Here is a 57,106-nt window from a genome sequence, read left to right as displayed (position 1 = left end):
AGCTTTAGCGTGCCCCGCAGGCTGAGGCACGCACAGCCTTGAATGCCGGCGGCACGGGCGGAGGAGCGTTGGCTGAAAACGGAAAAGGGGCGCCCGCCCCCTCCGCCCTACCTCAGGTACTTCATCGTGGCGACACCCGTCGCCACCAGCAACTCCTGGTCAAGCCACACCTCCGCGCGCGAGAAGAAGATCGAGCGCCCGCGCCGGTCGACAATGCCCTTCGCCGTCAGCACGCTGCCCGTGCCATTGCTCAGGAAGTTGGAGGTCAGCGACAGCGTCACCGCATGGCGCGCCACCTCGCCCGGTGGCGAGAACAGGCCGGCATAGCCGGTGGCGGCGTCCAGCAGCGTGCAGATCGTGCCGCCATGGATCACGCGGCTGCGGTTCAGCATGCTGGAAGTGACCGGCAGTTCCAGTTCCACGTAATCGGGGCGCCACTGCGTGATGCGGACACCGATGCTTTCCAGGGCGGGGTTGTCCAGGGAGAAGCCGCCACCGGCGCCCCCCTCCGTCATCGTTTCCGTTGATTGGATTTTCATTTCACTGCTCACCACGGCTCGAATTGTCCAGGCGGTATTTCCTCGCGAATCGCGATACCAAACAATTCCGATTTGACGAACAGCCACTTTTGCGTGCGTGAAGCGCGCGGGCCAGCGCGGACAATATGAGACAAGCGCCCCGCACCGAGGGGCGCTTGCGTTACTGCAGTACCGGTTTGCCGATGGCCCCGGAGATCAGTCCGGCCGCGGCAATGACCTTGTCCAGATCAACCCCCGTTTGCATCCCCAGGCTCGCCAGGCGCTGCAGCAATGCCTCGGTCGCCACGTTCCCTGTCGCGCCCTTCGCATACGGGCAACCGCCAAGCCCGGCGACGGAAGCATGGAAGATGCGGATGCCGGCTTCCAGGCTCGCCTCGACATTGGCCAGCGCATGCCCATACGTGTCGTGGAAATGCCCGGATAACTGCGCCAGCGGGAATTCCGTGGCCGCGGCAAGCATCACGGCCTTCACCTTGTCGGGCGTGCCGACGCCGATGGTGTCGGCGATATCGATCTCGTCGCAGCCCAGTTCGCGCATGCGCCGCACCACGTCGACCACGGCATCGATCGGGACTTCGCCCTGGTAAGGACAGCCCAGTGCGCACGACACGCTGGCGCGCAGCCGCACGCCCTTCGCCTTGGCCGCCGCGGCAACGGGCTCGAAGCGCGCCATCGACTCGGCAATCGAGCAGTTGATGTTCTTCTGCGAGAACGCCTCGCTGGCCGCGCCGAAGATCACGACCTCGTCGGCGCCCGCCGCAAGCGCGCCTTCCAGGCCTTTCATGTTCGGCGTCAGCGCCGAGTAGATGGTGCCGGGGCGCCGCCTGATCGCAGCCATGACCTGCGCGCCGTCTGCCATCTGGGGCACCCACTTCGGCGAGACGAACGATGCCACTTCGATATTGGGAAAGCCCGCGTCGGTGAGCTGGTCGATCAACGCCACCTTGGTCTCGGTGGGGATCAGGCTCTTCTCGTTCTGCAGGCCGTCGCGCGGGCCGACTTCAACCACCTTGACCTTGTCTGCATGCATGGGTCGTCTCCGGTCAGTATTTCAGGTACCGAAGGCGAGCAGCTGGGCGCCTTCGGTCACCTGCTCGCCAACGCCATACAGCACTTCGCTGACCACGCCGTCGGCCGGCGCGCTGATGGTGTGCTCCATCTTCATCGCCTCCATCACCAGCAGCGGCGTGCCGCGCGTGACCGTGCTGCCGGCCTCGACCATCACCGCGATGACCTTGCCCGGCATCGGCGCGGTCAGCTTGCCGCCCTCGCCTTCGGCTTCGCCGGCATGCGCCAGCGGGTCGAGCCAGCTCAACAGCACGTGGCGCGCCGCAGCGAAAACGTGGAAGTCGTCCGCCTCCGCATGCACGTGCCCGTGCACGCGGCGCGTGCCGAGGTCGATGCGGATATCGTCGGCCTTGCATTCCGCGGAGAACGGCACGGACTGGCCGGCGTAGGCCAGCGTGCTGCCGCGCGCGTTGACCTGCAGCGTCACGTCGAGCACCTGGTCGCCGTAGCCGAAGCGCAGTTGCCGCGACGCGCCGCTGTTCAGCCGCCAGGCGCCGCCGTGGGTCCACGGCGAATGCTGGTCGGCGGCGTCGATGCGGCGCTCGCGCGTCTCGCGGTCGAGCAGCGCGGCCACGGCAAGCGCGACGGTGTCGATGCCGACGGGCTCGGGCTGCGGGAACAGTTCGCTCTCGTTGCGCTCGATCAGCCCGGTGTCGAGGTCGGCGGTGCGGAACGCTTCCGACTTCACCAGCCGCTGCAGGAACGCCACGTTGGTCGACAGGCCCACCACGTGATACGCGGCCAGCGCCTGGCGCATGCGCGCCAGCGCCTCGTCACGGTCCTTGCCCCAGACGATCAGCTTGGCGATCATCGGATCGTAGTACGGGCTGATGGTGTCGCCCTCGCGCACGCCGGCATCGATACGGATGCCGGCCGGGCCGTGGGCGTCATCGCCGCGCATGAACTGCACCGCGGGCGGCGTGCGCAGGAAGCGCAGCGTGCCGGTGGACGGCAGGAACTGCTTGTCGGGGTTCTCGGCGTAGATGCGCGCCTCCAGCGCGTGTCCGTCGATGCGCAACTGGTCCTGCGTCAGCGGCAGCGGCTCGCCGGCGGCGACGCGCAGCTGCCATTCGACCAGGTCCTGCCCGGTGATCATCTCGGTGACCGGATGCTCCACCTGCAGGCGCGTGTTCATCTCCATGAAATAGAAGGAACCATCCTGGTTGGCGATGAACTCGACGGTGCCGGCACCGACATAGCCAACCGCCTTGGCCGCAGCCACAGCGGCCTCGCCCATGGCGCGGCGGCGCTCTTCGGTCATGCCCGGCGCCGGCGCCTCTTCCAGCACCTTCTGGTGCCGGCGCTGCACCGAGCAGTCGCGCTCGAACAGGTAGACGCAGTTGCCGTGCGTATCGGCAAACACCTGGATCTCGATATGGCGGGGCCGGGTCAGGTACTTCTCGACCAGCACCTTGTCGTCGCCGAAGCTGGCGCTGGCCTCCCGCTTGACCGAGGCCAGCGCGGCCTCGAAGCCATCGCCCGACTCGACCACGCGCATGCCCTTGCCGCCGCCGCCCGCGCTGGCCTTGAGCAGCACCGGGTAGCCGATGCGGTCGGCCTCGCGGCGCAGCAGCGCCGGATCCTGGTCTTCACCGTGGTAGCCCGGCACCAGCGGTACCGCAGCGCGCTCCATCAGTTGCTTGGCCGCGCTCTTGCTGCCCATCGCGTGGATCGCGGAGGCCGGCGGGCCGATGAAGACCAGCCCCGCCGCGGCGCAAGCCTCGGCGAAGGCTTCGTTCTCGGACAGGAACCCGTAGCCCGGGTGGATCGCCTGGGCGCCGGTCTCCTTGGCCATCTCGATGATGTGGTCGGCGCGCAGGTAGCTGTCGCGCGCGGCGGCGCCGCCGATATGGACGGCTTCGTCGCAGAAGGCGACGTGGCGGGCATCGGCATCGGCGTCCGAGTACACCGCGACGGTGCGGATGCCGAGCCGGCGGCAGGTGGCGGCCACGCGGCAGGCGATCTCGCCGCGGTTTGCGATCAGGACTTTGGTGAACATGACTTCGCCTTTCGCTCCTCGCGGGGAGCGTTCTTGAATACGATTCTGGGATGCCTGGGGGGCAGGATTACATGCCGAATGACACGCCGAATTACATGCGGAACACGCCGAACTTCATGTCCTCGATCGGCGCGTTCAGGCTGGCCGACAGGCCCAGCCCCAGCACCGTGCGCGTCTGCGCGGGATCGATCACGCCGTCGTCCCACAAGCGCGCGCTGGCGTAGTACGGGTGGCCCTGGTGCTCGTACTGGTCGCGGATCGGCTGCTTGAACGCATCCTCTTCCTCCGCGCTCCACTTGCCGCCCCTCGCTTCGATCCCATCGCGGCGCACCGTCGCCAGCACGCTCGCCGCCTGTTCGCCGCCCATCACCGAGATGCGCGCGTTCGGCCACATCCACAGGAAGCGCGGCGAATACGCCCGCCCGCACATGCCGTAGTTGCCGGCCCCGAACGAGCCGCCGATGATCACCGTGAACTTGGGCACCTGCGCGGTCGCCACCGCCGTCACCATTTTGGCGCCGTTGCGGGCGATGCCCTCGTTCTCGTACTTGCGCCCCACCATGAAGCCGGTGATGTTCTGCAGGAACACCAGCGGAATCTTGCGCTGGCAGCACAGCTCGATAAAGTGCGCACCCTTGAGCGCCGACTCCGAGAACAGGATGCCGTTGTTGGCAACGATGCCGACCGGATAGCCCCAGATGCGCGCGAAGCCGCATACCAGCGTGGTGCCGTAGCGCGCCTTGAACTCGTCGAACTCGGAGCCGTCGACGATGCGCGCGATCACCTCGCGCACGTCGTAGGGCTTGCGCGTGTCGGTGGGGATCACGCCGTACAGCTCTTCCACCGGATACAGCGGCTCGACCGGCTCGTGCAGGCGGATCTGGTCCGGCTTGCGGCGGTTCAGGTGCTGCACGATATTGCGCGCCAGGCTCAGCGCATGGTGGTCGTTCTGCGCGAAGTAGTCGGCCACGCCCGACAGGCGCGTATGCACGTCGGCGCCGCCCAGGTCCTCGGCGCTGACTTCCTCGCCCGTGGCGGCCTTCACCAGCGGCGGGCCGCCCAGGAAGATGGTGCCCTGGTTCTTGACGATGATCGACTCGTCGCTCATCGCCGGCACATAGGCGCCGCCCGCGGTGCACGAGCCCATCACCACCGCGATCTGCGGGATGCCCTGCTTGGACAGGTTGGCCTGGTTGTAGAAGATGCGGCCGAAGTGGTCGCGGTCGGGGAACACGTCGTCCTGGTTGGGCAGGTTGGCGCCGCCGGAATCGACCAGGTAGATGCACGGCAGGTTGTTCTGCTCGGCGATCTCCTGCGCGCGCACGTGCTTCTTGACCGTCAACGGGTAATACGTGCCGCCCTTGACGGTGGCGTCGTTGCAGACGATCACGCATTCCTGCCCGGCCACGCGGCCGATGCCGGTGATGATGCCGGCGCCGGGCGCGGCATCGTCGTACATGTCGTACGCGGCCAGTTGCGACAGCTCCAGGAACGGCGTGCCCGGATCCAGCAGTTGCTGCACGCGGTCGCGCGGCAGCAGCTTGCCGCGCGACAGGTGCTTGTCGCGCGCGGCCTCGCCGCCGCCTTCCGCCAGCTTGGCGATCTTCGCTTCCAGGTCGGCAACCAGTGCCTGCATTGCCTGCGCGTTGGTCTTGAACGCTTCGGAACGCGCGTTCAGCTTTGTCTCAATTGCCGCCATATCAGCCTCGGCCAGTCAGTTCGTTGTAGGGTGCAGCCTGCGCATGACGCGCTTACATGAGCGCTTACATCGTTTCCGCGAACAGTTCGCGGCCGATCAGCATGCGGCGGATCTCCGAGGTGCCGGCGCCGATCTCGTACAGCTTGGCATCGCGCCACAGGCGCCCGGCCGGGTACTCGTTGATATAGCCATTGCCGCCCAGGATCTGCACGGTCTCGCCCGCCATCCAGGTGGCCTTCTCGGCCGTGTACAGGATCACCGCGGCGCAGTCCTTGCGCACCTGGCGCACGTGGTCGCTGCCGAGCGCGTCCAGGTTCTTGCCGACCGTGTACAGGTAGCTGCGCGCCGCCTGCAGCGTGGTGTACATGTCCGCCACCTTGCCCTGGATCAGCTGGAACTCGCCGATGCTCTGGCCGAACTGCTTGCGGTCGTGGATGTACGGCGTGACCACGTCCATGCACGCCTGCATGATGCCGACCGGGCCGCCCGACAGCACCGCGCGCTCGTAGTCCAGCCCGCTCATCAGCACCCTGGCGCCGCCGTTCTCGGCCCCGAGGATGTTCTCCACCGGCACTTCCACGTCCTCGAACACCAGCTCGCCGGTGTGCGAGCCGCGCATGCCCAGCTTGTCCAGCTTCTGCGCCACCGAGAAGCCCTTCATGCCCTTCTCGACGATAAAGGCGGTCATGCCGCGCGCGCCCAGCTCGGGCTCGGTCTTGGCGTACACCACCAGCACGTCGCAGTCCGGGCCGTTGGTGATCCACATCTTGGTGCCGTTGAGCACGTAGCGGTCGCCCTTCAGCTGAGCGCGCAGCTTCATGCTGACCACGTCGGAGCCGGCGTTGGGCTCGCTCATCGCCAGCGCGCCGATCCATTCGCCCGACACCAGCTTGGGCAGGTACTTCGCCTTCTGCGCCGGCGTGCCGTTGCGGTGGATCTGGTTCACGCACAGGTTCGAATGCGCGCCGTACGACAGGCCCACCGAGGCCGACGCGCGGCTGATCTCTTCCATTGCGATCATGTGCGCCAGGTAGCCCATGTTGGCGCCGCCGTATTCCTCCGCCACCGTGATGCCGAGCACGCCGAGGTTGCCCATCTTCTTCCAGGCGTCCATCGGGAACTGGTCGGTGCGGTCGATCTCGCCGGCGCGCGGGGCAAGTTCGGCCTGGGCCCAGGTACGCACGGAATCGCGCAGCATCTCGATGTCTTCGCCGAGGTCGAATTTCAGGCCGGGCAAGGTAGTCATGGCAGTGTTGTCTTGAAAATTCTGGTAATCGATGTCGGCGTGGGGATCAGGCCGTTTTGGATTCGCTGAGGTTCAGGTCGCGCACCATCTGGTCGCGCATCACGAACTTCTGCACCTTGCCGGTCACGGTCAGGGGCATCTCGTCCACGAAGCGGATGTAGCGCGGGATCTTGTAGTGGGCGATCTGGTTGCGGCAGAACTCGCGGATCTCTTCCTCGGTGGCGCTTTCGCCCGGCTTGAGCACGATCCACGCGCACACTTCCTCGCCGTACTTCTGGTCCGGCACGCCGAACACCTGCACGGCCTGGACCTTGGGATGGCGGAACAGGAATTCCTCGATCTCGCGCGGGTAGATGTTCTCGCCGCCGCGGATCAGCATGTCCTTCACGCGGCCGACGATATTGCAGTAGCCCTCTTCGTCGATGGTGGCGAGGTCGCCGGTGTGCATCCAGCCATCGCGGATGGTCTCGGCGGTGCGGGCCTCGTCGTCCCAGTAGCCCAGCATGACCGAGTAGCCGCGCGTGCACAGCTCGCCCTTCTCCCCCACCGGCACCGTGGCGCCGGTGGCGTCCACCAGCTTGACCTCCAGGTGCGGCTGGATGCGTCCCACCGTGGAGGTGCGCTTGTCGAGCGGATCGGTGGTGCTGCTCTGGAACGAGACCGGGCTGGTCTCGGTCATGCCGTAGGCGATCGTCACCTCGGACATATGCATCTGCGATACCACGCGCTTCATGGTCTCGATCGGGCATGGCGAGCCGGCCATGATGCCGGTGCGCAGCGACGAGAAGTCATAGTCGCCGAAGCGCGGGTGGTCGAGCTGCGCGATGAACATGGTCGGCACGCCGTGCAGCGCGGTGCAGCGTTCCTCGCTGACGGCCTTCATGGTCGCTTCCGGTTCGAAGGCTTCGCCCGGGAACACCATCGCCGCGCCGGTCGAGACGCAGGCCAGCACCGCCAGCACCATGCCGAAGCAATGGTAGAACGGCACCGGGATGCACAGCTTGTCCTGCTCGGTGAAGCGCATCGCCATGGCGATAAAGCGCGCGTTGTTGACGATATTCCGGTGCGTCAGCGTGGCGCCCTTGGGCGCGCCCGTGGTGCCGCTGGTGAACTGCACGTTGATCGGGTCGTTGCGGTCGAGCTGCACGGTGATGGCGTCGAGCGTTGCACGCGCCACGCCGGCGCCGCGCGCCACCACATCGTCATAGCGGATCATGCCCGGGGTCTCGCCCTCGCCCATGCGGATCACCCAGCGCAGCGACGGCAGCCGCGCGGCCTGCAGCGCGCCCGGCTCGCTGGTGGCGAGCTCCGGTGCCAGCGCCTGCAGCATCTCCAGGTAGCGCGAGCTCTTGAACGCCTCGGCCGCGACGATGGCCTTGACGCCGACCTTGTTCAGCGCGTACTCCAGCTCGGACAGCCGGTAGGCCGGGTTGATATTCACCAGCACCAGCCCGAGCCGCGCGGTGGCGAACTGCGTCACCACCCATTCGACGCGGTTGGGCGACCAGATGCCGACACGGTCGCCGCGGACCAGGCCGAGCGCGTGCAGCCCGGCTGCCAGCGCGTCGATGGCTTCGGCGAACTGCTGCCAGGTCCAGCGCACGCCCTGCTCGCGGAAGGCGACCGCGTCGCGCTGCGCAAAGCGGGCGACGGTCTGCGCCAGCAGCTCCGGCACCGTCTGCTCGGACAGCGGGATATTGGTTTCGCCCCGCACATGCGATAGCCCGCCCAGGGGCAGGATGGTGGGTTGGGACTCGCCCTGCGTCGTCATACTGGTCTCCAAAGCTCGGTGGCGTTCCGTGCGCCGGCATTTTGTGAGCATCACTCAATTTGTGAGTATCACTCAATTCACGCCGTGTTCATTGTCCTGGATGGGCTGGCGGAAGATTGCATCAGGGAAATCCCTTAAATTCACAGCGCCTGCTGCCGCCCGCCGGTGCAGCCTGTGGCGCCGACGAGTGAAAAGTACACGCTCGGCAGGCAGAACGCAATAATAATTTTGAGCTTTACTCAAGTTTTGACGAACGGCGCACTATAATCCTCGCCACGAGAGTCACGCCCACACCCCCGACAACATGGAAGACACCAGTTCCCGGCGCCGCGTTCCCGCCGGAGCCAAGGCCGAGCAGCGCATCCGCGACATCCTGCGCGTGAGCCGCGACGTGTTCGCCGAACTCGGCTACGAGCGCGCCACCACCACCGAGATCGCCCAGCGCCTGGGCGTGTCCGAGGGGACGGTCTTCACCTATTTCCACGGCAAGCGCGAGCTGTGCGTGCGCGTGATTGAGGACTGGTACGACGAGATCATCAGCACGCTGGAACAGGGCATGCCGCATGGCCAGCCCACCAAGGCTCAGCTTGAGTTCTACGTGAAGACGCACCTGCGCCTGTTCCTGATCCAGGGAACCGGGCTGTGCGCGCTGGTGCTGTCGGAAGGCCGGGCCAAGGGGCCGGGGCTGGGCGAGGTGTTCCTGCCGCTGCAGCGCCGCTACACGGCGCCGCTGATGGACCTGCTGGCGCGGGCGCGCAGCAACGGCGAGATCCGCGGCGACCTGCCGCTGAGCCTGCTGCGCTCGGCCATCCTGGGGCCGATGGAGCACATCCTGTGGGACGCGATCGCGCGGCAGCGCGAGGTCGATATCGAGAAGACCGCGCGCGACATGGTGGCGCTGCTGTGGCCGGCGCTGCAGCCGGTGGACCTGGAGCTGGAGAAGCTGCGGGGCTTCTACGGAGAGGTCAGCGCGGCGCTGCGCAAGGCGGCGGCAGACTGAGGCACGCCGGCGCGGGGGCCAACGCGCTAAGTCGGGTGCGGGCCGGCGGGTCCGGCCTCAGTTGAGCGCACCGTAGCCGCGCAAGCCGGCCTCCAGTGCCATGCCGGACACCGGCTGGTAGTCCGCCACCGCGCTGGGCACGACATCCTCCAGCCGCAGCCGAACGCGCAGCGCCGCATCGTCATGCAGGGCCTGGCGCATCGCTGCACGCACCCGATGCACCAGCGGCGCGTCCGCCCGCCGCGACGCGATGAAGGGCAGCCCCGCCACTGCCGGCGTGGCGCCGATCTGCCGCACGCCTGCCACCAGCTCCGGATGGTGCTCGGCGGCATATGCCAGCGTCACGCAATCGATCGCCGCCACGTCTGCCTCACCGGCGCTGACCGCCGCCAGCGAAGCCAGGTGCGAGCCGGTATGGATCACCTCGCCAAAGAAGCGTCCCGCGCGTGCCAGCGGCGCCACCGCATGGCGCAGCGCATTCATGCCGCTGTGCGAGTCGGGCGCATTGCAGGCAGCCCGCGCGCCACGGCAGGCAGCGAGCGTGTCAGGCCCCTCACCGGCCCGCACTACGATTGCGCTGCGATAGGTGTGCCACTGGCAGCCCGGCACCCGGAAGCGCGGCGTGCCGATCAGCCGCACATGCGGCGCCAGGCCCTGCACCAGCGGATAACCGCACGCCTGCGACAGCAGCATGTCTTCGCGCCGCCAGAATGCATGCAGCGCGGCGGCATCGTCGCCGGGGTCGACTGCGGTCAGCATGACCCCGGTGCGTTGCAGCGATTGCGCCACGCGCTCGATCAGCGTGACCCAGTCCGCGCGCAACGACGCCGACACGTTGTACATCGGCAGCGCCGCGACCCACTGCTCAGGCTTCGCCATAGGGCCTCGCCGCATAGTGTTGACCGTCGGACGGCCCGTGGAACAGGGGATGGGCCACCGGCGCAGCCGCGCGCAGCGCATACCGCACCAGCCATTCGCCATACCCGCGCACCAGGAAGCCGCCGTTGCGCGCCAGGTAGTCGCCGGCGCGGCGGCGATACACCCGGCCCAGCGCAAACCACGGCACCGACGGCAGGTCGTGGTGCACCAGGTGATAGTTGTTGTTCAGGAACAGCAGGCGCCACGCCAGCCCGGCGTCGTTGATCACGCTGCGCGCCGCCTGCGTAGCGGTGGCGCGATGCTCATGGAAGGAGCGGATCGCCGACAGCGACAGCGCGGGATACGCCACGCCGGCCAGCACCAGCCAGGCCGGCATGCCGCAGTACGCATGCAGCCAGGCCAGCAGCACGCCCAGCGCCAGCAGGTGCGCCAGCCACATCGGCGCATCGCGCCAGTCGCCGGCGCGCAGCTTGCCCCATGCATCGGCGCCGATGGCCAGGATCGAGAAAGCGGGCTGCAGCAGCACGCGGCCCGCCAGCGTGTTGCGCACGGCGTAGAGCCTGCGCGCGAGCGGGCCCGACGCATGCCAGTCCGCCGCGTACAGGAAATAGCTTTCGGGATCGCCGCCGGGATGCGTCAGTTCGGCTTCATGGTGCTGCAGGTGCCAGCGCCGGTACAGGCCATACGGCAGCCACACGCCCAGCGGTGCGGCGCCGAGCAGCGCGTTCAGCCACGGCAGCCGGGTTGGATGGCCGTGCATCAGTTCATGCTGCAGCGACAGGTACCAGGTGGTACACAGCGTCAGCAGCACGCATGCGAGCGGCAAGCCCAGCCGGCTCGCATGCGTGGCCACGCCGAACCAGGCGCCATACACCGCCACGATCAGCAGCCAGGTCGGCAGTTCGGTGCGCCACAGCCAGTGACGCGCGGCTTGCGCGAGTTCGCTGCGCTGTCGGTCGTCGAGATAGTTGGCCATGGCTCGCGGGGCATTTCGGGGAATCGAAGCCAGAGCATACGGGCCCGATCCGTTCGGCCGGAACGAACGATTGCCGATAACGATATGCCTGCCGGCGCGGGCGGCGCACTTGCGGTGCACCATCGCATTTGCTCACGCGCCGGGCGTGTTTAGCGTGACGAGAACGGCCCTGCGCCGCCGCGCCGGCCGCGTTTGACTAGGGATAGAGAACGACCTAGGCTAAGTAGGCTCGAAGTCCACTTCCGTGCGCGGGGACGCAGCCATGCCGGCCTGCGCGATCTCGCGGCATGTGGCCGGCGTAGAACAAGGAGGGCTAACCATGAACATGCGGCCGGATCCCACGTTTTACCCGTCGCCCCAGCTTGCGATGAGCGCGCCACCGGAGGAATTCGCCTACACCCTGCTGCTGAGCCCCGACGGCTCGCGCCCCGACGCGCTGGCCGTGATCGACGTCAAGCCCGGCTCGCCCACCTACAGCACGGTGGTGCATACCGTGCCGATGACCAACAAGGGCGACGAGCTGCACCACTTCGGCTGGAATGCCTGCTCCTCCGCGCTGTCGCCGCTGACCGGCCACGCGTTCCTGGAGCGGCGCTACCTGATCATTCCCGGCATGCGCTCGTCGCGCATCTATATCGTCGACACCAGGCCGCATCCCACGCAGGCGCGCATCCACAAGATCATCGAGCCGGACGAGATCATCGGCAAGACCGGCTACTCGCGGCCGCACACCGTGCATTGCGGCCCGGAGGGGATCTACGTCAGCACGCTCGGCGGCGCGGGGAAGGACGGCACCGACGGGCTGCCCGGCATCTTCATCATGGACTGCGAGACCTTCGAGGTGCTCGGCCGCTGGGAAATCGACCGCGGCGAGCAGGAGAAGCACTACGACTTCTGGTGGAACCTGCCGCGCGACTACATGGTGTCGAGCGAATGGGCCTTGCCGCCGCAGTTCGAGAACGGCCTGGTGGCCGAAGACCTGCTCTCCAACAAATACGGCCACAAGCTGCACTTCTGGGACCTGCGCGCGCGGCGCAACGTGCAGACCATCGACCTGGGCGCCAACCACCAGATGGCGCTGGAAGTCAGGCCCGCGCACGATCCGGTGCGGGAGTACGGCTTTGTCGGCGTGGTAGTCGACACCACCAACCTGGAAGGCTCGATCTGGACCTGGTGGCGCGAAGGCGGCAAGTTCCATGCGGAAAAGACTGCGACCATCCCGCCCGAGCCAGCCGCGGCCGACCTGCTGCCGCCGCTGTTGCAGGGCTTCGGTGCCGTGCCGCCGCTGATCACCGACATCGACCTGTCGCTCGACGACAAATTCCTCTACGTGTCGTGCTGGGGCACCGGCGAGATGCGCCAGTACGACGTCACCGACCCGCGCAAGCCACGCTTGTCGGGCTCGGTCCATCTCGGCGGCATTGCACGGCGCACGCCGCACCCGAACGGCAAGAGCTTCGCCGGCGGCCCGCAGATGGTCGAGATCAGCCGCGACGGCAAGCGCGTTTACTGGACCAACTCGCTCTACTCCACCTGGGACAACCAGTTCTATCCCGACGGCGTGCCCGGCGTGCAGGTGATGGGACGGGCCGAGCCGGAGGGCGGGCTGGCGCTGGCCGATGACTACTGGCTGGCATTCCCCGACGGCTACCGCGCGCACCAGGTGCGGCTGGAAGGCGGCGACTGCTCGACTGACTCGTTCTGCTATCCGTCGGTCCGGTCTTGACGGCGCTCTCCTGGGAGCAGGCCGGCCTGTGGTCGGCGGTCCTGGCAAGCGGCATCTATCACGGCCTGAATCCCGCGATGGGATGGCCGCTGGCCGTGTCCAACGGATTGCTGGCGCAGCAGGATCGCGCGGTGGTGTCGGCGCTCGGATGGCTCGCGCTGGGCCATCTGCTGGCGATGATCGCGGTCATGCTGCCGTTCGGCATGCTGGCCATGGTGGTCCGCTGGCAGGCGCCGCTGCAGTTTGCCGCGGGGCTGCTGGTGATCGGCTGGGGGCTGGCGCTGCTGGTCCGGCGCCGCCATCCGCGCACGCTGGCGCGCATTCCGCCCTCGCGCCTCGCGGTGTGGTCCTTCGCCGTGGCGATCGCGCATGGCGCGGGCCTGATGCTGGTGCCGATCTATCTCGGGCTGTGCCGCGCCGACGAGGATGCCGGCCACAAGGCCGCCGCCGCGCTGATGGGCGCCAATATCTCCATGGCGCTGCTCGTGTCCGTCGTGCATGCCGCCGCCATGATCGCGACCGGCGGCATGGTGGCGTGGCTGGTCTATCGCTATGTCGGGCTTAGATTCGTGTCGCGCAGCTGGTTCAACCTCGACGTGGCATGGGCGCTCAGCCTGGTGCTTGTCGGCGGGCTGGCGCTGGCATTCAGCGGCATCCGGCTTCCATTGCCGCGCTAGCGCTTTGCAATCCTCCGCAAGCCACCAGGACCCGACGGTGCAAAGCGGATCCCTAGCAACCACCATAATTCTTGCGCCCGCTTGCAGTGATCGTATACGTCCCACCGCGCGGACCGGTGTAGCACTTCGGCCCTGACGGCGCGCTGCGAGCCGAAGCAAGCGAATCTGCGGAGCGCACGGATGCCGCTTGGTAGGTTGGCGTTGGGGCGGTGCCCAGCATGGTTAGCGCGGAATCCTCGACTTGAGTTGGCGCAGTCATACTGGATATTCACCCAGTACATACTCCCACGATATCCACGGCAAATCTGAACTACGAGATATACCTCATGCTATGATATGTTTCCCCTCGGTAGTTCCCCTCTGCTGTGTCCGGCTGGGGTAGCCTGCGACGGCCTCGCCTTCCCGAAGTCTTCCGACACCCTTGCGACGCCAGTTGCCCGGTCGACGCGCGCCATTCTTTTTTTGTATCAAATCACTTCAGAGTGAATGGGAATGCACGTCCTCGCTGCTTTGGCTCTGAGCCTTAGCTCGGTTGGGGGATAGCTCCATGGATTTCTTTCGTGCATAGTTTTATTTTTTTGGTGTACTTGCTCACGGGGAGTCGCGGACGGGCGACTATAGTTGTGGCGAGGTGCCATGACGTGAGAAGCGAGAATGATAAGAAATGCCAGACTCCGCGCTGCGAAAGCAGAGGACCTGGAGGCAGTGAGACAGGTAGTGGCTGCATCCGGACTGACGATTCCTGAATCGAGCGATGCCACAGCGCTATACCACGTTGCCATCGTCGAGGACAGTGTGGTTGGCTGCGCTTGTGGCGAGCAGCGCGCTGAAACCTTTGTCGTTCACACGGTTGCAGTGCTGCCCGGCTATCGGGGGCACCGTCTCGCCACTCATCTCGTGAGCGTCCTGCTCACGCGAGCACGAGCCAATGGCTGCACCAAGGCCACCGTCCTGACAGACGAAAATCCAGGCTTCTTCGCCCGATACGGCTTCACGTTGACCCCGATGGATACCGTCATTCGCGAGATGCGGCTGTCAATGGATTTTCTCCGCCGCTTCGGCGCACGCTCCCACTACATGTGCCGCCAACTTTAGGCTCTGCCGTCCCCGTGGCGCCCCGGACGACCGATTCAGCGCCGGCCGGCACACTCGCATCTCCTGCAGGCGACAAGGCAAGATAGAAGCGCGCAATCTTGCCCGGCCATAGGAATCACCTTCGGGATCACCTTCGGGATCAGCTTCCCGACAGGCTTCATCCCAGCGCAGCTATTCACTGGCGCACCGCCCCTCCTATCGGGGGGTATAAAAAACAAAATAGCAGTCGTTACTTCTCCGGACCGGCAACCTAGCTTAAGGCATCTCGTTATACATAAGTCGAGGCGCGCGATCGCCGCCCTGGCCGCCAGAAGTTGACGGAACTGGACGATATGACTGTTGTAAACCTGCTCGGAATGGCGTTTACTCTTGGATTTTCCAGAGCAAATGGGCAACGAGTCGGGGGCATGGGTGGACGAGGAATTTGAAACGCTGGATCTGGGCGATCCGAGACGGGATCGGCGAGCGAAGGCGCTGCTCAAGCGGTTTGCAGCCATGCCAACGGCAAGCATTCCGAGCGCCTGCGACGGCTGGGGCGAGACCATGGCGGCTTACCGCTTTCTCGGCAACGAAGAGATCGCATGGCGAGACCTGATGCAGCCGCATTGGGAGCGTACGGCTGAGCGCATGGGGCAATTTCCGGTGGTGCTGTGTATTGCCGATACGACCGAACTGGACTTCAACGGTCAGGAGATGGAAGGCGCGGGACCGTTGAGCTACGAAGCGCAGCGAGGGATCTATCTGCATCCGACCTACGCGGTGACGCCGGATCGGGAGCCATTGGGGGTTGTGGACGCCTGGATGTGGGCACGCGAGCTGCGGGATGCGAACGGAGAGCGCGGCGGCATCAAGGAGAGCGTGCGGTGGATTGAAAGCTATGAACGCGTGGCTGAGCAGGCGGGCACGCTGCCAGAGACCCGCCTGGTCTACGTAACGGATCGTGAAGGCGACATCGCTGCGCTGATGCAGCGAGCCGAGGAGTTGGGTCATCCTGCAGACTGGTTGATTCGTTCGCAACACAACCGCAGCCTTGGGGCCGAGGGCAAGCTGTGGGAGGCGGTGGAAGCAAGTGAAGCGCTCGGGGAGATTACCTTCATCCTGCCCGGACGTGCCGGCCAGAAGGCACGTGAAGTCAAACAGGAGTTGCGCGCCCAGCGCGTGAGGTTGCCGGGCAAGAACGGTCTGGCGCTCACTTGCCTGGTGGCCCAGGAATGCGGCGCCCCGGCCGGCGTGAAGCCGGTGGTGTGGCGCTTGCTGACTAACCGAGAAGCGCAAGACTTGGATGCGGTGATTGAGCTCATCGACTGGTATCGGGCCAGATGGGAGATCGAGCTGTTCTTCCATGTGTTGAAGAACGCCTGCAAGGTGGAGGCCTTGCAGCTATCGCAGATGGATCGCGTCGAACGGGCGCTGGTGCTGTACATGGTGATCTCATGGCGCATTGCGCGGCTGATGCGCCTGGGCAGGACGTGTCCTGATCTTGATGCGTCGCTGTTCTTCGACGCCGATGAGATACGAGGGACCTATCTGCTGTCGAAGAAGCCGCGGCCCCAGACGCCACCTACGCTCAATCAAATGATTCGCCTGATTGCATCGCTCGGTGGTTTCCTGGGCCGCAGGGGCGATGGTGAACCAGGCGTCAAAACCATCTGGCTTGGCTTGCAGCAGGTCATGGTCGCCGCTCAAACTTTGCAGGCTTTACGCGCCGAACAGCTGTGAGATCTGTATAACGAGATGAGCTTAAGGATGCAGCTATATGGAGACACACCACGACATCAACCCCACCAATCTCCTATAGATTGCGGCAGGCAATTTCATTTATTTTGAGAATGGGACAATCAGCGGTGCTCTCACCAGCACCGATGCGTACCACCTCTTTCATAAAAAGTAAAATACGCAAGCATCATGGTCACTCGTAGTCTTCGCTTCAAAAAGCTTGTTGCAGCTTCTGTATTGCTTCCATTCGCTTCTATCCTCTGCCATGCACAGGAATCTGCAAATGCCGACCTCGACTCCTGCGTGGTCCAGGAGCAGACCATCCTCACCGCCAAGGGCGCCGGTCTCGGCGTCGTAGCGGGACTGGGCGCAGCGCTGTTTGGCAAGAACAAGGATGACAGCATCAAAAAGGCTGCGATTGGCGCCGCGGTAGGGGGCGCTGTTGGGGCTGCCGCGGGCTTTGCGACCGCCTACTACACCGCCATCGATACTTGCTACAAGAAGAATCCGAGCTGGATTCCCGAGTCGAAGATCGAGCGAACCAAGGATTACGCAAGGGTCAAGAAGGAGATTCGCTACGATCCGAAGCGCGATGGCGCCAAGACGCTCGTTTCAAAGATCGACATGCCCGCTACGGCAAAGGCGGGGGACAAGATCGACATGGCCAGCCGCTTCATTGCCATGACGCCGGATGGCTCGGAAGCCAACGTTGCCTTTGAGCGTAAGCTGACGGTCATTGAAGACGGCAAAGAGACGCTCCTGCCCTTCCCTGGCAAGGTCAAAGAGGACCGCACCGTCGAGCCGGGTGAAAACATTGAGACATCCCGCCTGCCGATCCCAGCGGAAGCAAAAAGCGGCACTCAGTACCGCTACGAGTTCGCCGTGAGCATGGCCGGCAAGCCAGCCTCCGTCGCCGCCCAGACCGTCACCGTCCAATAATCCGAAGCGATGGGCCGGGCTGCCTGGGCAGCCCGGCCGGCGCACGCGCGCCGGCCGTATCCACGCCCTGCAAACTATGCGCATGACATCATTGCATCGCACCTTTGTCCTAGTGGGTGCGCTATTGCTTGGGGGCTGTGCCGCCAACCAGCTTCCCGGCTTTCAGAACGCCTACAAAGGCTATAACGTCCCTGAGCCACTCGTTGCCACGGTTCGCCATGAGCTGAAACGGAACGGCCTGCCGAATGCGCAGGTGACACGCGACAATGCCGGGCGCATCCGTCTGGTCGGCAGCTACCAGAACGAGGACGAAGTTGATCGCGCATTCTTCGTCGTCCAGTCGATTGTCGGCATCAAGTCGACGTCGCCGTTCTATCCGGAGAACGTAAAGGAGAAGCGCTGGGATATCCACGCCGGCCAGGCGCTGACCGCCCATGCGCGCGCCGTCCGCAACCGTCCTGCACCCGCCGCGAAACGTGCACTGATCATCGGCATCAATACCTTCCGTGACAAGCGCATAACGGCAATCCTCGGTGAGGATGACGCGCGGCGCGTGAAGATGGAGGCCGAGAAAGCAAGTTATCGCACTACCGCCCTGCTCGGCCAGCAAGCCACCAAGGCAAATATTGAAGCGGCATTGAAGCGGTTCAGGGACGAGGTGGGCCCGAACGATACGGTTCTCATCTATGTGTCCAGCCACGGCACCATGCCCGTACCGTCCCCCCGCCTGCGTGACGCACGCAAGATGTCGATCATTGCCTATGACTCGGGCAATCCCATGGCTTCCGACCGCGACTTCCCGATGAGCGTATTCGAAACCTCGGTTTCCGATATCAAGCTGCAGGAAGTCGCTCAGATGCCGAGCCGACAAACTCGCCTCATCATCGATACCTGCTACAGCGGCGAGATTCTGAAGGGCATTCCGGATGATTCGCGGCGCTATGTCCTCGAAGCCAACGGAGGCGTTCCGGAGCGTGCAGGCATCTCGATGGCAGCATGGACGGGCGAGGCGTACGAGGCAAAGGGCATTCGCTTTGCGGAGGCCGCCAGTCGCGGTACGCAGGCGCAACAGAAGGATGCTCGCGGGACGCAGATTTCACCCGGGGACATAAACCGGTACACGATCATCACCGCCACAAGCGATGGCGAGGAATCGTGGGGACCTGCGGCAGGCGGAAGCTTCGACAGCCCCGTCAGCCCGGGGAAGCGCCTGCAGGGTTCCTTCTTTACCCAGGCGTTCTTCGAATACCTGGCGGAATCCAATGGACACATCGAGCCGGCGTTCAACAAGGCGCGCCAGTTTACGGTCCAGAAAGTTGCCGGCATCCCGGCGGCGCCGAACTATAAAGGCCCCCTGCCCATCAGGCAGGTGCCGCGTCTCAACCCGCCCCTGCCTGCAGGTGACCCGAGCAGTATCTACGAATAGCTGGAGCCAAGCCTCACAGGGGCTTGCGACTGCATACCCGATCAACGCAATCTGGATAACAAGAAGGTTGACCATGCGTCTTCAATACGCTGCCCTGCCCTTCCTGCTCGCGGCCTCCGCTGCCACATGCGCACAGGAAAGCTATAGCGCCAAGTCGCTGTTCTTCGGCGAAGACAATGACGTCGTGGCCGTTTCAACGACCAGGCCCACCGCTGCCGCGATTGCACCTGCTGCCGCACCCGCGCAGAAGGCCGCGCCCGTGAAGGTCGCCAGCAAGAAGCCGGCCAGCCACATCGGCGCGAGCTATTTCATCCGCCTCAAGCATCCGGATGGCAGCACGCGCGACGTACTGGCCAGCCGCAAGTTCAAAAGCGGTGAGCGCTTCCAGCTCGGCGTCAAGGTAAACAAGCCTGCCTTTATTACCGTGTTCAACGAGGACGGCAATGGCAAGGTTACCCAGATCTACCCCCGTCCCGGCAACGACAATTTTGTAAACGCGATGGGAGTGGTGTTCTTGCCGAGCCAGGGCGCCTTCGAGTTCGACCACGAGCCAGGCGTCGAACACCTGCTCGTCTACGTGTCGCAGAAGCCAGCGCCGTCGAATATCCCCGAAGGCATCCGAAAGATGCAACCCGATGTTGTGACCGCCACCTACACCGCGCCTGATGCCGCCGCCATGGCGCGCTGCGACGTACCGGCGTCCACGACTGCCGTGAACACCACACCGCAACCCGAAGGCGCTGACGAGCGGCCGCTCTATGCCTCGAAAGCGATCAAGCTTGCAGACGATGCCGCTTGCGCAAAGGCGGCCCCCGCCGCGCTCTATGCTTCCAAGGCCATTGTGTTCAGCGACGATGCCGATACCGGCGGCATGCAAGCCGCGTCTTATGTCGTCAAGAAAACCACCACGCCGGATGCGAGCCTCTTCCTGAAGATCAGGCTGCTGCACGAATAACCGAACCATAACGACCCGACCAGTTCCGGGGGACGGCGGCGCAAGTCGCGTCTGCCCGCATCGCATCTACGCGAAAGGATTCCATGAGCAACAACCATCTGATCGTTGGCCTCGGCGGCACCGGCGGCAAGATCATTCGTCATCTCCGCAAGACAATCGAACGCAGCAGGGACGCGCAGGGGAATAGCCCTTCCGAAGCGCGCTTCGAGTACCTCTACGTCGATACGTCCGACGACGAGATCAACAAGAAGGAGGAATGGAAAGTCCTGGGCAAGGACATCGATCTTGATCGCAGCCAGTATCTGATCAATACCGCCAGCAATGTACGCCCGGTATTGAGCGATCCGGAGTCGTTCCCGGGCCTGAAGGACTGGATCGAACCGCGGGACGTGTTTGACTTCGTCAACGCCACCACTGCCGGCGCCGCCCAGCGCCGCAAGCTGGGACGCGTTGTGTTCGCGCAAAACGCGCCACGCTTCGTCAAGGCCATCGAAGACCGCCTGGCCGTACTCGAGTCGGCCCCCGGCAGCAAGAAAGGCGCAGTGATCCACATCGTCTGCGGCCTCGCGGGCGGCACTGGCAGCGGCTCCATTGTCGACGCGGTGGCGCAGATCCGCCACAAGTGCGCCGACCACGATCTCTATCGTGTTCTGGTCTATGCCGTCCTGCCGGAAAAGAACTCGCGCCGCGTGAAGGACGTGGCAGGCCTGTCCACCTACTATGCCAACGGATACGCCGCGTTGTCCGAGCTGAACGCGCTGGCCGTCGGCAAGTACAAGCCGGTCAACCTGCTGGACGGTTCGCGGCTTGACCACGACATTTACTTCAACGGCTGCTACCTGGTCAACAACATCAACGAGCACAATGTGCAGTTTGATGTCGACCTTGAGGTGCCGCGGATCGTTGCCGAGTTCATCTTCCAGAAGACGATGAACAAGGAGTGGGAGGGGCTCGGGCGTGCCGAGAAGGGGGAGAACGACATCAAGAACTTCGAGAGCGACGAGCATATCGGCAAGGCTCGCGCGAAGCTGTTCATGTCCTTCGGCATCAAGCGCGTCGTTGTTCCGGAGCAGGAGATCAAGGAATATCTGGCTTATGGCTTTGCCGAGCAGGCAACCCGGCAGTTGATGTACAACAACTTCCGCCAGGGCGAAGGCTATGCCGACGAGGCAATCGAGAAGGACTGGGGCTTCGAAGCCCGCAAGCCTGACACGCTGCAGTCGCTGCTGCTGACTGATGCGCATCTGACGCTCGACACGGGCATCCTCGAGGACGACGCCAGGAACGCTTCCTGGAAGCCGCCGCGCGAATACTGGAAGCAGATCGTCAGCCTGCAGGTCCCCGACATCAAGGCCGACAAGACGATCGAGGAAACAAACTGGGTGCCGGTGCTCACTGGCCGCCTTGCCAAGGTGTTCGACGATACGTATCGGACCATGGGGGGCGTTCGCAAGTTTTTCGAGGTCAAGGGCAACGCGCGCGTAGAGATGGCGCGCCACATTGGGCGCCACATCGAAAAGGATCTGTTCGCGCGCTGGAAGGCGGGCAACGCGTCACTGTTCCAGCTTCGCCAGTTCACCGACGCGCTCATCGCGATGCTTGACGAGCGCCTCGCGCTGCTTTCCGAGCGTGTGGCGAAGATGCCTGCCGAATTGGAGTCCATCCAGCAGCGAGTGGCGGAACTCAGCGGCCAGTTCAACAAGGTTGGCTTCCTGGGCAAGCACTTGACGGACAAGCGGGGCGCGCTGTTCTCCGACATCGGCGCGCTTTTGCAGGATCAGTTCACGCTGAACACCAACCACCAGGGTCTGAAGTTCGCCTGCAGCCTCGTTCCGTTTATCAAGGAACAACTGGTCACACTGCGTGGCACCATCGACAGCCTGCACCAAAACCTCGTGGCTGCGACCGACAAGGTTGCCCAGGAACGTGCGGCTCGCCTGGGCGCGTCGGACGCCGTCTATCAGAAGCGCATCTTCGACCAGGCTGCGATTGGCAATGTGATGAAGGCGCTGGTTGTCGACGAGGCTGCCCAGACGGCCCGTACGCAGCGCGTGCGCCAGTCGATCATCGACCTGGCGGGGACGGATACTGATGGTTTCGACGCCTTGCTGCAGAGCATTTCGCTGGGCAGCCTCATTTCCACGCTCTCGCAGGAATCCGCACAGATTGTAGAGATGGCGCACGCCGAGATTGCCAAGACGCTGCCGCCGGTGCTGCACGTCAACATCGTGGAGCGTCTGCAGAAGCGCTACGACGCCAATCCGGCCGGCCTCAAGGAGTTTGTCTCGCAGCTGTATGAGGAAGCCGGAACGACGCTGGTCTTCAACAAGACTGAAGTCGACCGTATCGTGGCCAACAATGTGGGCGGCAGCCAGGGACGCACACAGACCATCGGCGTATTCCTGCCCGACTGCGAAAGCCAGAAGGAATTCCGCAATGCGTTGGCCGGGCTGTTCGAATCGCAGAAGGATCCGGCCTCCGATACGAAGGTCGCGGCAGGCAAGCTTTCGAACCAGATCGTGATCATGAAGATCGCGTCCCTGATGCCGGCGCGCTTCGTGGAGTCGCTTGGCGAGTTCAAGCGCCACTATGACGGCCTGTTGGCGGACGCCAAGGAAGCGGTGCTGCTGCACGGCGAAGGCGACGGCGGAAAATTGCCGCCGCTGTTCGCCCGCTCCGCGGCCGAGGTCCGCGCCGAAGCTCGCCGCAAACCCTACATCCTCCTTGCGCGCATGCTGAACATGGTGAAGGAGCGTCAGAACAAGACCACCGGCCTGATGGAATGGGTGTTCACGCATGTCACCGGCGGGCTGCCAAAAGTCCATGTGCTGCAGGGCAAGACCTGGCACGACGTGCTCGAAGCCGACCACCCCGGTGAATTGCAGTCCATCCTCGAGAAGGAAGTGGCCAGGCGCATCGACGCCGACTACAAGCATATCGACAAGAAGATTGAACTGCGCGATGCCTACACGTCACTGGTGATGACCCGCTTCACCGAAGCCGGCGAGGATGACCAGGACCCGCAGTTCGTTGCGCTCAGCGCCATGCAGGCACCTGTGTTCGAAATCGCCGGGCTGCCCGCCGTGGCCGACTGACAGCACGCACGGCCTGTCGCCACGCAAGCGTGGCAGGCCCCTCCCCATACAGTGAATCGAGAGAGCAGAAAGACATGGCGAAATACAAGTGCCCGACCCTGGGCGACTGCGACAAGGCAAATGCCGGCGAGATCTTCGAACGCTCCCCGGGCGAGGACCTTCGTTGCCCAGGGTGCAATACTCTGCTGGACCAGGTGAATACCCCGAGCGGCGGCAGCCAAGGCGGTGTCAGCAAGCCCGTCATCGCCGGGGCAGTCGTTGCGGCCGTTGCCGTCATGGCCGGGGCAGGCTACTTCTTCATGGGTCGTGGTGCAGAATCGGCGCCGGCTGTGGTAGCGGAGGCACCGGCTGTGGTAGCGGAGGCGCCGGCTACGGAAGCCTCGTCCGCTTCGGCACCGGCCGTGGGACCGGTGGCGACAGGTGCTGCGCCAGCCGGGGGCATCGGGCCGGACGAGGCAGAAACCAAGGCACTCCGTGCAAAAGGAGAAACTGACCTGAGGACGGGAGACGCCGCGGCAGCCGAGCTGTCCAGCAACAAGGCCGCGGCCAACGAGATGCTCAAGCTCGCCATTGCAAGGATGAGCCAAGGCAAGCTGGATGAAGCGGAAAAGACCCTGACGTCGGCGCGCGAACTCGATCCCAAGCAATCGTTGGTGCCTTACAACATGGCCGTGCTGCGCCTGAAACAGGGCCGTACCGAAGATGCGCTGAAGGAATTCGAAGCGAGCTTCATGGCCGGCTTCCCCTACTTCGACAAAATGGACCAGGACCCGGATCTCGACAGCATGAGAAAGGATCCGCGATTCAACAAGCTCGTTGACCAGTATCGGAAGCAAACCACATGATGCTGCCAGACGCCATCGCCCTGCTGCACCGGGGCAAGCATCGCACGACGAGCGCCGCGGTACGCGCCGTTCCTGCGATACTCGCCGCCGCTGTCCTGCTTGCCTGTGGCAAGTCCGACGGCAATCGGATTCTGGGGCATTGGCGTGCCGAGCGCTTCGCCACGCAGGGTATCAGCGTGCCGATGGGGCCGGAGTTCGAGATTACCCCCCATGCAGTGCGAAGTCCGGACGGAGAAATCGAGATTCCCATTTCTGCCATCACGGCAAAGGGAGACCAGGTAACGCTCGAGGGCCCGTTGAGCATCGGGCTCTCATTCCATTTTGAAGAAGCCGACCGAATCTCGTTGGACCTCCCCTTTGTTGGCAAGCTTTACTATCGGCGCGTAAGCAATGCCTCGACGCTTTGACTTGCTGGAAGCTTCCGCCGCATAGAGTGCAAGCTGCCGCGTTTGCATCCTGCCTCCTGGATTTCTGTTCATGGCAGCGGACGATTGGCGCTTCAAGGGGCAGGTCGACTATGCGGCATGCCAAGCAACCGTGGATTTTTCCGGTTCAGGGCAGATTATTGTGGCTTTTGGAACCGATCATTGTGAGCGTAAGGGTTTACCGCCACCAGGGAAATCCCTAATATGGCACCCATCGAATGCCGCGGTGCAACACGCACTGGACCCAGGATGGCATTCACCAGATGGAAGAAAGAGAGCCATGAATATCAATCGCCGTGCCCTAGTCGCTGTCGCCACCCTCGCTGCCACCTTGGCGGCCGCTCCGGTGTTTGCCAAAAGTGGCAAATTCGATACTTACACTGACGGCGCGCGGTCCGGGAAGTACGATGTTTACACTGACGGTGCAAAAAGCGGCAAATTCGACACTTATACGGACGGCGCCAGGTACTACATTGCCTCCGACCGCGCCCCCCTCTAAGAGGGCTGCAAATCCCGGCCCGGGACACCCGTCCCCCAACCCGGTTCCGCGCTCCTGAACCCCGCACTTCCCCAGAGTGTGGGGTTTTTACTTTTCGGGAAGCAGACTTTCAGACCCCCGACATGGGGGCGTGCCGGCCTTCGACCTCCCGCATCCGTCCCGATCCGGCATAATGCCCGGCGCAACATGGCGCTACGGGACTGAAGTAATGCAAATGAAGCCGGACATCTTTCGCGAACAGACCTCACAAAGCACGGCCGGGGGCGACGACTGCCCCTTGCGCTGGTTCGACGCGGATCGGGGTGCATTCGAATCGCTCGAACGATTGATTGCCGAGCATCCGGCGGATTTCTTTGCGGGCGAGCGTTTTGATCCGGTTGGCGCGTGCGCCACACGCGAGGCGGTGTTCGCGTCGGTTGAGCTGCCCGAGACGCCGACATCGCCGCAAGCGCATGCCGATCATCTGCTCAACGATGTGTTTCGGCACGTGATCCCCGTGGCATCACCGACTTTCGTCGGACACATGACGTCGTCGCTGCCGTCGTTCATGCCCTCGCTGGCCAAGGTGGTGGCCGCGCTGAACCAGAACGTCGTGAAGCTCGAGACCTCTGGCGCGCTGACAGGGCTCGAGCGCCAGGTCATCGGCATGCTGCACAAGCTGGTGTTTGCGCAGGACAGCGCGTTCTATGCGAGATGGCTGCACGATGCCGACCACGCGCTCGGCGCGATCTGTTCCGGCGGCACGGTCGCCAACCTCACCGCGCTATGGGCGAGCCGCAACAACCTGCTGGGCGCGCGTGATGGCTTCGCCGGCATCCATCGCACCGGACTGGTGGCTGCGCTACGCCATTACGGCCATGACGGGCTTGCCATCGTCGTCTCGGAGCGCGGGCACTACTCGCTGGGCAAGGCGGCCGATGTCCTTGGCATCGGGCGCGACAATCTCGTGCCGGTCGGCGTCGATGCAGACGGTCGCATGCGCATCGACCTGCTGCGCGACACCATGCGCGACCTGCAGCGGCGCAACATCCGGCCGATGGCGATCGTCGGCATAGCGGGGACGACGGAGACGGGCGCGGTCGATCCGCTCGACGCGATTGCGGATGTCGCGCAGGAGGCCGGCTGCCATTTCCACGTGGATGCCGCATGGGGCGGCGCAACGCTGCTGTCGGAGCGCGAGCGCTGGCGCTTCGCGGGCATCGAGCGTGCCGATTCCGTCGTCATCGATGCGCACAAGCAGTTCTACGTGCCGATGGGTGCCGGCATGGTGCTGTTCCGCAGCCCGGCGTGGACGCAGGAAATCATCCAGCATGCGAACTACATCGTGCGCAAGGGCTCGGTGGACCTGGGGCGCCATACGCTCGAAGGATCGCGCGGCGCTGCGGCCGTCATGCTCTATGCGAACCTGCACCTGCTCGGTCGCAAGGGATTGGCGCAGTTGATTGATCGCAGCATCGATAATGCCCGCTACTTTGCCTCCCTGATCGCGCAGCAGCCGGATTTCGAGCTCGACAGCCACCCGCAGCTTTGCATCCTGACCTATCGCCATGTGCCCGAGACCGTGCGTGCCGCGCTGGCAACGGCTTCGGCCGACCGGCGCGAGCAGATCCTGGACGCGCTGGATGCGCTGACCATCAGCATCCAGGAAATGCAGCGCGATGCCGGCCGCTCGTTCGTATCGCGCACGCAGTTGACGTCGACACAGTGGGGTGGCCGCCCGATTGCCGTGTTCCGCGTGGTGCTGGCCAACCCGGATACGACGCATGCCATCCTGCAGGACATCCTCGACGAACAGCGCGCGCTGGCGGCGGCCAGCCCATGCATGGCGCCACTGATGGCGCTGGTGGGAGCGCCGGACGCCGCGTGAGGCATTGGCAGCGGGCGGGCGCCGGCGGACAGAGTCCAAAGCCGGGTTGCTCTCTTTGCGGGAGCCATATCGTCAATTCGTGAACCCGGCGGTGAATGGAAGCAGCATTCCCCTGGCCGGATCCTCGAAGGTGACTAGTCTTTTCTGTTGTCCTGTGAACTTCCAGGTCAGGGGCCTCAGGTCACCGGCGCCGGATTGAACAGCACCAGCGCGTTCCTGATCTTCCAGTGTTCCGCCCACGACTTCTTGCCGCTGGCCACGGCCAGCAGCGTGTGGAACAGCTCCCAGCCCACCTCTTCGATGGTGGCTTCGCCGGTGGCGATGCGGCCGGCGTTGACGTCCATCAGGTCATGCCAGCGGCGCGCCAGGTCATTGCGGGTCGAGACCTTGATCACCGGCACCTCAGCCAGGCCGTAGGGCGTGCCGCGGCCGGTGGTGAAGACGTGCAGGTTCATGCCGGCGGCCAGTTGCAGCGTACCGCAGACAAAATCGCCGGCCGGCGTGGCGGCGTAGATCAGGCCCTTCTGCGTGACCTTCTCGCCCGGGCCGCTGACGCCGTGAATCGGCCCGGTGCCGGACTTGACGATCGAGCCCATCGCCTTTTCCACGATATTGGACAGGCCGCCCTTCTTGTTGCCCGGCGTGGTGTTGGCGCTGCGGTCGACCTTGCCTTTTTCGAGGTAGGCGTCGTACCAGGCCATCTGCTTCATCAGCGCCTCGGCCACTTCCGGCGTGGCGGCGCGCGCGGTGAGCTGGTCGATGCCGTCGCGAACCTCGGTGACCTCGGAGAACATCACCGTGCCGCCGGCGCGCACCAACAGGTCGGTGGCAAAGCCCACCGCGGGATTGGCGGTCACGCCGGAGAAGGCATCGCTGCCGCCGCACTGCACGCCCACCACCAGGTCCGATGCCGGGCAGGTCTCGCGCCGGCGCGCGTCCAGGCGCTGCAGGTGCTTCTCGGCCGTGGCCATGATCGAATCGATCATCGAGGCAAAGCCGACGTGCTGCTCGTCCTGCAGACAGACCACGTCGGGCTCGCCTTCCTTCTGGATCGGGATGGTGCCGGCGCCGACCAGCCGCGTGGGCTGCAGCTTTTCGCAGCCCAGGCTGACGATCATCACTTCACCGCCGAAATTAGGGTTCAGCGCGATATTGCGGATCGTGCGGATGGGGATGCCGGCATCCGGCGCGTCGATCGCCACGCCGCAGCCGTAGGTATGCTCCAGGCCCACCACGTCGTCGACGTTGGGGTACTTCGGCAGCAGCGTTTCCTTGATGCGCCGCACGGCAAACTCGACCACGCCCTCCACGCACTGCACGGTAGTGGTGATGCCGAGGATATTGCGCGTGCCGACCGAGCCGTCGGCATTGCGGTAGCCCTCGAAGGTGTAGCCCTCCAGCAGCGGCAGCGGCTTGACGCGCGTGCCGACCGGCAGGTCGTGCAGCTCCGGCGCGGCCGGCATGCGGATCACGCGCTCGTTGATCCAGCTGCCGCGCGGCAGGTCCTTCAACGCGTAGCCGATCACCACGTTGTAGCGGATCACCTCGTCGCCTTCGCGCAGGTCCGTCAATGCGACCTTGTGACCCTGCGGCACGCCTTCGACCAGCGTCAGGCCGCACGGAAACGTGGCGCCGGCCGGCAGCCCGCCGTCGTTGGCGACGATGGCGACGTTGTCGTCGGGGTGCATCGTGATGTAGAGGGGGCGCGATGCCGGGGCTGGGGTCGCTTCGCTCATGATTGCAGGCTTTCTTCAGGGAACGGCAGTATGCCGGTCATGTGTTACGTTGTCTGATGACATTGTAGAGACTCTTGAGCTCGCCGGTGCTCGGAGTTACCCTGATTAAAGAGGCTTAAACGCCATATAATGCATCAAATTTTTGGCATGAACTCAACTCTTGCGTTGTCAGTCATTGATTCTTGGCATTGTTGTACGACAACATTCGTTCATCCTGCCGCCGACAGCCATCTATTTCATCCGGCAAAACTTTTTGGCAGCGCAGAATGACGCGCAGCCACGGATAGCCTATAACGGCTCCAACCGGTTTCACGTGACGAAAACCGGACCAGGAGACCACCGCCGTGACGACCCCGAGCACCTCGCTGCAGAAAGCCTGCCGCCTGCTGCGCGCGCTGACCGATGCCCGCAACAGCCGCCTGACTGACCTCGCGCTGGCCGCCGGCGTCGACAAGGCCTCGGCGCTGCGCCTGCTGGAAACGCTGGCGGCCGAGGGACTGGTTGCGCGCGATCCCGCCACCAAGGCCTTCACACCGGGGCGCGAATGGCTGGCGCTGCATGCCGCCACGCTGGCGCGCACCGATCTGCGCCCGCTGGTGCGCCCCGCGCTGATCCGGCTGGCCAACGCCTTCGAGGACAGCGCCATCCTGTCCGTGCCGAGCGGCTGCGAATCGGTCTGCATCGAATTGCGCCTGGGTACCTTCCCGATTCGCGCCAACTACCTGGACATCGGCAGCCGCCGGCCGCTGGGCATCGGCGCCGGCAGCCTGGCGCTGCTGGCCGCGCTGCCCGATGCCGAGGTCGACGCGGTGCTCGACGGCATCGCCCCGGCCATGCGCCGCTACCCGCGCTTCAGCCGCGACATGCTGCTGGGCCATGTGCGGGCCACGCGCGAGCGCGGCTACGCCGTGTTGCTGGACGTCGTGGTCGAGCGCATGGGCGGCATCGCCATCGCGCTGCCCGGCCCCGACGGCTACCCGCTGGGCGCGATCAGCATTGCGGCGCTCAACGACCGCATCACCGGCCGGGAGGCCGCGATGGCGCGCGCGCTGCGGCGCGAGGCCGACGCCATCTGCGAGCACTGGCGCGCGCACGCCGCCGTGAAGCCAGGCACCAGACCCGACATCCAACGGCCGGCCGCCCGGCCACGTACGCGAGAGGAGGCATGACATGCGCTGGAAGCAACGTCCGCAGGGTTCCAACTGGGGCGATTTCGGCCCCGACGACCAGCTGGGCCGCGTCAACCTGATCGGCCCCGAGCAGGTCGTCAAGGGCGCGCGCGAGGTGCAGGCCGGCATCAGCTTCTGCCTGTCGCTGCCGCTGGACTATCCGGGCGGCAACAAGCTCAACCAGCGCCGACACCCGCCGCAACTGCGCCCGACCTTTCGCGACGACAGCCCCTGCCTCAATTTCCCGCTGGCCAAGGTCGATCCTGCCGCCACCGATGTGATCAGCGACGACCAGGTGCTGCTGTGCCTGCAGTACAGCACGCAGTGGGATGCGCTGGCGCACGTGGGCGCGCTGTTCGATGCCGACGGCGACGGCCGGCCCGAGCGGGTCTACTACAACGGCTTCCGCGCCAACGAGCATATCGTCGGCCCGGTGGACTATGCCGACGACGACCACTTCGCGGCCCACCCCTGCGGCCACGACCACAGCGCCGCGCACGCGCTCGGCATCGAGCACTTCGCCGTCAAGGGCATGCAGGGGCGCGGCGTGCTGGTGGACCTGGCGCACGTGTACGGCCAGGACTTCCGCAATGTCGGCTATGACGAGCTGATGCGCGCGCTGGACGCCGGCAAGGCCGAGGTCGAGCCCGGCGACATGCTGCTGCTGCGCACCGGCTTTGCCGAGGTCGTGCTGTCGATGCAGCGCGAGCCCGACGAAGCCGTGCTGCACCACAGCTGCTGCGCGCTCGACGGCCGCGACGAGCGCCTGCTGCAGTGGATCACCGATGCCGGCATCGCCGCGCTGATCGCCGACAACTACGCGGTCGAGCGCTACCCGGCCCGCCCCGCGCCCGATGGCGACAAGCACCACCCGCTGCTGCCGCTGCACCACCATTGCCTGTTCAAGCTGGGCCTGCCGCTGGGCGAGCTGTGGTACCTGCGCGAGCTGGCCGACTGGCTGCGCGCCAACGGCCGCACCCGCTTCCAGCTGACCGCGCCGCCGCTGCGGCTGCCTGGGGCGGTGGGGTCCCCGGTGACGCCGATCGCCACCGTCTAGCCCAAACAAGAACCACAACAAGCCAGAGGAGACACCATGAAGCTTCGCCATTCGATCCAGCGCCGGGCCGCCGGCGTCCTCGCCGTGGCCGCGGCGCTTGCCTGCGGCGCCGCGCACGCACAGCCCAAGGCAGCGATCTCCGACGACGTGGTCAAGATCGGCATGCTGCTCGACATGAGCGGCCTGTACGCCGATGTCACCGGCCGCGGCAGCGCCACCGCGGCGCAGATGGCCATCGACGATTTTGGCGGCAAGGTGCTGGGCAAGAAGATCGAGCTGGTGGTGGTCGACCACCAGAACAAGGCCGATATCGCCGCCAACAAGGCGCGCGAGTGGTACGACACGGGCAATGTCGATGCCATCCTCGACGTGGCCGCCTCGGCGCCGGCGCTGGCCGTGCTGGAAGTGGCAAGGCAGAAAAACCGCATCGTGGTGTTCTCCGGACCGGGCACCGAGCGCATTACCAACGACCTGTGCACACCGGTGTCGGTGCACTACGCCTACGACACCTACGCGCTGGCCAACACCACCGCGCGCGCCACGGTGCAGCGCGGCGGCAAGAGCTGGTTCTTCCTGACCGCCGACTACGCCTTCGGGCATACGCTGCAGGACTCCGCCACCGCGGTCATCAACGAGACCGGCGGCAAGGTGCTGGGCGCCGCGCGCCACCCGATCGGCGCCAGCGACTTTGCCTCGTACCTGCTGCAGGCGCAGGCCAGCAAGGCGCAGGTCGTGGGACTGGCCAATGCCGGCGGCGACACCATCAACGCGATCAAGGCGGCGTCGGAGTTCGGCCTCACGCGCAACGGCGCGCAGCGCATGGCGGGACTGCTGCTCTACATCAACGATATCCACGCCATCGGACTGAAGACCGCGGGCGGCCTGGTGCTCACCGAAGCCTTCTACTGGGACATGAACGATGCCACCCGCGCGTGGTCGCGCCGCTATTTCGAGAAGCTGAAGAAGATGCCCAACATGAGCCAGGCCGGCGCGTATTCGTCGGTGACGCACTACCTGAAGGCGGTGCAGGCAGCGGGGACCGACGAGACCGCGGCGGTGATGAAGAAGATGAAGTCGCTGCCGATCAACGACTTCTTCGCAAAGAACGGCCGCATTCGCGAAGACGGTCGCATGATCCACGACATGTACCTGTTCGAGGTGAAAACGCCGGCCGAATCCAAATACCCATGGGACTACTACAAGGTCGTGGCGACGGTGCCCGGCGAGCAGGCCTTCATGCCGGCATCGAAATCGCAATGCCCGCTGCTCAGGCACTGACATGAGCGCCACCTGTACCACCTATGTACGCGGCACCGGCAACACGCGCTTCGGCCGCATCGAGGGCAGCACGCCGCTGACGCTGATGGCGCAGGCCGCCGATGCCGCGCTGGCCGATGCCGGGCTCGCGCGCGCCGACATCGACGGCGTGCTGTGCGGCTATGCCACCACGCTGCCGCACCTGATGCTGGCCGACCGCTTCTGCGAATACGCCTCGCTCACGCCAGCCTACGCCCACGGCGTGGCCGCGGGCGGCGCCACCGGCGGCGTGATGGCGATGCTGGCGCACGAACTGGTGCGCGCCGGCCGCTGCCGCCATGTACTGGTGGTCGCGGGCGAGAACCGCCTGAGCGGCCAGAGCCGCGACCAGTCGAGCCAGACGCTGGCGCAGGTGGGCGAGCCGCATGCCGAGGTGCCCAACGGCGCCTCGGTACCGGCCTACTACGCGCTGCTGGCGTCGCGCTACCTGCATGAGACCGGCATGGATGCCAATGCGCTGTCCGGCTTTGCGGTGCTGATGCGCGAGCACGCTGCAACCCATCCCGATGCGCACCTGCGCGAGCCATTGTTCCTTGCCGACGCCCGTGCCGCCCGTCCGATCGCCACCCCGTTGCGGCTGTCCGACTGCTGCCCGATTTCGGATGGCGCGGTAGCGGTGCTCGTCTCCGCCGATCCTGGCGCCGGCACGCCGGTGCGCATCGCTGGCGCGGGCCAGGCACACCGGCACCAGCACCTGGGCGCGATCGGCGACGTGATGCGGACCGGCGCCGCCGACGCCGCGCGGCGCGCCTTTGCCGAAGCCGGCGGCGACGTTGAAAGCATCGATTGCCTGGCGATCTACGACTCGTTCACCATCACCCTGGTCATGCTGCTGGAAGAACTTGGACTGGCGCCGCGCGGACAAGCGCACGCGCGGCTGCAGGCCGGCGATTTCTGCCGCGGCGGCGCGCTGCCGCTCAATACGCATGGCGGGCTGCTTGCGTTCGGCCACTCCGGCGTGGCGGGCGGCCTGATGCATCTTGCCGAAGCCGCGCGCCAGCTCGCCGGACGCGCCGGGGAACGTCAACTGAGCAAGCGCCGCCGCGCGCTGTTCCATGCCGACGGCGGCGTGCTGTCGTCCCATGTCAGCCTGGTGCTGGAGGCCGCGCCGTGAATCATCCCATCAGCCATCCCTATACCGACGGACTGGATGCCGGCGTGGTGCGCTACCAGTGCTGCGACGGCTGCGGCGCCTGGCAGCCGCTGGAGCGCCACGCCTGCCGCACCTGCGGCAGCCTGCAATTGCACTGGCGCGAGGCCAGCGGGCTGGCCACGGTCTATGCGGTCACCGAGATCAGCCGCGCCCCGACCGACGCCTTCCGCGCGCTGGCGCCCTACACGCTGGTGCTGGCCACGCTGGACGAAGGCCCGCGCGTGATGGGCCATGCCGATCCCGGCGTGGCGATCGGCGACCGCGTGCGTGCGGGGTTCATGCGATTTGGGGAAGGGACGCTGCTGCGCTTTCGGCGCGAATAGGACTCAGTGGTCCGGATAGGCCTGCCCTCACCCCCTGCCCCTCTCCCGCAAGCGGGAGAGGGGAGCAAACCGTCGGTATGCAAATGCGCCGGTGCCTGCCGCCGCCCCTCGACATCGGCTCCCCTCTCCCGCTCGGCGGGAGAGGGGTTGGGGGTGAGGGCCGGCGCTTCAACGAAGTCCGCATCGCTGCAATGCCCCAACCCCCAGACAAGCCTCCCAGGAACAAATGCCCGCTCCCCTCCAGTCCCTGCTCGCTCCCCGCTCCATCGCCGTGATCGGCGCCTCCGACAACATCCACAAGATCGGCGGCCGGCCCATCCACTACATGAAGACGCACGGCTACGCCGGCACGCTCTACCCGGTCAACCCGCAGCGCGACGCCATCCAGGGCCTGCGCGCCTATCCGAGGCTGGATGCGCTGCCGGAAGTCCCCGAACTCGCCATCATCATCGTCGCCGGCGACGCCGCCGTGCAGGCCGTGCGGGACTGCGCGCGGCTGGGCGTGGCCGCGGCCATCGTGATTGCGTCGGGCTTCGGCGAGGCCGGTGCCGAAGGCCGGCGCCAGCAGGACGAGATGGTGCGCGCCGCGCGCGCCAGCGGGCTGCGGCTGGTCGGACCCAACAGCCAGGGGCTGGCCAACTTCGGCAGCGGCGCCATCGCCAGCTTTTCGACCATGTTCATCGAGGTGCCGCCGCAGGACGGGCCGGTCGCCGTGGTCAGCCAGAGCGGCGGCGTGGCGGCGATGGTCTACGGGCTGCTGCGCGGCCAGGGCATCGGCGTGCGCCACATGCATGCCACCGGCAACCAGGCCGACATCACCGTCAGCGAGCTGGCGCTGGCGGTGGCGCACGATCCCGGCGTGCGGCTGGTGCTGCTGTACCTGGAAAGCCTGTCCGATCCCGAGGTGCTGGCCGAGGCCGCGCGCGTGGCGCGGGCGCGCAACGTGCCGGTGGTGGCGGTCAAGGCCGGGCGCTCGCAGGACGGGCAGCGCGCCGCCGCGTCGCACACCGGCGCCATCGCCAACGAGGACCGCGCGGTCGAGGCCTTCCTGCAGCGCCATGGCATCTGGCGCGTGGACGATGCGCACGCGCTGGCGCGCTGCGCGCCGATGTATCTGCGCGGATGGCAGGCCGAGGGAAGGCGGCTGGTGGTCGTCAGCAACTCCGGCGCGAGCTGCGTGATGGCCGCCGATGCGGCGCCGTCGTGCGGGCTGACGCTGGCGCCGCTGTCCGATGCCACGCAGGCCGCGCTGGCCGAGCGCCTGCCCGGTTTCGCGGCCACCGCCAACCCGGTCGATGTCACCGCCGCACTGCTGACCAACAGCGCGCTGTTCGGCGAGGTGCTGCCGGTGGTGGCGCGCGATCCCGCCGCCGACCTGTTCTTGCTCGATATCCCCGTCTCCGGCATGGGCTACGACGTGCCGCGCTTTGCCCGCGATGCCGCCGCGTTTGCCGACACCGCGGGCAAGCCTGTCGCGGTCGCGGTATGGCAACCGCCGGTGGCCGACGCATTCCGGCAGGCCAACGTTCCGACCTACGCCAGCGCAGCCGAGGCGCTGGCAGCCTTCTCGCAACTGGTCTCGCACCAGCAACGGCTGCGGCAGATCGCGGCTGAAGGCGAGCCACCACTGCCAGCTGCACCGGCCTTGCCTGCGTCACCGGAGCAAAGCACGACGCTGAGCGAAGCCGCCAGTCTTGCGCGTCTCGCGGCAGCAGGCATGCCGGTGGTCGAACACTATCTTTGCCGCGACGTGGACGCCGCGGTGGCCGCGTGGCAGCGCATCGGCGCACCGGTGGCGGTCAAGGCAAGTTCGCCGCAGGTGCCGCACAAGAGCGAGCATGGGCTGGTCGCGCTGCACTGCAATGACCCCGAGGCGGTGGCACGCGCATTCACCGCCCAGACGCGCACGCTGCAGGCAATGGAAGCACATTGCGAAGGCATCGTGGTCGCCCGCATGTCGCGTGGCCAGCGCGAATGCATGATTGGCGCGAACTGGGATCCCGTATTCGGCGCGGTGCTGGTGATCGGTGACGGTGGCAAGTATGTCGAGACGCTGCGCGACACCGCCGTGCTGCTGGCGCCGTGCAGCGAAGCCGACGTCGCCCGCGCGCTGGACGGCCTGCGCATCGCGCCGCTGCTGCAAGGCGTGCGCAATGAGCCGGCGGTCGATATCGCCGCGCTGTGCCGGCTGGCGGTGCAGGTCGGCGACCTGGTCCATGCGGCCGGCGGTGCGATCCGCTCGGTCGACCTCAATCCGGTGATGGCGAGCGCCGATGGCGTGGCCGTGGTCGATGCGCTGATCGAGGTGGTGGAAGTGGCAGGGGTGGCAGAGGTGGCAGAGGTGGCAGAGGCGCGACGCCGGGACCTGCGGTTGCGGACTAGGGTTGCATGACCATCAGCATGCCGTAGAACAAGGTCGCCAGGAACAGCGTCTCAAGGACCATCAGTGCCACCGGCTTCCAGCCTACGGACAGGATCTCCTTGAGATGCGTCTTCATGCCGATTGCCACCATGGCCATGACCAGGCACCACTGCGAAGCAAACTGCCCCGCCTTGACCAGTGCCGCAGGCAGCCAGCCGGTGCTGTTGATCGCCACCAGCACCGCGAACGCCACGGCAAACCACGGCAGCAGCGGCGGACGCTGGCCCGTTCCGGCGTCGCCTTGTGCCCGCTGATGCCGCTGCGACAGCCATGCAGCCAGCGCGATCACCGGCAGCAGCATGGCCACCCGCATCAGCTTGACCAGCGTCGCCGCATCGCCGGCTTCGTGCGAGATGCTGTAACCGGCCCCCACTACCTGAGCCACGTCATGGATCGTCCCGCCGATAAAGGCCCCGGCCTGCAGCGACGGCAGGGCCAGCAATTGCGCCAGCATCGGGTACAGCACCATCGCCACCGTGGAAAGCGTGCTGACGGAGATCACCGTGAACAGCGTCGCGCGCTCCTTCAACGGATGCTGAGGCATGGCCGCCGACAGGGCAAGCGCCGCGGAAGCGCCGCAGATTGCCACAGCGCCCCCGGTGAGCAGGCCGAAGAACGTCTGGAAGCCCATCATTCGGGCCAGCACGATGCCGCACAGTATCGTCAGCGCCACCGCCAATACCACCATGGCAAGGGAGTGCCAGCCCAGTGCGGCCACCTGCGCGGCGGTGATGCGCAATCCCAGCAAGGCCACACCTAGCCGAAGCACCTGCCTGGCGCTGAAGTCGATGCCGGAAGCCGCGGAGGATTCCTGGGACAGGAAATTCAGCGCCATGCCCAATAGCAAGGCGAACAGCATCACCGGCGCCTGATAATGCGCGGCAAGCGACATGGCTGCCACGGTTACCACCGCGCTGATGACCATGCCGGGCAAATAGCCCCGGCAGGTGCTTAGCAAGCCCGGGGTCAGGAATCTTACGGACATGGATGTCTCTCCGATGCATCGATGCAGGTCGCCACCCATCTCGATATCAGGCCCGCCATCTTCGCAAACCGGGAAACGCTGGCGGACAAACTGTGCAATCTCCCATCCGGCAATCATGCCGCATGGAACCCGGTGCACGCCGTGCAAACGATGCCAACGACTTTGCATTACATGCCACGGTCACTATCGGCCAGGACAGCTCGGATCCGTGCGCGACGACGGCCGCACGGAGTGCGCGCGGCGCTACCAGCGGTGTGAATCTTTGCCTACAGTAAAGGTGGCGGCCGTTGGCCAGTCCGGTGGCGCCGCCTTGTCCGGTCTCACCCGGAGAGTGCCTGCCGCCCGGGATCCTCAGGATCGATGCCATCACGCCCGACAAGGTGGGCGGGCATCGTTGCAGACCTCCGCCGTGGGCAGGCCTGTTGGGGTGCACGCCAGTGTTGACCACTTCCCTCGATCCCCAAGCCGCCGAGGCGCGGCCGCGCCTGCTCGATACCGTCGACCGCGTGTGCGAGATGTGCTTCGGCCTGTTCATGGCATTGACGTTCGTGGGCGCGGTGTCGGCCGTTGGCGCGCCAGCTGACGCCTCACGCACGATGTTCTATACGGCGCTGGGCTGCAACCTGGCCTGGGGGCTGGCTGACGCAGTGATGTACCTGGTGCGCACGCTGACCGAACGCGGCCGCAGGCTGTCTCTGGTCAAGGCGGTGCGCAATGCCGGCGACCCGGCTGACGCCATCGGACGCTTGCGTGAAGCGCTTTCGCCGGCTTTGCGCACGCTGGTCGACGACGCCCAGCTGGAAGCGATGCGAGGCCATATCGCCCAACACGCCGACTTGCCCGTGCGCCCGGCACTGGCTCCACAGGATTTGCTGGCAGCCGCGGGGATCTTCCTGCTGGTGGTGCTTGCCACCTTCCCCGTGGCCTTGCCCTTCATCTTGTTCTCGGACGTCCCGACCGCGCTGCTGGTTTCGCGCGTGCTGACCATCCTGATGCTGTTCGGGGCGGGCATTGCCCTTGGGCGCTCTGCCGGCTTCGGCGGATGGATGGCGGGGGTAGTGATGACATTGGTCGGCATCGCCCTGACCATGGCCATCATCGCGCTTGGGGGCTGACCATGCCTGCAAAGAGCATGACAGCACGGCTGGCCGCACCCTGGCTGCTGCTGGCCGCGGTAACCGCGCCGCTGCCGTTGTGCGCTGCCGAGGACAGCGCCGCGCCTGCGACCGCCCCTGCGACCGCGGAGGCGCCGGGCTGGAGCGGCGGGGTTTCGGCCTATCTCAACCTGCCGCGCGGCAGCGAATCCTACGTCACCGGCATCGCCATCGCCAAGCGCGGCGCGTTGCACCTGGAAGCGCGCAGCAATTATGAAGGCATGGATGCCTATTCGTTCTTCGTGGGCTACAACCTCGGCTGGGGTGACGCCTTGCGCCTGGATTTCACCCCGATCCTGGGCGTGGTCACCGGCAGCGTACACAGCGTCGTGGGCGGGTTCGAGGCTACGCTGACCGGCCGTCATTTCGATGCCTATGTCGAGTTCGAGTACGTGCCGGACGCCGAGCCGTCCGGGTATGCCTATGCGTGGAGCGAGCTGGCCTGGCGTCCACGTGACTGGCTGCGGCTGGGCCTGGCGGCCCAGCGCACGCACGTGCCGGACAACGGCCGCAATCTGCAGCGGGGCGTGTTTGCGCAAGTAAAGGGCAAGCACATCTCGGGCGCGGTCTATTGGTTTAACCCCGCTGCGGATGATCAGATCGCCGTGGTTTCTGTAGCGCTGAGCTTCTGACGCAGCTGACCAGGTTCCGCAGGCTGCTTACACATCGCATCCACGTACACCCTCTTGAAGCGCAAGGGTCACCACGCGCAGCGTGGCATCGTCCGGACACGGCACATCGGCAAATCCAAGACGTTTAGCCAGCCGCCGCATGCCGGTATTCGACGACAAGACGTAGCCTTCCATGTGTCGAAAGCCGCGGCGCCGCGCGATGTCGATCAGTGTCCCCAGCAGTTTGCTGGCCAGGCCAAGCCTGTGCCAGTCGTCGGCGACGGTCACGGCAAACTCGCAGGTATCGCTGCCCGGCGCCGCGGCGTAGCGCGCGCCACCCACAATAGATGGCCCCTCGTTTCCCGTGTCCAGCGCTACCAATGCAAACTCTCGCTCAACCGCGGGATGCGTCGCGTGTTCGAGCATTGCTTCCGGAAGCTCTCGCATGGCAGCCATAAACCTGGTGTACCGTGCATCTGCCGAAAGCCTGTTGAATGCCGCCAACAAGCCGGCCTTGTCGTCTTCGGTAATCTCCCGCACCAGCACTTCCCGGCCATCGCCGAGGGGCATGTTGAATGGCGCGAAGTTTGTCCCTTCAGACTTGTCTTGCATGGCAGTGTCACAAAGAAGAAGGCGAATTTATTGAATCGATTCCGCAGCCTCTGATATTAGAACTTCTGGCGCGATTTGATACGCGATTTCGGCTGCGAGCGCCTAGAATGCTGAGTGAGCCAAGGCTCACAGAAGTTCGAATAGAAACGTTTCCTACGCCAGAAGTCCAGGCACACATAATGTCTTGAGGAGAGCGATATGACCGCACGCAAATTGCCCGCAGTTGGTTGTGCAGTCCTGATGGCACTGATTTCCATTGGCGCGGCCGCCCAGACCGCCTCGGCACCACAGGGAGCGGCGTCAGCCGAGGTGCCCAAGGCCCCGCCGACCACGGCGCAGGCCAAGGCTCTGATTGCCGAGCGATTCAAGGCGGCCGACGCCAATCATGACGGTAAGCTGAGCCGTGACGAAGCGCAGGCGGGAATGCCGCAGGTCTACCAGAACTTCGACAAGATCGACGTCAAGAAACAGGGCAACGTCACGGAGCGCCAGATCGGTGCGTACTGGATGAAGAAAACCAAGGATCAGATGCAAAAGGAAGATCCGATCTGGAATTGAAACGCACTGCAGCAATCAGCGGATAGTACTCATGGGACGATGGGACGGGAGGAACGGCTCAGTTCCTCCCGTCCCTTTTTCTGTCAAGGCTGGCAAGGCGCCGGTCATGATGTGGTAGCCATTCACCCCCTCAATGGCGGCCGCGCGTGAAACACGGCTTCTGAGTATTTGATGCCCGAGCGGTCTCGCGGCTGACGTCTCACGCCATGATATTGACCCCGCCATCCACATACAGCGTTTCGCCCGACAGCCGTCGGGCGTACGGCGTGGCCAGGAAAGCGCAGGTGTAGCCCACATCCATGATGTCGACCAACTCGCCCAGTGGCGCGCGTTCCACAGCGTCGGCAAGCATCAGGTCGAAGCTCTTTAGCCCGGACGCAGCGCGCGTCTGCAACGGCCCAGGCGAGATTGCATGCACGCGGATGCCGCGTGGGCCCAGTTCGTACGCGAGATAGCGTGACACGGCTTCCAGCGCGGCCTTCACCGGGCCCATGACGTTGTAGTTCGGCACGACCTTGTTGGCGCCGTGGTAGCTCATGGTAAACATGGTGCCACCGTCAGCCATCAGCGGCGCTGCCAGCCGGGCCATGCGCACGAAGGAGTGGCAGGACACATCCATGGCCCTGGCAAAGCCTTCGGCCGAACAATTGAGCAGGCCGCCCTGCAGATCGTCTTTCGGCGCCCAGGCGACCGAATGCACCAGAATATCCAGCTTTCCCCACTGCTCCCGGATTCGCGCAAACAACGCGTCCATTTCCGCCTCGCTCGTGACATCCAGGGGAAGGAAGATGGAAGCGTCAAGCTCCTGCGCCACCGGCTCGACAAACTGGCGCGCCTTTTCGCTGGCATAGGTAATCGCAACCTCCGCTCCCAGTTCGCTGAAGGCCTTGGCGCACCCATAAGCAATGGAATGCTCGTTCGCAATCCCGCAGACGAGTGCGCGGGCGTTGGCGAGGATCGGATGTTGCTGCGCTGCAGTCATGTCACTCTCTCCGGATTCATCATTGCCAGTGAGCCGCCGGCGACCATGCCGATCCTTGATCGGCCATGACGGCGGTCATTGCGTGGGCGCTGCGAGGACCTCCCTGGTATGCCGGGCAATCATCAGTTCCTCGTTGGTGGGGATGACCCAGACGGGGACCTTGCCCGAAGCCGCGCTGATGCGCGGCCCGTCGCCGGCGTTCGCCGCTGCATCGACGCTCACGCCGAGCCACGCTGCGAGCTGGCATACGCGCTCCCGGATCGGCGCGGCATGCTCGCCAACGCCTGCGGTGAAAACCAGCGCGTCCAGCCCCTGCGCGGCAGCGGCCAGCGAGCCAAGCTCGCGGGCGATACGGTACGTGTACAACTCGACGGCAAAGCGAGCCTGCGCATCGTCGCTGGCGAGCAGCGCGCGCATATCGCTCGACAAGCCGGAGACGCCAAGCAGCCCGGATTTGCGGTAGATCAGGTCCTCGATGGCATGGGCATCCATGCCGAGCTCGCTGATCAGGTACAGGATCACGCCCGGATCCAGGCTGCCGCACCGGGTTCCCATCGGCAGGCCGTCCACCGCGGTAAAGCCCATGGTGCTGGCCACGCTGCGCCCTGCCACCAGCGCACACATGCTGCTGCCGTTGCCGAGGTGTGCCACAACCGTGCGGCCCCCGGCTGCGACCGCATCAACGCTCGGGAGGACACTGGCGATGTACTCGTAGGACAATCCGTGGAAGCCGTAGCGCCTGACGCCTCGCGCGGTAATGTCAGCCGGCAAGGCGAATGCCTGTGCCACTTCCGGCTGCGCCCGGTGGAAGGCGGTATCGAAACAGGCGACCTGCGGAAGCTCCGGACGCTGCGCGGCGAGGATGCGGATCGGCTTCAGGTTGTGGGGCTGGTGCAAGGGCGCGAGCGGGCAAAGCGTGTCCAGCTCCGCCAGCAGTGCATCGGTTACCCTTGCCGGTTGGGTGAAGCGTACCCCGCCATGCACCACCCGGTGCCCCACCGCGCTCAAGGTATGCCCCTTCCCGTGGCCACGCAGGAAGTCCGCCAGGAAGGCGATGGCCCCCTCGTGTCCGAGCTCGGTGCCGGCGTCCCATCGCCTGGATTCGATCTCGGCGCCGTCGGCGTCGGTGGCGCGAAAGGCTGGCGCCGTGTAGAGCCCTTCGAGGCTGCCGCGCAGGACGAGCTTCAGCGCGTCGTCATGGGTGTCATAGGCACAGTACTTGAGGCTCGACGAACCCGCATTCAGGACCAGGATCAGTTCGGCCATGGCATCACCCCGCAACCTGGCCGGAATCCCGGCGGGCCCGGGCCACCAGCGCCGCCACCGCGCAGGACGCCAGCCGGGTCGTGACGGAGTCGGCGCGGCTGGTCAGGATGATCGGGACCCGCGCGCCCAGCACGATGCCCGCGGCATCGGCGCCGGCCAGGAAAGTCAGGCTCTTGGCCAGCATGTTGCCGGCGTCCAGATCCGGCACCAGCAGGACATTGGCGCGCCCGGCCACCGGTGAATCGATCTTCTTGATCCGTGCCGCATCCAGGTTGATGGCATTGTCCAGGGCAAGCGGCCCGTCGACGACCGCACCCGTGATCTGGTGGCGATCGACCATCTTGCACAACGCGGCAGCATCGAGCGTGGATGGCACCTTGGGGTTGACCGTCTCCATTGCCGAAAGAATCGCCACGCGCACCTCCTTGACCCGCAAGGCATGGGCCAGGTCGATCGCGTTCTGCAGGATGTCGGCCTTCTCGGCCAGCGTCGGCGCTATGTTGACGGCGGCGTCGGTGATGATCAAGGCCTCCTCGTGCCCGGGCACATCCATCACGAAGCAGTGGCTGATGCGCCGGGCGGTACGCAGGCCGCTATCGCCCTTGACCACGGCTCCCATCAGTTCGTCGGTGTGCAGGCTGCCCTTCATCAGCGCCTCGGCCTTGCTTTCGCGCACCAGTTGCACGGCTGCGGCCGCCGCCGCATGGCTATGCTCGGCGTCGACGATCGGGTACTCGCGGATGTCAAGGCCGGCGGCCCGCGCGGCGCCCTCGATGCGCGAACGAGGCCCCACCAGGATCGGGGCGATCAGGCCCAGCCGGGCGGCCTCTACCGCCCCTTCCAGCGAGGACTGGTCGCACGGGTGCGCCACCGCGGTTGGCGTAGGCGGCATGGTCTTGCAGTAATCAATCAGACGCTGGTACTTCTCATGCTTGACGTTCACGGGTTACTCCTGCGTCAGAATCGTCGATGTCGGTCGGCTGCGATGCATGCGCCCGCTAACCGTCCGCTAACTGTCCGCTAACTGTCCGCTAACCGTCCGCTGCCCACTCGCTAGGAAGCGCGGCTGAGCGGTACGGCCGCACCGCGCACGCGTTCAGGCTTGGCACCCAGCACCGTGCGGATCCGCTCCAGCATTGCCGCCTGCTCGGCGGTGGGCGTCGCGCCAAGCAGGCGCTCATCGGCTTGCAGCTTCTCCGCCAGTGCCTGCAGCCGCTGGCGGTCGGCCTGATGCCTGAGCAAGGCCGGCAGCGTGGCAAGTGCCTGCTCGGGCGCGTACCGCGTGATCAGTTCCTGCTGGCCGCGGATCTTGCGCCAGGCGTGCGGCTCCAGTTCCGGCAGCAGATCCGCATAGTCCGTGACCAATTCCTTGCGCAGCTCCAGCCGGGACAGCGGCAGGGGCTCGCCCTTGCGGCTCAGCAGGCATGCCAGCCGGGCAACGGCCTCGGCGTATCCGCCCTCGCCGGCCGCGGCCAGCGCCGCCTTGACTTCCGGCAGGTCCTGCGGGGCGGTCGCCGCAGGCGTACCCGTGCGGGCAGGAGCCTCGCTCCTTGGCATGAACGGAAACAGGTTGGCGTACACATTGAAAAAGCTGTACTCGGTCATCGCGTCGCGCACGGCACGGTATGCATCCAGTCCGGCGCTGAGCATTTCCGCGCCTGCCTGCTCCTGCTGGCGCAGCGGATGCTCCCGTTCCAGCGCTTGCCGGTTGGCCCGGACCGCGTCGGCGGCAGGCCTCAACCATGCCATCCACGGATTCAGGTCCGAGAACAGCCAGTTCTGCACGCGCAGCGGATGGAATTCGCGCAGCACCCGTGCTGTCAACTCATTGGACACCGCCTGGACGTAAGGCTGCGCAAACAGTTCGTAGGCGCGCTGCGTGAAGTCCGACAGGCTGGCGACCGTCTCGAACGGCTTCTCATCGGCGCGCTCGAAGCGGTTAAGCCTGCTGGCGATCTCCTCGAGCGAGTGCTCCTCGAACTCGACCTCATACTCCACGCCGGCGCTGCCCTTGCGCTCATGGATGACCATGCCATAGAGCCCCGGCGGCAGCAGTTCGATGCTCTTGAGCACCGAGACGATCTGCGCATGCTCCTTCTGCGCGACCTTGCCGGAGACAAAGATGCCGAGATGGCCGACGTTCCGGTGCATCATGCCGACGATCACCTGGCCGCGAGCCTTGATCTCCTCGGTACTGCCGTAGATATCCACGACCCAGTTGAATGCCTGCTGTGGCGGGGTGATGTTGTCGCCCATCGAGGCAAACAGGACAATGGGCGCGCGGATCTCGCGCAGATCGAACGCCTTGCCGCTGGCCGCCTTGACGTCTCCGCTCCAGAGCTTGTTGCCAACGAACAGGTTGCGCGTGATCCATTCGATCTCCTCGCGGTTCATCAGGTAGTAGCCGCCCCACCAGCGCTCGAACTCCAGAAAGCGCGGCGGCTCGGTATCGGCCTTTTTGTACAGGTTGTAATACTTGTCCCAGAGACTGTTGGCCGGATTCAGGTTCTCGAAATTCTGGACCAGCCAGGCGCCGTCGAACTTGCCGTTGCCGAGATCCGCCGTGTACGAAGCGAGCCAGGTCCCACCCAGCAGCCCGCCGGAATAGCGCATCGGGTTATCGCCTTCGCCCTCGCTCCAGGCACCGCTCCAGTACGACATCGGCGCGCCGTTGATCACGATCGGCCCGGTGTCATCCGGGTCCGAGGCGCCGAGCATCATCGCCGCCCAGCCGCCCTGGCAATTGCCGATGATGGCCGGCTTGGCGCTGTGCGGATGCAGCGAACGCACCTTCTTGATGAACTGCTGCTCGGCCTCGCATACGTCCAGCAGGGTCTGTCCCGGCTCGGGATCGCGAAAGAAGATGACGAAGTACACAGGATGGCCGGCACGCATGGCCACGCCCACCTGCGAGTCGTCCTTGAAACCGCCGATGCCGGGGCCATGGCCCGCGCGCGGATCGATGATGACGTAGGGACGGCGGCTGTCATCGATCGTCACGCCATCGGGGGGCGTGATCTTCAGCAGCGCATAGTTGACGGGCCGTTCGAACTGGCGCCCGTCCAGAACCGTCTCGTAGCCGAAATGCAGGACCGGCTTGAGCCCCTGCATGGTGTTCTCGACAAAGTTGTTGCCCCGTTGCCTGAGCGTGTCCCAGAACAGGATGGCACGCTGCATGCTGTCGATGGCATAGGCATAGCCGCTCATCGGGTCCATGCCGGCCATCAGCCCGGACGGACCGGTGCCCGGGTCTCCCACGGCTTGCTGCACGCGGCCACTGTAGGCCTCCTGCGCATTTTTCAGGCGCTTTTGCAGCACCATGCCAGTCTTGAGGCCAACTTCACGCGCGTGAACCAGTTGCTTTGCTGCATCCATGCCGTTCTCCGCTAGACATTCTTTGACAGGGTAGCCACCGCGGCCCCGAGGAAGGGCCCGCGTGGTTGGCGGGCTTGCCTGTCCTGTGATGATCCGGTGCTGCTACTTGCCAGCGGCCGGCTGGACGGACACAGCAACGGCCTCGGTATAGACCGCTTCGACCCGGTCACCCTTTTTGATTTCCTTAAGACGTTCCGGATCCTCCACGACAAGGTCCACGGTGCGTCCTTTCGGACCTTTCAGGGTGACGGTCCTGGCGCTGGTGTTGACAGCGACAACGTCCGCTGTGACGGTAACCTCCCGCCCGACCGTGCCGCCTGGCCTGGCTCCGGGCGCAGCACGGTCCGAGATCTCGCGCTCATTCATGGCAAGCGGGCCCTTCCCCTTCTTGAGGCTCATGGTCAGGGCTTCCTTGTACTCGATCGTGACGGTATCGCCGACTTTGAGCTGTTCGAAGTTCCTCGCCTCCGGCCCCACGACGAGATCCGTGGTCCTGCCGTCGGCGGATTTCAGCGAGACCGTTCGCGTCGGCGCGTCGATCTTGACGATCCTGGCGGTGAGCTTCGCCGTGCCGGTCGCAGTCGCCTGTCCGGGTGACTGCGTGACATCCACGCGGGTTTCGGGTTGGGCCCATGCAGAAGCGGTCGCCGCTGCCATCAGCGCCGCAGCCAGTAGTGTTGTCCGTTTCATGCTCTTTCCCTCTGATCAGATTTGCACTACGCCTATTGGGGACTGCCGCCCCTCGCCTCAGTTGAAGCGCTCCCTCATCACGACGGCCGTGATCTTGTGGCTTTTCCAGAACATGCCATGGATACGCTCGCGCAGCTTGTCCAGGCTGTCGTCGTCAAGCGTATCGAAGGTCAGCCGCACGGCAGGCCTGGTACCGTCGCCTTCCATGTGCTCGATGCCGTTGTATTCCGGAAGGCCATACTTCACCAGGAAAGCGCCAATTTCCTCGTCGGTTGTCTTGGGGTCGAGGTTTCCAAGCAAGAGAATAGACATGACTCAGCTCCGCAGTTAGGCCAGGAATCTGAAAATGCCGTTGGCAGCATCAGTCGACGGCCGGCAAGCCGCATGCAGCATGTCACGGTGTCGCCTCGCTCCAGGCCGGCACTGGGTCGAATGACTGGATCACCGCCGCTCCAGACTCTAACGTCGGCCGTGATCGCAGCCGTACTGAATCTTTTCGGACGATGAGATAAGAAAAACTTCTGCCTCGGAAGGCCCCGATGAATGCGCATCCGATTGGACTCTGCCTGCGCTATGCTGAACTGGCGCGGAGCTGCAAAACCGACTGGAGAACGATCATGCGTTATCGCCTGTGCGCCTGCCTGACCGCTACGCTGGCGACCCTTGTGCTGGGCGCCTGCGCTACCCTGCGGCCCCTCGAAACCGCAGAGGGGATGCTCGGCGGCCCGCAGAGTGCGGTGCGCGATACGTTCGGGGCGCCCACGGAAACCTACCAGCTCGCTGACGGCACCACCCGGTGGATCTATTCGAAGCAGCCGCTCGGATTCGAGGTGTACGCGGCAGACTTCGACGCAAACGGCAAGCTGACAAGGTTTCGGCAGATGCTGACCGAGAAAGAGATTTACGAGGCGCGCCCCGGAGTGTGGACCAAGCAGGATATTGCCGAGCGCTTTGGCCGTCCGCGCGAGCCCATCCAGTTCTACCCGCTGATGAAGCGTGAAGCCTGGTCCTACCGGCTCTATGCAGGTGCCTACATGCCAGCGCATTTCAGCGCCTACTTTGATGAGCGCGGCGTGCTCGACCGGACCATGATCATCCTTGACGCAATCGGGGGCGACGCGCGGGACGGCAGCAAGTAGGTACGGCTCCGGCATCCTCTGGAGGCCCCGAGGTCGTTAACGCGCTCGGCCTGCCGCATCCGATGTCGTCTGCAGCCAGGGCTTCAGTGCCAGGCCACCTGCGGTGAAATGCCGGACCGGGTCCGTTTCTTGTCCAGGATGGCCACGAATACCAGGCCAAGGGACGGGCTCAATATCAGAGAGAATGCCGTCCAGGCGACACCGGAGCGTCCCAGCGCATTGGCCACGAACCCGACTGAAACGGAGAAGATCAACCAGCAAGCGATAGCGAACATGGCTCAAACACGAATGGGATCCGAGGAGTGTCGCCAACCCGGGAGGAGAGCGACGGCTGCTACCAGTTTCGGAAATCCTGGCTCATGCGTTTGATTTTCCGGGACAAAACCTTTGCAATTTGGGACAGCCGGGGAAAGTACTGCACCGGCTTCCCTTCGCACCGGGCGCGCTGCCGTCGGCGCGATCACTCCATTTTCAATCCGACGGTCCTGGTCATGGCCTGGTAGGTCGGCCAGGTGCGCGCGATGAAGCGCTGCAGGGCTTCGCCGGTCAATGGCGTGTCCTGGCTGCCAAGCTGCTCCCGCACATTCCTGACGGCTTCCGATTCCGTGACCGACCGCCGCACCAGCGTGGCCAGGCTGTTAGCGATGTCGGCAGGCAGCCCCGCGGGGCCCAGCAGCATATTGCACTCGGCCAGGTTGCCGAAGATCGGGTCGGATATGCCCTCGTCCGCCCACGTCGGTATCCCGGGCAATTTCGCGGTGCGCGGCCCGGAGATCACCAGCAGCGGCTTCAACCCGCCGGAGGCCAGCCCGCCCGACATCCCGAGCAGCGAGCCCGCGCCGATATCGATATGGCCGGCCAGCAGGTCGCCGATCATGGCACCGGTGCCCTTGTAGTTGATGATGTCGAGCTGCGCCCCGGTCAGCTTCTTCAGCTGCGCCACCATCAGCTGCCAGCCCGAGCCGATGCCGTAGTTGCCGACGCTGACCGGCCGCTTCTGCGCGAGGGCGAGCAATTCCTTGAAGGTGTTGGCCGGCAGCCCCTTGGTCGCCACCATCACGCCGACGCCGGTGCTGATCGACGCCACCGGCGTGAGGTCGCGCGACGGATCGATGGGCGGCTTCCTCAGCAACACCGGCGCCTGCGCCAGCTGGCTGTGCAAGGTGCACAGCAGCGTGCATCCGTCGGGCCTGGCACGCGCCACCGCCTCGGCGGCAATCATGCCGATGCCGCCGGGCTTGTTTTCCACCACCACCGGCACCTTCAGCCTGGCGGAGAAGAACTCCGCGAACGCACGCGCGGTGCTGTCGTTGGATGAGCCCGGCGCCTGCGCCGCGATGATCCGGATCGGGCGCGAGGGCCAGTCGCCGGCAAGCGCATGGCGCGGCAGCAGCCAGGGCAACGCCGCAGCCCCCGCCGCTGCGCCCAGCACACGACGCCGGCGAAGGTTGATCGTATCCACGGGCAAGTCGTTGCCCGGACTAAGAGAGGAACGCATGGGTATTCTCCCGAAAGCTTCAAGCCTGCGCCCGCGACGGCTCGCGGGCACCAGGGGGGCCGGCGCTACATGCCGCTACATGCCGATCAGGTCCGCCCGCTGCACCAGGTTCCTGACGATGCGGACCGAGGCGATGTCGATCATCTTGCCCTCGTACTGGACCGCGCCCAGCCCTTGCGACAGGGCTTCGTCATAGGCGCGGATCATGTCGCGGGCGCGCGCCACGTCGGCGGCGGCCGGCGAGAACACGTCCTGGGCGAGTTCGACTTGCGACGGATGGATGGCCCACTTGCCGACCATGCCGAGGATCATGGCGCGGCGCGCTTCCTCGCGGAACGCGTCGGGGCTGCGGAAGTCGGCGAACGGCCCATCGACGGCGTCGAGCCGGTGGGCACGCGCGGCAATCGTCAGCCGCTGGCGCTGGTAGTGCCAGATGTCGCCCGGATAGCCGCCGCTGCCGCCAATGTCGCGCATGGATACGCCCTGGCTGGCCGAATAGTCGCCCATGCCGAAGATCAGGCATTCCAGCCGCGGCGTCGACGCGGCAATGGCCTCGACGTTCATCATTGCCTCGACCTCTTCGATCAGCACGTCGATGCCGATGCGGTGGCGCAGGCCGAGCTTCTTCTCCATCATCGACAGCAGCTTGTCGACAAACTGCACATCCGCCGCCGACATGGCCTTGGGCAGCATGATCACATCGAGGTTGCGGCCGGCGCCCTCCACCACTTCGATGATGTCCTCGTACGCGTACTCGGTGGTCAGGTCGTTGATGCGCACGCAGCGCGTGGTGCGCCCCCAGTCCAGCCCGTTGAGGGCGTCGACGATCTTGCGCCGCGCCGGGCGTTTTTCGCTGGGTGCCACCGCGTCTTCCAGGTCAAGGAAGACGAAGTCCACGCCCATGCCCGCGGCCTTGGCCATCATCTTCTCGCTCGAGCCCGGCACGGACAGCTGGCAGCGGCGCAGCCGCCTGGTTTTTTCCTGCATGATGTTGTCTCCTGCTTGTTGTACTAGTGTTTGTCTGTCAGTCATTGCGGCGCGCCCCTACTGCACCACGCCCTCCGCGCGCAGCGCGGCGATCTCGCCGGCATCGAAGCCGAGGTCGGCGAGGGTGCGGTCGGTGTGCTCGCCGGTCATGGGCGCCCGCTGCCGCACGCCTCCGGGCGTGGCGCTCATGCGCACCGGACTGCCGGCAATGGTCAGCGCGCGCGCTGCGCCGGGCTGCTCGGCTTCGACCAGCATCCCGCGGATGCGGAAATGCGGATCGTCGAAGATGTCGGCGGCATCGAACACCGGGCCGAACGGCACCTCGCCGCCCAGCATCCCCGCAAGCGCGCGCTTGGTATGGCGCACCGTCCAGGCGGCAACCAACTGCTCCACCTCGGCCCGATGCCGCACGCGCGATTCATTGGTGGCAAAGCGCGCATCGCCGGCCCATGGCGGATTGCCCATCCGCTCCACCAGCAGCCGCCAGAAGCGGTCGTTCGGCACGCCAAGGCTGATAAAGCCGTCACGGGCCGGAAAGAGCCCGAACGGGCACAGCAGCGGATGGCCGTTGCCCTCGGGTCCCGGCGCCTGCGCCGAGGCGCTGTACTGGAACACCATGCGCTCGCACACGGCCAGCACGGCATCGACCATGGCCACATCGACGAACTGGCCGCGGCCGGTGCGCTGGGCATGCCAGCACGCCGCCGCGATGCCGTAGGCCAGGAACATGGCCGGCACGATGTCGCCGACGCCCGGGCCGATCTTGGTCGGCGCGCCGCCGCGCTGCGGGCCGGTAATCCCCATGATGCCGCCCATCGCCTGCGCGACCGGATCGTAGGCGGGCCAGCCGGCGTAGGCGCTCTCGCCGCTGCGCGGGTCGCCGAAGCCGCGCAGCGCCGCGTACACCAGCTTCGGGTTTTCCTCGACGAGTCGTTCATAGCCCAGCCCGAAGCGCTCCATCACGCCGGCGCGGTAGTTCTCGACCAGCACGTCGGCGCCGCGCACGAGCCGCAGCAGGGTCTCGCGCCCGGCGGACTGCTTCAGGTCCAGCACCAGCGATTCCTTGTTGCGATTGATGGAGCCGAAGTAGCCGCCAAATCCGCCTGACTCCATCCGCAACGCGCCCTCGAGATGCGGGCCGTTGCGCCGGGTCTGGTCGCCCCCCGGCGGCTCGATCTTGATCACGCGCGCACCCTGGTCGGCGAGCATCATCGAGCAATAGGGGCCCGCCAGCATCTGGGTCAGGTCGAGCACCACCATGCCGTCGAGCGCACCAGCTATGCCGCGATCCGCGCTCATCGCCCGCCCCAGTGGCTCTTGCGCTTGATCAGCGCGGTGCGTTCCGCCTGCACGCACAGCTTGTCGTCCTGGTTCACGCCGTAGTGGCGAAAGCGGACGATGCCGGCATCCTCGCGGTCGCCCTCCTCCTTGCCCAGCACTTCGGTGAAGGCGTAGAGCGTGTCGCCGTGGAAGACCGGATGCGACAGGCGGATCTTGTCCAGCGTCAGTTCCTGCAGGCATTGCTCGGCGGTGTCCTGCGCCGCAAGCCCGAGCACCATCGACAGGTTGATCCCGCCGAAGACCACGCGCTGCGCGAAGATGCCGCCGGCGGCGCGCCGCATGGCGTCTTCGTTGAAGTGCCCTTCGGCGGTATTCATGACCATGTTGGTCAGCATGACGTTGTCCATCTCGGTCACCGTCTTGCCGCGCGCATGGCGGATCAGCATGCCGGGCTCGAAGTGCTCGAAGTACCCGTCGGGGCTGGTGAGTGCGCAAAGTTTCATGCCGCCTCCTGCGACTGTCGGACCTGCCCGCCGAATGCGCGGCTGGCGATCATGCCCTCGACCTCGGACTTGCCAAGCAGGCTGTTGGCGATGATGCGTTGCTGGATCTCGGAGGTGCCTTCGAAGATCTTGGTGAGGCGCGCGTCGCGCCAGTAGCGCTCCACCGGAAACAGCGTGGTGTAGCCCGCGCCGCCGAAGATCTGCAGCGCCTGCGAGGTCACGCGCTCGGCCATCTCCGAGGCGAAGTACTTCACCATCGACGCCTCCTTGTCGCAGCGGCGCCCGCTGTCGATCTCGTTGCAGACGAAGTAGAGCAACTGCCGCGCGGCTTCGATCTCGGTGGCCATGGTCGCAATCTTGAAGCGGATCGCCTGGTACTCGGCGATCGGCATGCCGAACTGGCGACGCTCCAGCGAATAGGCGATCGCGTCTTCCAGCGCGCCCTGCGCCAGGCCGATCGCACGTGCGGCGGTATGCGCGCGGGCGCCTTCCAGCCCCTTGGCCATCAGCAGGAAGGCCTTGCCTTCCGGACCCATCAGGTTGCGCCTGGGCACGCGCACGCCGTCGAGCGCCAGCTCGAAGGTCTTCCAGCCGAAGTACCCGATCTTGGGAATCGGGGAACCCGTCATGCCCGGCGGGAAGCCGCCGCGCTGCTTCTCGATCATGAAGCAGGAAATGCCTTCCCAGCGCTTGTCGGGCGAGGGCGGCGCCGAGGTGCGCGCGAACACGATCAGGTAGTCGGCGCCGTCGGCAAAGGTGCACCAGTACTTGTTGCCGGTCAGCACCCATTCATCGCCATCCAGCACGGCGCGGCAGGAAATCGACGCCAGGTCGGAGCCGGTATCCGGCTCGGACAACGCGCTGGCATTGAGGAAGTCGCCGCGCACCACGCGCGGCAGGTATTCGCGCCGCATGTCCTCCGGCATCGACTTCATGATCCAGCCGCCCTGCGCACGGGCCACGATCGACGCCACCGACATCCAGCCGCGCGACAGCTGCTCGCAGATCAGGCAATACTCGAAGATGCCGAGGCCCAGGCCGCCGTATTCCTCCGGGATGGTGATGCCGAAGTAGCCCATCTCGGCCATCTTGTCGCGCAGCGACATCGGGATCTCCGCATCCGGGCCGTCCAGCGCGTTGGCAACCGGCAGCACCTCTTTCATCGTGAACTCGCGCGCCGCATCGCGGATCATGCAACGCGCTTCCGTCATGTATCCCAGACCGTCTCCTGACATGCTTATCCCCTCATCCTGACCAGATTGGTACGCTTGAATTCGATGACTGCATCGCCCTGCTGATTGGTGCCATGCGTGTGCCACGTGACGATGCCGTAGCCAGGCCGGTTGCTGGCCGGCCTGCGCGACACCACGACGGAACTGGCATAGAGCGTCTCGCCGGGGTAGACCGGCCGCAGATAGGCCAGCTCGTCGACCCCGAGAAAAGGACCGCCGCCCTCCGACAGGTCTTCCACCGACAGGCCGAACACGGTGTTGAACACCAGCAGCGGATTGACCGGCACGCCCGCGTGGCCGTTGGCGCGCGCCACCGCTTCGTTGGTGTATTGCGGGTTGTAGTGCAGCGTCAGCACCGAGAACAGGGTGTTGTCCGACGCGGTGACGGTACGGCCCCAGTGATGGTCGAAGCGCCGGCCCGGCTCGAAATCCTCGTAGCGGTTGCCGCGGGCGCGCAGCCGGGCCTCTGCTTTCAGGCGGGCGACGACCGGATCGGCGGGGATCTCGGGGACGCGCCCGGTGGCGGGATGGGTGGATGTCATTGCATTGCCTCAAACAAGGGGTCGACGGAAGGAAGCCGGTCCAGCGTGTCGACCACCGACACCAGCTTCGCGAACTTGGCCGCGCCGATGCGCGGCACGACGATGGCCTGCGCCTTGTCGACCAGGCGCCGCCACTGCATGGCAAGGTCCGCGGCCGGCACCGCGACATTGGCCTGCGCGCGCAGCGTGCGGCCGTCGCGCGTCAGGATCTCGACGGTGGCCGCATTGCGGTCCGGGCCGGGCACCACCTGCAGCGCGATCCGCTGCCGCGCCCTGACATAGCGCGGCGCGAGCGCGGTCTCGGGCGAATACAGGGCGAGCGACGCGGTGGGCGCACCGTCCATCGCCAGCGCCGCAAGATGCTGGATCGCGAACTTGATCTCCAGGCCGGTCTGCGGATTGGCGATATCGCACACGCCACGATGCGGACCGGACACGGAAATGGTCATCGACTCGAGCGCATCCAGGTCGATGCGGTGCTCGCGGCAGACCTGGCGCACGGCTTCAATGGTGGAGTGCGTGAGGTAGCAGGACGCATGGAACTTGAACAGGGTGCGTTCGATTGCCATGCCGGCGCGGCGCTCGAACGTGGCGGGGAACGCCGGCGCGGCGGGCGCCTGGGTGCGGCCGAAGCCCTGCTCGCACTCGATGCCGCTGGCGTTGGCGGTGAACCCGCGTGCCGCCAGCCGTGCCGCCATCACGCCGTTCATGGCGGCCTTGCCTGCGTGCAGCGGCTTGGCCATGGTGCCGAACATGCATTTGAGCCCGGCTGCCTGCGTCGCGGCGAGGCCGAGCGCGTGGGCCGTACGCTCCGGATCTAGTCCACCCAGCCGCGCACAGGCAGCGGCGGCGCCCAGCGTGCCGGTGGTACCGGTCGGGTGCAGCCCGAGGCGATACTGCTCGGCGCCGACCACTTCGCCGACGCGGCTTTCGACTTCATGCCCCAGTGTCAGCGCGCGCAGCAAGTCCTTGCCGCTGGCGCCGGCGGCCTGGGCCACCGCCAGCGCGGCAGGCGCCACGGGCACGGTCGGATGGCCGTGCATCGCCGAGGCGACGTCGTCGAAGTCGAGGGCGTGGCCGGCCGCGCCGTTGATCAGCGCGGCCTGCGCCACATCGGCGCGCAGCGGGCTGCCCACCAGCGCGCACGGCAAATCGCGCGAGCCGGCATATTCGGCGACGAGCATTTCGACCAGCGGCTCGCGGGCGGCGGCAACGGTCACCGCGATCCAGTCGAGCATGGCATGCCGCGCCCAGGCGAAAGCCGGTGCGCCGAGCGCGGCATCGTCGACCGAGCTGATCCAGCCGGCCAGCGCCCGGGTGAAGCCGGTGCTGTCCGCTGTCTTGTCGATGGTATGGTCAGGTTCCACTCGAAGGAATCGCCGCGTTGGCCGGCGCCGTGTTGTTGTCGATGGACCGAGTATTGGCGAACGCCGGCGGGCGGGGCATCACATATGTGATGGATGCCGACCCGGAACATTGATCACATATGTGATGAAGGCGCGAGCGTGCGGGATCGAAACTCTCATCCACGGCCATTCGCGGCGCACGGTGTGCGCGATGGCCGCGCTGCCCCTCAACTCTCCACGCCCACGTCGCCACCGGCGACGCTACCTCTCATGACCATGAACCAGACCGCGCCCCGGCGCTCCGTGCTGTATGTGCCCGCGACCAATACCCGCGCCATCGAAAAGGCCCGCAACCTGCCCTGCGACGCCATCGTGTTCGACCTGGAAGACGCCGTGGCGCCGGCCATGAAAGGCCAGGCCAGGGACAACCTGGCCAGCGCCTTTGCCGCGCAGCCATTCGCGGCGCATGAAACGGTGATCCGGGTCAATGCCCTCGGAACGGACGAGTTCGATGCCGACCTGCGCGCCGCCGTGGCCTGCGGGACCGATGCGATCCTGCTGCCGAAAGTCGACACCGGCGCAGATCTGGAACGCTTTGCCGCGGCGATCGGCGCCATTGCCAATGGCCCTGCCCCCAGGCTGTGGGCCATGATCGAAACGGCATCCGCGATCCATCACCTCGACGGCATCCTGCAAGCCGGCCAGCGCCGGCAGGTGCAGCTCGACTGCCTGGTCGTCGGCACCAACGATCTTGCCAAAGAGACCGGCGTGTATCCGGGCGACAACCGTGCGTATCTGCTGCCGTGGCTGATGTCGGTGGTGCTGGCGGCAAAGCGCTACGGTATGGACGTGCTCGACGGTGTCTGGAATGACTTCGGCGACCGCGCCGGCTTCGACAACGAAGTGCTGCAGTCGTGCCGGATGGGCTTTGACGGCAAGACGCTGATCCACCCGTCGCAGGTCGATCCGGCCAACGCGGCGTTCACGCCATCGGATGCCGCCACCGCCGAGGCGCAGGCGATCGTCGCGGCCTTCGCGCGGCCGGAGCATGCCGCGGCGGGCGTGATCAAACTGGAGGGGCGCATGGTCGAGCGCCTGCACCTGGCGCAGGCCACGCGCCTGCTGGCCCGGCTCGATGCCATCCGTGCGCGCAGGGAACGGCCCGGCTGCTGATTTCGCGCCACTGAGGCGCTCAGGCGGCGCTCAGCAGTCCTGCGCGACCGCCAGCACGGCCGCCAGCAGCTTCTTGCGGCGTGCGTGCAAGCGCGCAACCGGGCCGCCGGTGCCGATGCCGAGCCACTGGCCGCGTATGGGCGTTGCCACCAGCGTGGCGATCACACCGGCCCCCGGCGACGCCAGGCTGGCCGACTCGTAGTAGCCCTGGCGGCGCGCCTGCTCCACCGCGCGCAGGATCTCGTCAGTGCGCACCGGCGGCTCGCCCGGGGCCACCTCGGCGCTGTAGCGCCGCAGCAGCCGCCCAATCTGTTCGTCCTCCATCCGGCTCATCAGCATGATGCCGATCGCGGTGCGATGCATCGGCCGGATCGTGCCCGACGATACCGACAGGCGCAACGCATGGCTGGATTCGATGACGGACAGGTATTGCAGCATGTTGCCGCTCTGGCGGCCCAGCAGCACCGTCTCGCCGGTCTCGCTCGACAGCCGGCGCAGGGCGTCGTGGACCGAGGCGCCGGTGCCCTGTTTTCTGGTGGTCCACCCGCACAGGAACGCGACCCGGACCGACGGGCAATAGGTTCGAAGCTGGGCGTCGAACTCCAGGTAGCCACGCGCCACCATGGTCCGCAGCAGCATCGACACACTGGACTGCGGAATGCCGAGGCGCTCGGCGATCTCGCCCACGCGCAAGGGCCGGCGCACCCGCTCGAACAATTCCAGCAGATCGAACACCCGGTTCGCCGACTTGACCATGCCACTGTCCATAGCCGTCCCTCCCTGGCTCGCGCGCCTCTCAGGCGCTGTCTTTGCCATGCTTCGGACCGGCCGGCGTCGCCCTGGTGCTTGCCTTTCAGCCCGCCCTCAACATCGCCATGGCGATGGTTCGTCTACAGCAACCACTCCCCGATCATCCGCAGGATTTCCGCCTTCACGGCCGCAGGGTCCATGGAAGCGCGGTTCAGGCGGTGCACGGAGATACCGCGTAGCAGGCTCATCAGGATGAAGGCCGCGGATTTTACGTCGACGTCCGCCCGGATCTGCCCAAGGGTCTTCGCCTCGTTGAGCTTGTACTCGACGTAGGCCATGTTCTTTTCGTTGTAGTCGTGGACAAAGCCATGCAGCGGCGAATCGGCCACGGACGAGTCGAGCACGATGAAAAACATCGCACGGATACTGTTGACCGCGTTTTCCGGGCGCTGGGTGTAGGCATCCACCAGCGAATAGATGCCGTGAATGCCGCGCGTATCGCTGCCATCCTTCTTGCGCTGCGCATTGAATTCGCGCGAGAGCTGCTCCAGGCATTCCTCCAGCAGCTTTTCCTTGGAGCCGAAGTGGGTGTGCGCCAGGCCGCGGCTATAGCCGGCCTTGGTGCCGACTTCATTCATCGTCAGCCCCGCGAGGCCTTTCTCGGAAATCAGCTCGATAGCGGCCTGCACCATACGGCCGACAGACTCCTCGCGCCGTTGCTCCTGGGTGCGGCTGGTTTGCTGTTTCATAGGTCGTGAACGTTATGTCGCCTGCGGCCCCGAATTGTACCGAAGCCAAAGGCC

The 57,106-nt window shown here is 65.7% G+C and carries 51 protein-coding genes (1 of these 51 running past the window's edge); 25 read left to right on the top strand and 26 right to left on the bottom strand.

Features of this window, described 5'->3' with window-relative positions:
- Positions 1 to 42: the 3' end of an NAD-dependent epimerase/dehydratase family protein gene (locus tag JTE92_RS04545; RefSeq protein WP_204620447.1), read on the top strand. It extends 2,760 nt beyond the left edge of the window; only the last 42 of its 2,802 coding nucleotides appear in the window; its start codon lies beyond the left edge, outside the window; the stop codon is at positions 40 to 42.
- 65 nt (positions 43 to 107) lie between these two features.
- On the opposite strand, the gene JTE92_RS04540 is transcribed toward JTE92_RS04545, so the two are convergent.
- The 6 genes from JTE92_RS04540 to JTE92_RS04515 form a co-directional block, all read right to left on the bottom strand.
- Complete coding sequence (locus JTE92_RS04540; protein WP_084254707.1) at positions 108 to 539, bottom strand: PaaI family thioesterase; 432 nt, start codon at positions 537 to 539, stop codon at positions 108 to 110.
- A 160-nt stretch (positions 540 to 699) separates the two neighbouring features.
- Positions 700 to 1,569: a hydroxymethylglutaryl-CoA lyase gene (locus JTE92_RS04535; protein ID WP_063240411.1), complete on the bottom strand. Its 870-nt coding sequence runs from the start codon at positions 1,567 to 1,569 to the stop codon at positions 700 to 702.
- Between the two features lie 21 nt (positions 1,570 to 1,590).
- Positions 1,591 to 3,606 carry an acetyl/propionyl/methylcrotonyl-CoA carboxylase subunit alpha gene (locus tag JTE92_RS04530; RefSeq protein ID WP_063240412.1) on the bottom strand — a complete coding sequence of 672 codons (2,016 nt, stop codon included), beginning with the start codon at positions 3,604 to 3,606 and terminating at the stop codon, positions 1,591 to 1,593.
- A 91-nt stretch (positions 3,607 to 3,697) separates the two neighbouring features.
- Positions 3,698 to 5,305, bottom strand: a complete 1,608-nt coding sequence (locus JTE92_RS04525; protein WP_204620448.1) for a carboxyl transferase domain-containing protein — start codon at positions 5,303 to 5,305, stop codon at positions 3,698 to 3,700.
- A 64-nt stretch (positions 5,306 to 5,369) separates the two neighbouring features.
- Positions 5,370 to 6,551 carry an isovaleryl-CoA dehydrogenase gene (locus tag JTE92_RS04520; RefSeq protein ID WP_063242156.1) on the bottom strand — a complete coding sequence of 394 codons (1,182 nt, stop codon included), beginning with the start codon at positions 6,549 to 6,551 and terminating at the stop codon, positions 5,370 to 5,372.
- Between the two features lie 46 nt (positions 6,552 to 6,597).
- Complete coding sequence (locus JTE92_RS04515) at positions 6,598 to 8,322, bottom strand: AMP-binding protein (protein ID WP_063242157.1); 1,725 nt, start codon at positions 8,320 to 8,322, stop codon at positions 6,598 to 6,600.
- Between the two features lie 304 nt (positions 8,323 to 8,626).
- Between JTE92_RS04515 and JTE92_RS04510 the strand changes: the two genes are divergently transcribed.
- Positions 8,627 to 9,322, top strand: a complete 696-nt coding sequence (locus tag JTE92_RS04510; RefSeq protein ID WP_063242158.1) for a TetR/AcrR family transcriptional regulator — start codon at positions 8,627 to 8,629, stop codon at positions 9,320 to 9,322.
- Between the two features lie 57 nt (positions 9,323 to 9,379).
- On the opposite strand, the gene JTE92_RS04505 is transcribed toward JTE92_RS04510, so the two are convergent.
- Together JTE92_RS04505 and JTE92_RS04500 are read right to left on the bottom strand one after the other, a co-directional pair.
- On the bottom strand, positions 9,380 to 10,201 hold the full coding sequence (locus JTE92_RS04505; RefSeq protein ID WP_063242159.1) for a phosphate/phosphite/phosphonate ABC transporter substrate-binding protein: 822 nt from the start codon (positions 10,199 to 10,201) through the stop codon (positions 9,380 to 9,382).
- Positions 10,188 to 11,177 carry a fatty acid desaturase gene (locus JTE92_RS04500; protein WP_063242160.1) on the bottom strand — a complete coding sequence of 330 codons (990 nt, stop codon included), beginning with the start codon at positions 11,175 to 11,177 and terminating at the stop codon, positions 10,188 to 10,190. The genes JTE92_RS04505 and JTE92_RS04500 overlap by 14 nt, the downstream gene beginning before the upstream one ends.
- A gap of 319 nt (positions 11,178 to 11,496) precedes the next feature.
- Here JTE92_RS04500 and JTE92_RS04495 point away from each other — a divergent pair, with 319 nt between their 5' ends.
- From JTE92_RS04495 to panP, 12 genes are all read left to right on the top strand, one after another.
- The gene (locus JTE92_RS04495) at positions 11,497 to 12,903 is read left to right on the top strand and encodes a selenium-binding protein SBP56-related protein (RefSeq protein WP_063242161.1); all 1,407 of its coding nucleotides are present in this window, start codon (positions 11,497 to 11,499) and stop codon (positions 12,901 to 12,903) included.
- Positions 12,900 to 13,580 carry a hypothetical protein gene (locus JTE92_RS04490; protein ID WP_063242162.1) on the top strand — a complete coding sequence of 227 codons (681 nt, stop codon included), beginning with the start codon at positions 12,900 to 12,902 and terminating at the stop codon, positions 13,578 to 13,580. Before JTE92_RS04495 ends, JTE92_RS04490 begins: the two co-directional genes overlap by 4 nt.
- A 717-nt stretch (positions 13,581 to 14,297) precedes the next feature.
- Positions 14,298 to 14,675: a GNAT family N-acetyltransferase gene (locus JTE92_RS04485; protein WP_232353455.1), complete on the top strand. Its 378-nt coding sequence runs from the start codon at positions 14,298 to 14,300 to the stop codon at positions 14,673 to 14,675.
- 387 nt (positions 14,676 to 15,062) lie between these two features.
- Positions 15,063 to 16,394, top strand: a complete 1,332-nt coding sequence (locus JTE92_RS04480; RefSeq protein ID WP_204620449.1) for an IS4 family transposase — start codon at positions 15,063 to 15,065, stop codon at positions 16,392 to 16,394.
- Positions 16,395 to 16,580: 186 nt separating this feature from the next.
- Entirely contained in the window at positions 16,581 to 17,330 is a 750-nt protein-coding gene (locus tag JTE92_RS04475) for a hypothetical protein (protein ID WP_147318614.1), read from the top strand.
- A gap of 82 nt (positions 17,331 to 17,412) precedes the next feature.
- Positions 17,413 to 18,756, top strand: coding sequence for a caspase family protein (locus JTE92_RS04470; RefSeq protein ID WP_169834845.1), 1,344 nt, complete (start codon positions 17,413 to 17,415; stop codon positions 18,754 to 18,756).
- A gap of 73 nt (positions 18,757 to 18,829) precedes the next feature.
- On the top strand, positions 18,830 to 19,711 hold the full coding sequence (locus tag JTE92_RS04465; protein WP_063240824.1) for a DUF4384 domain-containing protein: 882 nt from the start codon (positions 18,830 to 18,832) through the stop codon (positions 19,709 to 19,711).
- Positions 19,712 to 19,794: 83 nt separating this feature from the next.
- Positions 19,795 to 22,806, top strand: a complete 3,012-nt coding sequence (locus JTE92_RS04460; protein ID WP_063240823.1) for a tubulin-like doman-containing protein — start codon at positions 19,795 to 19,797, stop codon at positions 22,804 to 22,806.
- A 74-nt stretch (positions 22,807 to 22,880) separates the two neighbouring features.
- Positions 22,881 to 23,651, top strand: coding sequence for a tetratricopeptide repeat protein (locus JTE92_RS04455; protein WP_063240822.1), 771 nt, complete (start codon positions 22,881 to 22,883; stop codon positions 23,649 to 23,651).
- Positions 23,648 to 24,058, top strand: coding sequence for a hypothetical protein (locus JTE92_RS04450; protein ID WP_063240821.1), 411 nt, complete (start codon positions 23,648 to 23,650; stop codon positions 24,056 to 24,058). Before JTE92_RS04455 ends, JTE92_RS04450 begins: the two co-directional genes overlap by 4 nt.
- Positions 24,059 to 24,128: 70 nt before the next feature.
- A complete protein-coding gene (locus JTE92_RS30755) occupies positions 24,129 to 24,575 on the top strand; it encodes a hypothetical protein (protein WP_371136900.1) in 447 nt (148 codons plus the stop codon).
- 214 nt (positions 24,576 to 24,789) lie between these two features.
- Positions 24,790 to 26,442: a pyridoxal-dependent aspartate 1-decarboxylase PanP gene (gene panP, locus JTE92_RS04440; RefSeq protein ID WP_063240819.1), complete on the top strand. Its 1,653-nt coding sequence runs from the start codon at positions 24,790 to 24,792 to the stop codon at positions 26,440 to 26,442.
- A 176-nt stretch (positions 26,443 to 26,618) separates the two neighbouring features.
- Here panP and garD read toward each other — a convergent pair whose 3' ends face one another.
- Positions 26,619 to 28,178, bottom strand: a complete 1,560-nt coding sequence (garD, locus tag JTE92_RS04435; protein ID WP_063240818.1) for a galactarate dehydratase — start codon at positions 28,176 to 28,178, stop codon at positions 26,619 to 26,621.
- 344 nt (positions 28,179 to 28,522) lie between these two features.
- Between garD and JTE92_RS04430 the strand changes: the two genes are divergently transcribed.
- From JTE92_RS04430 to JTE92_RS04405, 6 genes are all read left to right on the top strand, one after another.
- Entirely contained in the window at positions 28,523 to 29,347 is an 825-nt protein-coding gene (locus tag JTE92_RS04430; protein ID WP_063240817.1) for an IclR family transcriptional regulator, read from the top strand.
- Between the two features lies 1 nt (position 29,348).
- Positions 29,349 to 30,404: a cyclase family protein gene (locus JTE92_RS04425; RefSeq protein ID WP_063240816.1), complete on the top strand. Its 1,056-nt coding sequence runs from the start codon at positions 29,349 to 29,351 to the stop codon at positions 30,402 to 30,404.
- 36 nt (positions 30,405 to 30,440) lie between these two features.
- Entirely contained in the window at positions 30,441 to 31,682 is a 1,242-nt protein-coding gene (locus tag JTE92_RS04420; protein WP_063240815.1) for an ABC transporter substrate-binding protein, read from the top strand.
- A 1-nt stretch (position 31,683) separates the two neighbouring features.
- Positions 31,684 to 32,835, top strand: coding sequence for a thiolase family protein (locus tag JTE92_RS04415; RefSeq protein ID WP_063240814.1), 1,152 nt, complete (start codon positions 31,684 to 31,686; stop codon positions 32,833 to 32,835).
- Entirely contained in the window at positions 32,832 to 33,197 is a 366-nt protein-coding gene (locus JTE92_RS04410; protein WP_232353456.1) for a Zn-ribbon domain-containing OB-fold protein, read from the top strand. Before JTE92_RS04415 ends, JTE92_RS04410 begins: the two co-directional genes overlap by 4 nt.
- A 226-nt stretch (positions 33,198 to 33,423) precedes the next feature.
- A complete protein-coding gene (locus tag JTE92_RS04405) occupies positions 33,424 to 35,589 on the top strand; it encodes an acetate--CoA ligase family protein (protein WP_232353457.1) in 2,166 nt (721 codons plus the stop codon).
- On the opposite strand, the gene JTE92_RS04400 is transcribed toward JTE92_RS04405, so the two are convergent.
- Positions 35,576 to 36,721: a YeiH family protein gene (locus JTE92_RS04400; RefSeq protein WP_306431083.1), complete on the bottom strand. Its 1,146-nt coding sequence runs from the start codon at positions 36,719 to 36,721 to the stop codon at positions 35,576 to 35,578. The two genes, JTE92_RS04405 and JTE92_RS04400, sit on opposite strands and share 14 nt — an antisense overlap.
- Positions 36,722 to 37,041: 320 nt before the next feature.
- On the opposite strand from JTE92_RS04400, the gene JTE92_RS04395 reads away from it, so the two are divergent.
- Together JTE92_RS04395 and JTE92_RS04390 are read left to right on the top strand one after the other, a co-directional pair.
- A complete protein-coding gene (locus tag JTE92_RS04395) occupies positions 37,042 to 37,719 on the top strand; it encodes a hypothetical protein (protein WP_063240812.1) in 678 nt (225 codons plus the stop codon).
- A 17-nt stretch (positions 37,720 to 37,736) separates the two neighbouring features.
- Positions 37,737 to 38,390 carry a hypothetical protein gene (locus JTE92_RS04390; RefSeq protein WP_232353458.1) on the top strand — a complete coding sequence of 218 codons (654 nt, stop codon included), beginning with the start codon at positions 37,737 to 37,739 and terminating at the stop codon, positions 38,388 to 38,390.
- 27 nt (positions 38,391 to 38,417) lie between these two features.
- Here JTE92_RS04390 and JTE92_RS04385 read toward each other — a convergent pair whose 3' ends face one another.
- Positions 38,418 to 38,981: a GNAT family N-acetyltransferase gene (locus JTE92_RS04385; protein ID WP_063240811.1), complete on the bottom strand. Its 564-nt coding sequence runs from the start codon at positions 38,979 to 38,981 to the stop codon at positions 38,418 to 38,420.
- A gap of 198 nt (positions 38,982 to 39,179) precedes the next feature.
- Here JTE92_RS04385 and JTE92_RS04380 point away from each other — a divergent pair, with 198 nt between their 5' ends.
- Positions 39,180 to 39,539, top strand: a complete 360-nt coding sequence (locus JTE92_RS04380; protein ID WP_063240810.1) for a CREC-EF hand family protein — start codon at positions 39,180 to 39,182, stop codon at positions 39,537 to 39,539.
- Between the two features lie 199 nt (positions 39,540 to 39,738).
- Here JTE92_RS04380 and fabI read toward each other — a convergent pair whose 3' ends face one another.
- From fabI to JTE92_RS04350, 6 genes are all read right to left on the bottom strand, one after another.
- A complete protein-coding gene (gene fabI / locus JTE92_RS04375; protein ID WP_063240809.1) occupies positions 39,739 to 40,521 on the bottom strand; it encodes an enoyl-ACP reductase FabI in 783 nt (260 codons plus the stop codon).
- A 75-nt stretch (positions 40,522 to 40,596) separates the two neighbouring features.
- Positions 40,597 to 41,787, bottom strand: coding sequence for an acetate/propionate family kinase (locus JTE92_RS04370; protein ID WP_063240808.1), 1,191 nt, complete (start codon positions 41,785 to 41,787; stop codon positions 40,597 to 40,599).
- Positions 41,788 to 41,791: 4 nt separating this feature from the next.
- Positions 41,792 to 42,730, bottom strand: a complete 939-nt coding sequence (locus JTE92_RS04365) for a phosphate acetyltransferase (RefSeq protein WP_084254752.1) — start codon at positions 42,728 to 42,730, stop codon at positions 41,792 to 41,794.
- 110 nt (positions 42,731 to 42,840) lie between these two features.
- Positions 42,841 to 45,162, bottom strand: coding sequence for a DUF3141 domain-containing protein (locus tag JTE92_RS04360; protein ID WP_063240807.1), 2,322 nt, complete (start codon positions 45,160 to 45,162; stop codon positions 42,841 to 42,843).
- 102 nt (positions 45,163 to 45,264) lie between these two features.
- Positions 45,265 to 45,852, bottom strand: coding sequence for a hypothetical protein (locus tag JTE92_RS04355; RefSeq protein WP_063240806.1), 588 nt, complete (start codon positions 45,850 to 45,852; stop codon positions 45,265 to 45,267).
- 57 nt (positions 45,853 to 45,909) lie between these two features.
- On the bottom strand, positions 45,910 to 46,164 hold the full coding sequence (locus JTE92_RS04350) for an RNA-binding protein (protein WP_063240805.1): 255 nt from the start codon (positions 46,162 to 46,164) through the stop codon (positions 45,910 to 45,912).
- 305 nt (positions 46,165 to 46,469) lie between these two features.
- Between JTE92_RS04350 and JTE92_RS04345 the strand changes: the two genes are divergently transcribed.
- Positions 46,470 to 46,991, top strand: a complete 522-nt coding sequence (locus JTE92_RS04345; protein ID WP_063240843.1) for a hypothetical protein — start codon at positions 46,470 to 46,472, stop codon at positions 46,989 to 46,991.
- A gap of 460 nt (positions 46,992 to 47,451) precedes the next feature.
- On the opposite strand, the gene JTE92_RS04340 is transcribed toward JTE92_RS04345, so the two are convergent.
- From JTE92_RS04340 to JTE92_RS04310, 7 genes are all read right to left on the bottom strand, one after another.
- Complete coding sequence (locus JTE92_RS04340) at positions 47,452 to 48,489, bottom strand: Bug family tripartite tricarboxylate transporter substrate binding protein (RefSeq protein ID WP_063240803.1); 1,038 nt, start codon at positions 48,487 to 48,489, stop codon at positions 47,452 to 47,454.
- 75 nt (positions 48,490 to 48,564) lie between these two features.
- A complete protein-coding gene (locus tag JTE92_RS04335) occupies positions 48,565 to 49,476 on the bottom strand; it encodes an HpcH/HpaI aldolase/citrate lyase family protein (protein ID WP_063240802.1) in 912 nt (303 codons plus the stop codon).
- A gap of 57 nt (positions 49,477 to 49,533) precedes the next feature.
- The gene (locus tag JTE92_RS04330; RefSeq protein WP_063240801.1) at positions 49,534 to 50,775 is read right to left on the bottom strand and encodes a CaiB/BaiF CoA transferase family protein; all 1,242 of its coding nucleotides are present in this window, start codon (positions 50,773 to 50,775) and stop codon (positions 49,534 to 49,536) included.
- Positions 50,772 to 51,260, bottom strand: coding sequence for a MaoC family dehydratase (locus tag JTE92_RS04325; RefSeq protein ID WP_063240800.1), 489 nt, complete (start codon positions 51,258 to 51,260; stop codon positions 50,772 to 50,774). The genes JTE92_RS04330 and JTE92_RS04325 overlap by 4 nt, the downstream gene beginning before the upstream one ends.
- The gene (locus tag JTE92_RS04320) at positions 51,257 to 52,471 is read right to left on the bottom strand and encodes an acyl-CoA dehydrogenase family protein (RefSeq protein WP_232353459.1); all 1,215 of its coding nucleotides are present in this window, start codon (positions 52,469 to 52,471) and stop codon (positions 51,257 to 51,259) included. Before JTE92_RS04320 ends, JTE92_RS04325 begins: the two co-directional genes overlap by 4 nt.
- Before the next feature lie 26 nt (positions 52,472 to 52,497).
- On the bottom strand, positions 52,498 to 53,034 hold the full coding sequence (locus tag JTE92_RS04315) for a MaoC family dehydratase (protein ID WP_063240798.1): 537 nt from the start codon (positions 53,032 to 53,034) through the stop codon (positions 52,498 to 52,500).
- A complete protein-coding gene (locus JTE92_RS04310; RefSeq protein WP_232353460.1) occupies positions 53,031 to 54,401 on the bottom strand; it encodes an MmgE/PrpD family protein in 1,371 nt (456 codons plus the stop codon). Before JTE92_RS04310 ends, JTE92_RS04315 begins: the two co-directional genes overlap by 4 nt.
- Positions 54,402 to 54,650: 249 nt before the next feature.
- On the opposite strand from JTE92_RS04310, the gene JTE92_RS04305 reads away from it, so the two are divergent.
- On the top strand, positions 54,651 to 55,553 hold the full coding sequence (locus JTE92_RS04305; protein WP_063240797.1) for an HpcH/HpaI aldolase/citrate lyase family protein: 903 nt from the start codon (positions 54,651 to 54,653) through the stop codon (positions 55,551 to 55,553).
- Positions 55,554 to 55,583: 30 nt separating this feature from the next.
- On the opposite strand, the gene JTE92_RS04300 is transcribed toward JTE92_RS04305, so the two are convergent.
- Together JTE92_RS04300 and JTE92_RS04295 are read right to left on the bottom strand one after the other, a co-directional pair.
- Positions 55,584 to 56,309, bottom strand: coding sequence for an IclR family transcriptional regulator (locus tag JTE92_RS04300; RefSeq protein ID WP_167525653.1), 726 nt, complete (start codon positions 56,307 to 56,309; stop codon positions 55,584 to 55,586).
- 134 nt (positions 56,310 to 56,443) lie between these two features.
- A complete protein-coding gene (locus JTE92_RS04295; RefSeq protein WP_232353461.1) occupies positions 56,444 to 57,052 on the bottom strand; it encodes a TetR/AcrR family transcriptional regulator in 609 nt (202 codons plus the stop codon).
- Positions 57,053 to 57,106 lie beyond the last annotated feature (54 nt).

The sequence above is a fragment of the Cupriavidus oxalaticus genome, from assembly GCF_016894385.1.
GTDB classification, from domain to species: domain Bacteria; phylum Pseudomonadota; class Gammaproteobacteria; order Burkholderiales; family Burkholderiaceae; genus Cupriavidus; species Cupriavidus oxalaticus.
This window is presented reverse-complemented; position numbering and strand designations above follow the sequence as displayed.

Excerpts from the sequence above, each read along its gene's own strand:
- JTE92_RS04350 (WP_063240805.1), bottom strand. The coding sequence starts at position 46,164 with ATGTCTATTCTCTTGCTTGGAAACCTCGACCCCAAGACAACCGACGAG.
- JTE92_RS04355 (WP_063240806.1), bottom strand. The coding sequence starts at position 45,852 with ATGAAACGGACAACACTACTGGCTGCGGCGCTGATGGCAGCGGCGACC.
- JTE92_RS04515 (WP_063242157.1), bottom strand. The coding sequence starts at position 8,322 with ATGACGACGCAGGGCGAGTCCCAACCCACCATCCTGCCCCTGGGCGGG.
- JTE92_RS04390 (WP_232353458.1), top strand. The coding sequence starts at position 37,737 with ATGACAGCACGGCTGGCCGCACCCTGGCTGCTGCTGGCCGCGGTAACC.
- JTE92_RS04400 (WP_306431083.1), bottom strand. The coding sequence starts at position 36,721 with ATGATTGCCGGATGGGAGATTGCACAGTTTGTCCGCCAGCGTTTCCCG.
- JTE92_RS04535 (WP_063240411.1), bottom strand. The coding sequence starts at position 1,569 with ATGCATGCAGACAAGGTCAAGGTGGTTGAAGTCGGCCCGCGCGACGGC.
- JTE92_RS04525 (WP_204620448.1), bottom strand. The coding sequence starts at position 5,305 with ATGGCGGCAATTGAGACAAAGCTGAACGCGCGTTCCGAAGCGTTCAAG.
- JTE92_RS04500 (WP_063242160.1), bottom strand. The coding sequence starts at position 11,177 with ATGGCCAACTATCTCGACGACCGACAGCGCAGCGAACTCGCGCAAGCC.
- JTE92_RS04360 (WP_063240807.1), bottom strand. The coding sequence starts at position 45,162 with ATGGATGCAGCAAAGCAACTGGTTCACGCGCGTGAAGTTGGCCTCAAG.
- JTE92_RS04505 (WP_063242159.1), bottom strand. The coding sequence starts at position 10,201 with ATGGCGAAGCCTGAGCAGTGGGTCGCGGCGCTGCCGATGTACAACGTG.
- JTE92_RS04530 (WP_063240412.1), bottom strand. The coding sequence starts at position 3,606 with ATGTTCACCAAAGTCCTGATCGCAAACCGCGGCGAGATCGCCTGCCGC.
- JTE92_RS04315 (WP_063240798.1), bottom strand. The coding sequence starts at position 53,034 with ATGACATCCACCCATCCCGCCACCGGGCGCGTCCCCGAGATCCCCGCC.
- JTE92_RS04340 (WP_063240803.1), bottom strand. The coding sequence starts at position 48,489 with ATGCGTTCCTCTCTTAGTCCGGGCAACGACTTGCCCGTGGATACGATC.
- JTE92_RS04420 (WP_063240815.1), top strand. The coding sequence starts at position 30,441 with ATGAAGCTTCGCCATTCGATCCAGCGCCGGGCCGCCGGCGTCCTCGCC.
- JTE92_RS04540 (WP_084254707.1), bottom strand. The coding sequence starts at position 539 with ATGAAAATCCAATCAACGGAAACGATGACGGAGGGGGGCGCCGGTGGC.
- JTE92_RS04425 (WP_063240816.1), top strand. The coding sequence starts at position 29,349 with ATGCGCTGGAAGCAACGTCCGCAGGGTTCCAACTGGGGCGATTTCGGC.
- JTE92_RS04520 (WP_063242156.1), bottom strand. The coding sequence starts at position 6,551 with ATGACTACCTTGCCCGGCCTGAAATTCGACCTCGGCGAAGACATCGAG.
- JTE92_RS04325 (WP_063240800.1), bottom strand. The coding sequence starts at position 51,260 with ATGAAACTTTGCGCACTCACCAGCCCCGACGGGTACTTCGAGCACTTC.
- JTE92_RS04450 (WP_063240821.1), top strand. The coding sequence starts at position 23,648 with ATGATGCTGCCAGACGCCATCGCCCTGCTGCACCGGGGCAAGCATCGC.
- JTE92_RS04320 (WP_232353459.1), bottom strand. The coding sequence starts at position 52,471 with ATGACGGAAGCGCGTTGCATGATCCGCGATGCGGCGCGCGAGTTCACG.
- JTE92_RS04345 (WP_063240843.1), top strand. The coding sequence starts at position 46,470 with ATGCGTTATCGCCTGTGCGCCTGCCTGACCGCTACGCTGGCGACCCTT.
- JTE92_RS04415 (WP_063240814.1), top strand. The coding sequence starts at position 31,684 with ATGAGCGCCACCTGTACCACCTATGTACGCGGCACCGGCAACACGCGC.
- JTE92_RS04465 (WP_063240824.1), top strand. The coding sequence starts at position 18,830 with ATGCGTCTTCAATACGCTGCCCTGCCCTTCCTGCTCGCGGCCTCCGCT.
- JTE92_RS30755 (WP_371136900.1), top strand. The coding sequence starts at position 24,129 with ATGGCAGCGGACGATTGGCGCTTCAAGGGGCAGGTCGACTATGCGGCA.
- JTE92_RS04510 (WP_063242158.1), top strand. The coding sequence starts at position 8,627 with ATGGAAGACACCAGTTCCCGGCGCCGCGTTCCCGCCGGAGCCAAGGCC.
- panP (WP_063240819.1), top strand. The coding sequence starts at position 24,790 with ATGAAGCCGGACATCTTTCGCGAACAGACCTCACAAAGCACGGCCGGG.
- JTE92_RS04495 (WP_063242161.1), top strand. The coding sequence starts at position 11,497 with ATGAACATGCGGCCGGATCCCACGTTTTACCCGTCGCCCCAGCTTGCG.
- JTE92_RS04405 (WP_232353457.1), top strand. The coding sequence starts at position 33,424 with ATGCCCGCTCCCCTCCAGTCCCTGCTCGCTCCCCGCTCCATCGCCGTG.
- JTE92_RS04335 (WP_063240802.1), bottom strand. The coding sequence starts at position 49,476 with ATGCAGGAAAAAACCAGGCGGCTGCGCCGCTGCCAGCTGTCCGTGCCG.
- JTE92_RS04305 (WP_063240797.1), top strand. The coding sequence starts at position 54,651 with ATGACCATGAACCAGACCGCGCCCCGGCGCTCCGTGCTGTATGTGCCC.
- JTE92_RS04480 (WP_204620449.1), top strand. The coding sequence starts at position 15,063 with ATGGGCAACGAGTCGGGGGCATGGGTGGACGAGGAATTTGAAACGCTG.
- fabI (WP_063240809.1), bottom strand. The coding sequence starts at position 40,521 with ATGACTGCAGCGCAGCAACATCCGATCCTCGCCAACGCCCGCGCACTC.
- garD (WP_063240818.1), bottom strand. The coding sequence starts at position 28,178 with ATGAGCGAAGCGACCCCAGCCCCGGCATCGCGCCCCCTCTACATCACG.
- JTE92_RS04385 (WP_063240811.1), bottom strand. The coding sequence starts at position 38,981 with ATGCAAGACAAGTCTGAAGGGACAAACTTCGCGCCATTCAACATGCCC.
- JTE92_RS04470 (WP_169834845.1), top strand. The coding sequence starts at position 17,413 with ATGACATCATTGCATCGCACCTTTGTCCTAGTGGGTGCGCTATTGCTT.
- JTE92_RS04295 (WP_232353461.1), bottom strand. The coding sequence starts at position 57,052 with ATGAAACAGCAAACCAGCCGCACCCAGGAGCAACGGCGCGAGGAGTCT.
- JTE92_RS04300 (WP_167525653.1), bottom strand. The coding sequence starts at position 56,309 with ATGGTCAAGTCGGCGAACCGGGTGTTCGATCTGCTGGAATTGTTCGAG.
- JTE92_RS04380 (WP_063240810.1), top strand. The coding sequence starts at position 39,180 with ATGACCGCACGCAAATTGCCCGCAGTTGGTTGTGCAGTCCTGATGGCA.
- JTE92_RS04460 (WP_063240823.1), top strand. The coding sequence starts at position 19,795 with ATGAGCAACAACCATCTGATCGTTGGCCTCGGCGGCACCGGCGGCAAG.
- JTE92_RS04330 (WP_063240801.1), bottom strand. The coding sequence starts at position 50,775 with ATGAGCGCGGATCGCGGCATAGCTGGTGCGCTCGACGGCATGGTGGTG.
- JTE92_RS04475 (WP_147318614.1), top strand. The coding sequence starts at position 16,581 with ATGGTCACTCGTAGTCTTCGCTTCAAAAAGCTTGTTGCAGCTTCTGTA.
- JTE92_RS04455 (WP_063240822.1), top strand. The coding sequence starts at position 22,881 with ATGGCGAAATACAAGTGCCCGACCCTGGGCGACTGCGACAAGGCAAAT.
- JTE92_RS04370 (WP_063240808.1), bottom strand. The coding sequence starts at position 41,787 with ATGGCCGAACTGATCCTGGTCCTGAATGCGGGTTCGTCGAGCCTCAAG.